52 protein-coding genes and 3 pseudogenes (1 of these 55 only partly in view) are annotated in these 55,668 nt (G+C 74.9%); 25 read left to right on the forward strand and 30 right to left on the reverse strand.

From position 1 onward, the window contains the following. Positions 1–142: 142 nt before the first annotated feature. Positions 143–925: an AfsR/SARP family transcriptional regulator gene (locus ACI79G_RS21275; protein ID WP_456883043.1), complete on the reverse strand. Its 783-nt coding sequence runs from the start codon at positions 923–925 to the stop codon at positions 143–145. Between the two features lie 662 nt (positions 926–1,587). On the opposite strand from ACI79G_RS21275, the gene ACI79G_RS21280 reads away from it, so the two are divergent. Beyond that, the gene (locus ACI79G_RS21280; protein WP_456883044.1) at positions 1,588–2,469 is read left to right on the forward strand and encodes a response regulator transcription factor; all 882 of its coding nucleotides are present in this window, start codon (positions 1,588–1,590) and stop codon (positions 2,467–2,469) included. Between the two features lie 26 nt (positions 2,470–2,495). Here ACI79G_RS21280 and ACI79G_RS21285 read toward each other — a convergent pair whose 3' ends face one another. Beyond that, positions 2,496–3,689 (reverse strand): amidohydrolase family protein, encoded by a 1,194-nt coding sequence (locus tag ACI79G_RS21285; RefSeq protein WP_456883045.1) that lies wholly within the window; start codon positions 3,687–3,689, stop codon positions 2,496–2,498. Between the two features lie 288 nt (positions 3,690–3,977). Between ACI79G_RS21285 and ACI79G_RS21290 the strand changes: the two genes are divergently transcribed. Beyond that, positions 3,978–5,432 carry an MDR family MFS transporter gene (locus ACI79G_RS21290; protein WP_456883046.1) on the forward strand — a complete coding sequence of 485 codons (1,455 nt, stop codon included), beginning with the start codon at positions 3,978–3,980 and terminating at the stop codon, positions 5,430–5,432. A 9-nt stretch (positions 5,433–5,441) separates the two neighbouring features. Here ACI79G_RS21290 and ACI79G_RS21295 read toward each other — a convergent pair whose 3' ends face one another. After that, positions 5,442–6,203, reverse strand: a complete 762-nt coding sequence (locus ACI79G_RS21295) for an AraC family transcriptional regulator (protein WP_456883047.1) — start codon at positions 6,201–6,203, stop codon at positions 5,442–5,444. 9 nt (positions 6,204–6,212) lie between these two features. Next, positions 6,213–6,380, reverse strand: coding sequence for a hypothetical protein (locus ACI79G_RS21300; RefSeq protein WP_456883048.1), 168 nt, complete (start codon positions 6,378–6,380; stop codon positions 6,213–6,215). A 170-nt stretch (positions 6,381–6,550) separates the two neighbouring features. On the opposite strand from ACI79G_RS21300, the gene ACI79G_RS21305 reads away from it, so the two are divergent. Continuing rightward, positions 6,551–7,795 (forward strand): cytochrome P450, encoded by a 1,245-nt coding sequence (locus ACI79G_RS21305; RefSeq protein ID WP_456883049.1) that lies wholly within the window; start codon positions 6,551–6,553, stop codon positions 7,793–7,795. Position 7,796: 1 nt separating this feature from the next. Continuing rightward, positions 7,797–8,834: a 2Fe-2S iron-sulfur cluster-binding protein gene (locus tag ACI79G_RS21310; RefSeq protein WP_456883050.1), complete on the forward strand. Its 1,038-nt coding sequence runs from the start codon at positions 7,797–7,799 to the stop codon at positions 8,832–8,834. 53 nt (positions 8,835–8,887) lie between these two features. Here ACI79G_RS21310 and ACI79G_RS21315 read toward each other — a convergent pair whose 3' ends face one another. Next, on the reverse strand, positions 8,888–10,759 hold the full coding sequence (locus ACI79G_RS21315; RefSeq protein ID WP_456883051.1) for a glycoside hydrolase family 2 protein: 1,872 nt from the start codon (positions 10,757–10,759) through the stop codon (positions 8,888–8,890). 217 nt (positions 10,760–10,976) lie between these two features. Here ACI79G_RS21315 and ACI79G_RS21320 point away from each other — a divergent pair, with 217 nt between their 5' ends. Next, positions 10,977–11,336, forward strand: a complete 360-nt coding sequence (locus ACI79G_RS21320) for a carboxymuconolactone decarboxylase family protein (protein WP_456883052.1) — start codon at positions 10,977–10,979, stop codon at positions 11,334–11,336. Between the two features lie 53 nt (positions 11,337–11,389). On the opposite strand, the pseudogene ACI79G_RS21325 reads toward ACI79G_RS21320, so the two are convergent. The 3 genes and pseudogenes from ACI79G_RS21325 to ACI79G_RS21335 all read right to left on the reverse strand — a co-directional run. After that, positions 11,390–11,554: pseudogene (locus tag ACI79G_RS21325) on the reverse strand (SDR family NAD(P)-dependent oxidoreductase); the annotation flags it as partial. Further along, positions 11,551–12,591: an NAD(P)-dependent alcohol dehydrogenase gene (locus tag ACI79G_RS21330; RefSeq protein ID WP_456883053.1), complete on the reverse strand. Its 1,041-nt coding sequence runs from the start codon at positions 12,589–12,591 to the stop codon at positions 11,551–11,553. The pseudogene ACI79G_RS21325 and the gene ACI79G_RS21330, both read right to left, overlap by 4 nt. Positions 12,592–12,722: 131 nt before the next feature. Then, positions 12,723–13,745: a zinc-dependent alcohol dehydrogenase family protein gene (locus ACI79G_RS21335; RefSeq protein ID WP_456883054.1), complete on the reverse strand. Its 1,023-nt coding sequence runs from the start codon at positions 13,743–13,745 to the stop codon at positions 12,723–12,725. A gap of 135 nt (positions 13,746–13,880) precedes the next feature. Between ACI79G_RS21335 and ACI79G_RS21340 the strand changes: the two genes are divergently transcribed. Then, positions 13,881–14,765, forward strand: a complete 885-nt coding sequence (locus ACI79G_RS21340; protein ID WP_456883055.1) for a helix-turn-helix transcriptional regulator — start codon at positions 13,881–13,883, stop codon at positions 14,763–14,765. A 10-nt stretch (positions 14,766–14,775) separates the two neighbouring features. Here ACI79G_RS21340 and ACI79G_RS21345 read toward each other — a convergent pair whose 3' ends face one another. Both ACI79G_RS21345 and ACI79G_RS21350 read right to left on the reverse strand, forming a co-directional pair. Then, positions 14,776–16,392, reverse strand: a complete 1,617-nt coding sequence (locus ACI79G_RS21345) for a GNAT family N-acetyltransferase (protein WP_456883056.1) — start codon at positions 16,390–16,392, stop codon at positions 14,776–14,778. A 132-nt stretch (positions 16,393–16,524) separates the two neighbouring features. Beyond that, positions 16,525–16,869: a VOC family protein gene (locus tag ACI79G_RS21350; RefSeq protein WP_456883057.1), complete on the reverse strand. Its 345-nt coding sequence runs from the start codon at positions 16,867–16,869 to the stop codon at positions 16,525–16,527. Between the two features lie 73 nt (positions 16,870–16,942). Between ACI79G_RS21350 and ACI79G_RS21355 the strand changes: the two genes are divergently transcribed. The 4 genes from ACI79G_RS21355 to ACI79G_RS21370 all read left to right on the forward strand — a co-directional run bounded on the left by ACI79G_RS21355 (position 16,943) and on the right by ACI79G_RS21370 (position 23,996). Next, positions 16,943–17,812, forward strand: a complete 870-nt coding sequence (locus ACI79G_RS21355; RefSeq protein ID WP_456883058.1) for a sigma-70 family RNA polymerase sigma factor — start codon at positions 16,943–16,945, stop codon at positions 17,810–17,812. Positions 17,813–17,950: 138 nt separating this feature from the next. Further along, positions 17,951–19,192 (forward strand): epoxide hydrolase family protein, encoded by a 1,242-nt coding sequence (locus tag ACI79G_RS21360; protein ID WP_456883059.1) that lies wholly within the window; start codon positions 17,951–17,953, stop codon positions 19,190–19,192. Between the two features lie 211 nt (positions 19,193–19,403). Continuing rightward, positions 19,404–20,642, forward strand: a complete 1,239-nt coding sequence (locus tag ACI79G_RS21365) for an epoxide hydrolase family protein (RefSeq protein ID WP_456883060.1) — start codon at positions 19,404–19,406, stop codon at positions 20,640–20,642. 585 nt (positions 20,643–21,227) lie between these two features. Beyond that, positions 21,228–23,996 carry an AAA family ATPase gene (locus ACI79G_RS21370; RefSeq protein ID WP_456883061.1) on the forward strand — a complete coding sequence of 923 codons (2,769 nt, stop codon included), beginning with the start codon at positions 21,228–21,230 and terminating at the stop codon, positions 23,994–23,996. A 79-nt stretch (positions 23,997–24,075) separates the two neighbouring features. On the opposite strand, the gene ACI79G_RS21375 is transcribed toward ACI79G_RS21370, so the two are convergent. Beyond that, complete coding sequence (locus ACI79G_RS21375; protein ID WP_456883062.1) at positions 24,076–24,261, reverse strand: hypothetical protein; 186 nt, start codon at positions 24,259–24,261, stop codon at positions 24,076–24,078. Positions 24,262–24,355: 94 nt separating this feature from the next. Next, positions 24,356–24,946 (reverse strand): peroxiredoxin family protein, encoded by a 591-nt coding sequence (locus tag ACI79G_RS21380; RefSeq protein ID WP_456883063.1) that lies wholly within the window; start codon positions 24,944–24,946, stop codon positions 24,356–24,358. A gap of 362 nt (positions 24,947–25,308) precedes the next feature. Between ACI79G_RS21380 and ACI79G_RS21385 the strand changes: the two genes are divergently transcribed. The 4 genes and pseudogenes from ACI79G_RS21385 to ACI79G_RS21400 all read left to right on the forward strand — a co-directional run bounded on the left by ACI79G_RS21385 (position 25,309) and on the right by ACI79G_RS21400 (position 29,643). Then, entirely contained in the window at positions 25,309–25,497 is a 189-nt protein-coding gene (locus ACI79G_RS21385; protein WP_456883064.1) for a hypothetical protein, read from the forward strand. After that, positions 25,494–26,758: pseudogene (locus ACI79G_RS21390) on the forward strand (dihydrolipoyl dehydrogenase family protein); the annotation flags it as partial. The gene ACI79G_RS21385 and the pseudogene ACI79G_RS21390, both read left to right, overlap by 4 nt. Positions 26,759–27,215: 457 nt before the next feature. Next, on the forward strand, positions 27,216–28,436 hold the full coding sequence (locus ACI79G_RS21395; RefSeq protein ID WP_456883065.1) for an epoxide hydrolase family protein: 1,221 nt from the start codon (positions 27,216–27,218) through the stop codon (positions 28,434–28,436). A 133-nt stretch (positions 28,437–28,569) separates the two neighbouring features. Next, the gene (locus ACI79G_RS21400) at positions 28,570–29,643 is read left to right on the forward strand and encodes a thioredoxin (protein ID WP_456883066.1); all 1,074 of its coding nucleotides are present in this window, start codon (positions 28,570–28,572) and stop codon (positions 29,641–29,643) included. A gap of 27 nt (positions 29,644–29,670) precedes the next feature. Here ACI79G_RS21400 and ACI79G_RS21405 read toward each other — a convergent pair whose 3' ends face one another. Next, a complete protein-coding gene (locus ACI79G_RS21405; protein ID WP_456883067.1) occupies positions 29,671–30,273 on the reverse strand; it encodes a TetR/AcrR family transcriptional regulator in 603 nt (200 codons plus the stop codon). A 188-nt stretch (positions 30,274–30,461) separates the two neighbouring features. On the opposite strand from ACI79G_RS21405, the pseudogene ACI79G_RS21410 reads away from it, so the two are divergent. From ACI79G_RS21410 to ACI79G_RS21420, 3 genes and pseudogenes are all read left to right on the forward strand, one after another. After that, positions 30,462–30,956 (forward strand): annotated as a pseudogene (locus ACI79G_RS21410) (alpha/beta fold hydrolase); the annotation flags it as partial. A gap of 107 nt (positions 30,957–31,063) precedes the next feature. Next, positions 31,064–31,402, forward strand: coding sequence for a hypothetical protein (locus ACI79G_RS21415; RefSeq protein WP_456883068.1), 339 nt, complete (start codon positions 31,064–31,066; stop codon positions 31,400–31,402). A gap of 140 nt (positions 31,403–31,542) precedes the next feature. Beyond that, complete coding sequence (locus ACI79G_RS21420; protein WP_456883069.1) at positions 31,543–32,280, forward strand: alpha/beta fold hydrolase; 738 nt, start codon at positions 31,543–31,545, stop codon at positions 32,278–32,280. Positions 32,281–32,343: 63 nt separating this feature from the next. Here the strand turns inward: ACI79G_RS21420 and ACI79G_RS21425 are convergent, their stop codons facing one another. Together ACI79G_RS21425 and ACI79G_RS21430 are read right to left on the reverse strand one after the other, a co-directional pair. Beyond that, positions 32,344–32,640, reverse strand: a complete 297-nt coding sequence (locus ACI79G_RS21425) for a DUF6510 family protein (RefSeq protein ID WP_072913449.1) — start codon at positions 32,638–32,640, stop codon at positions 32,344–32,346. 33 nt (positions 32,641–32,673) lie between these two features. After that, on the reverse strand, positions 32,674–33,147 hold the full coding sequence (locus ACI79G_RS21430; RefSeq protein ID WP_456883070.1) for a DUF5709 domain-containing protein: 474 nt from the start codon (positions 33,145–33,147) through the stop codon (positions 32,674–32,676). A 283-nt stretch (positions 33,148–33,430) separates the two neighbouring features. Here ACI79G_RS21430 and ACI79G_RS21435 point away from each other — a divergent pair, with 283 nt between their 5' ends. The 4 genes from ACI79G_RS21435 (at position 33,431) to ACI79G_RS21450 (ending at position 38,240) form a co-directional block, all read left to right on the forward strand. Further along, complete coding sequence (locus ACI79G_RS21435) at positions 33,431–36,244, forward strand: AAA family ATPase (protein ID WP_456883071.1); 2,814 nt, start codon at positions 33,431–33,433, stop codon at positions 36,242–36,244. A 68-nt stretch (positions 36,245–36,312) separates the two neighbouring features. Next, positions 36,313–36,915 (forward strand): molybdopterin-dependent oxidoreductase, encoded by a 603-nt coding sequence (locus tag ACI79G_RS21440; protein ID WP_456883072.1) that lies wholly within the window; start codon positions 36,313–36,315, stop codon positions 36,913–36,915. Then, positions 36,885–37,646: an FAD-binding oxidoreductase gene (locus tag ACI79G_RS21445; protein ID WP_456883073.1), complete on the forward strand. Its 762-nt coding sequence runs from the start codon at positions 36,885–36,887 to the stop codon at positions 37,644–37,646. Before ACI79G_RS21440 ends, ACI79G_RS21445 begins: the two co-directional genes overlap by 31 nt. Before the next feature lie 180 nt (positions 37,647–37,826). Continuing rightward, a complete protein-coding gene (locus ACI79G_RS21450; protein WP_456883074.1) occupies positions 37,827–38,240 on the forward strand; it encodes a GlcG/HbpS family heme-binding protein in 414 nt (137 codons plus the stop codon). A gap of 10 nt (positions 38,241–38,250) precedes the next feature. Here the strand turns inward: ACI79G_RS21450 and ACI79G_RS21455 are convergent, their stop codons facing one another. The 10 genes from ACI79G_RS21455 to ACI79G_RS21500 form a co-directional block, all read right to left on the reverse strand. Continuing rightward, positions 38,251–38,658, reverse strand: coding sequence for a YkvA family protein (locus ACI79G_RS21455; protein WP_456883075.1), 408 nt, complete (start codon positions 38,656–38,658; stop codon positions 38,251–38,253). A gap of 122 nt (positions 38,659–38,780) precedes the next feature. Beyond that, a complete protein-coding gene (locus ACI79G_RS21460) occupies positions 38,781–39,884 on the reverse strand; it encodes a sodium:calcium antiporter (protein WP_456883076.1) in 1,104 nt (367 codons plus the stop codon). A gap of 52 nt (positions 39,885–39,936) precedes the next feature. After that, positions 39,937–41,046, reverse strand: a complete 1,110-nt coding sequence (pqqE, locus tag ACI79G_RS21465; protein ID WP_456883077.1) for a pyrroloquinoline quinone biosynthesis protein PqqE — start codon at positions 41,044–41,046, stop codon at positions 39,937–39,939. Then, positions 41,039–41,347: a pyrroloquinoline quinone biosynthesis peptide chaperone PqqD gene (gene pqqD, locus ACI79G_RS21470; RefSeq protein ID WP_456883078.1), complete on the reverse strand. Its 309-nt coding sequence runs from the start codon at positions 41,345–41,347 to the stop codon at positions 41,039–41,041. Before pqqD ends, pqqE begins: the two co-directional genes overlap by 8 nt. Next, the gene (gene pqqC, locus ACI79G_RS21475; RefSeq protein WP_456883079.1) at positions 41,334–42,038 is read right to left on the reverse strand and encodes a pyrroloquinoline-quinone synthase PqqC; all 705 of its coding nucleotides are present in this window, start codon (positions 42,036–42,038) and stop codon (positions 41,334–41,336) included. The genes pqqD and pqqC overlap by 14 nt, the downstream gene beginning before the upstream one ends. An 8-nt stretch (positions 42,039–42,046) precedes the next feature. Beyond that, positions 42,047–42,940, reverse strand: coding sequence for a pyrroloquinoline quinone biosynthesis protein PqqB (pqqB, locus tag ACI79G_RS21480; protein ID WP_456883080.1), 894 nt, complete (start codon positions 42,938–42,940; stop codon positions 42,047–42,049). Positions 42,941–43,021: 81 nt separating this feature from the next. Then, positions 43,022–43,144, reverse strand: coding sequence for a pyrroloquinoline quinone precursor peptide PqqA (gene pqqA / locus ACI79G_RS21485; protein WP_456883081.1), 123 nt, complete (start codon positions 43,142–43,144; stop codon positions 43,022–43,024). 5 nt (positions 43,145–43,149) lie between these two features. Further along, positions 43,150–44,880: a PQQ-dependent dehydrogenase, methanol/ethanol family gene (locus ACI79G_RS21490; RefSeq protein WP_456883082.1), complete on the reverse strand. Its 1,731-nt coding sequence runs from the start codon at positions 44,878–44,880 to the stop codon at positions 43,150–43,152. Between the two features lie 14 nt (positions 44,881–44,894). Beyond that, positions 44,895–45,359 (reverse strand): MSMEG_3727 family PQQ-associated protein, encoded by a 465-nt coding sequence (locus tag ACI79G_RS21495; RefSeq protein WP_456883083.1) that lies wholly within the window; start codon positions 45,357–45,359, stop codon positions 44,895–44,897. Positions 45,360–45,520: 161 nt separating this feature from the next. Then, positions 45,521–46,681 carry a glutathione-independent formaldehyde dehydrogenase gene (locus tag ACI79G_RS21500; protein WP_456883084.1) on the reverse strand — a complete coding sequence of 387 codons (1,161 nt, stop codon included), beginning with the start codon at positions 46,679–46,681 and terminating at the stop codon, positions 45,521–45,523. Positions 46,682–46,802: 121 nt separating this feature from the next. Here ACI79G_RS21500 and ACI79G_RS21505 point away from each other — a divergent pair, with 121 nt between their 5' ends. Both ACI79G_RS21505 and ACI79G_RS21510 read left to right on the forward strand, forming a co-directional pair. Then, a complete protein-coding gene (locus ACI79G_RS21505; RefSeq protein ID WP_456883085.1) occupies positions 46,803–48,296 on the forward strand; it encodes a LytTR family transcriptional regulator DNA-binding domain-containing protein in 1,494 nt (497 codons plus the stop codon). 21 nt (positions 48,297–48,317) lie between these two features. Further along, positions 48,318–49,514 (forward strand): dipeptidase, encoded by a 1,197-nt coding sequence (locus ACI79G_RS21510; RefSeq protein ID WP_456883086.1) that lies wholly within the window; start codon positions 48,318–48,320, stop codon positions 49,512–49,514. A gap of 13 nt (positions 49,515–49,527) precedes the next feature. Here the strand turns inward: ACI79G_RS21510 and ACI79G_RS21515 are convergent, their stop codons facing one another. The 4 genes from ACI79G_RS21515 to ACI79G_RS21530 are packed head-to-tail and all read right to left on the reverse strand — an operon-like array spanning position 49,528 to position 52,833. Continuing rightward, positions 49,528–50,709, reverse strand: a complete 1,182-nt coding sequence (locus ACI79G_RS21515) for a cation:proton antiporter (RefSeq protein ID WP_456883087.1) — start codon at positions 50,707–50,709, stop codon at positions 49,528–49,530. 7 nt (positions 50,710–50,716) lie between these two features. Continuing rightward, positions 50,717–51,202: a cation:proton antiporter regulatory subunit gene (locus ACI79G_RS21520; protein WP_456883088.1), complete on the reverse strand. Its 486-nt coding sequence runs from the start codon at positions 51,200–51,202 to the stop codon at positions 50,717–50,719. Between the two features lie 46 nt (positions 51,203–51,248). Next, positions 51,249–52,247, reverse strand: coding sequence for a zinc-dependent alcohol dehydrogenase family protein (locus tag ACI79G_RS21525; protein WP_456883089.1), 999 nt, complete (start codon positions 52,245–52,247; stop codon positions 51,249–51,251). Between the two features lie 22 nt (positions 52,248–52,269). Beyond that, entirely contained in the window at positions 52,270–52,833 is a 564-nt protein-coding gene (locus tag ACI79G_RS21530; protein ID WP_456883090.1) for a universal stress protein, read from the reverse strand. Between the two features lie 393 nt (positions 52,834–53,226). On the opposite strand from ACI79G_RS21530, the gene ACI79G_RS21535 reads away from it, so the two are divergent. Both ACI79G_RS21535 and ACI79G_RS21540 read left to right on the forward strand, forming a co-directional pair. After that, the gene (locus ACI79G_RS21535; RefSeq protein ID WP_456883091.1) at positions 53,227–53,649 is read left to right on the forward strand and encodes a pyridoxamine 5'-phosphate oxidase family protein; all 423 of its coding nucleotides are present in this window, start codon (positions 53,227–53,229) and stop codon (positions 53,647–53,649) included. A 121-nt stretch (positions 53,650–53,770) separates the two neighbouring features. After that, positions 53,771–55,492, forward strand: a complete 1,722-nt coding sequence (locus ACI79G_RS21540; RefSeq protein WP_456883092.1) for a GAF domain-containing protein — start codon at positions 53,771–53,773, stop codon at positions 55,490–55,492. Between the two features lie 28 nt (positions 55,493–55,520). On the opposite strand, the gene ACI79G_RS21545 is transcribed toward ACI79G_RS21540, so the two are convergent. Next, a protein-coding gene (locus tag ACI79G_RS21545; RefSeq protein ID WP_456883093.1) for a response regulator crosses the window boundary here: on the reverse strand, positions 55,521–55,668 show its 3' end. 524 nt of this gene lie beyond the right edge of the window; only the last 148 of its 672 coding nucleotides appear in the window; its start codon lies beyond the right edge, outside the window; its stop codon occupies positions 55,521–55,523.

Below are 55,668 nucleotides of genomic sequence, written 5' to 3' on the forward strand. Positions count from 1 at the left end.
TAGTACGGGCCTTTATAGAGAGCCCGCGGCCCCCCCCCGGCGGGGGGGGCGCCCCGGCGGGGGGGCCGGCCCCGCCGGGGGTGCCGGGCCGGGTGCGGACGGTGGACGACCGCGGGCGGACGTCGTCCGGCCCCCGAGGAGCTCACCGCTCCGGACGGGACCACGCCCCTCCGGGAGCCCGGCGCTCCCCGCACAGCGACCGGCGCAGCCGCGCGATGTCCTGGACCAGTCGGGTCATCTGCTCGGTCGGGGGCACGCCGAGCTCGTCCTCCACCATCGCCCGGAAGAACTCGTAGGCCCGCAGCGCCTCGGCCAGGTTCCCCTGGGCCAGGTGCACGCGGACGACCGTGCGGTGGGCGCTCTCCCGCAGCGGATCGGCGCGGACCGCGGCATAGGCGGCCTCCAGCGCCTCGCAGTGGCGGCCCCGGAAGGCGAGCCCGGCTGCCACCGCCTCCAGCGCCTGCATGCGGAGCTGCCGCAGCCTCTCCCGCTCGAGGAGGACCCAGTCGTCGTACCACCCGGGCAGGAGGTCGCCGAGGAGCGCGGTGTCCGGCACCGCGACGTCGTCGGCACCTCCGGTCGGGCTGATCGCCCGCTGCGCCCAGTCGTCGAGCTCCCAGACGTCGACCCGGACACCCCCCGCCAGTCGCAGCGCGCTCCCCGACACCTCGATCAGTCCGGGTGCCGCCTTGTTGAGCCGCCACAACGCCGAGCGCAGGCTCCCGTGCGCGTGGTCCTCGGGCACGTCGGGCCACAGCTGGCCGGCCGTCGCCGTCCGGGTCGGCCGGTGGGACAGGCACAGGTGTGCCACCAACCGCTGCACTCCACGTGGCAGCTCGTCCGCGGCCGACCGCCGGTGGCGGCCGGGGACGTCGAGGCGGAAGCCGTCGAGCAGGGTGATCCGGGCAGCCGGTGGACGGTCCACGGGACTGGTCCTTCCTGTCGGGTCGAGCGACCGATCGCCGGACAGCGCTGCCAGATACGGCCGTCCGGCTCCGGATCCGGCCGGCGCGGACGACCGACCCTCCTGGGCTCGGTGGACGACCGGTCGGTTCCGGGCGGGCTCGTCGGTGCGGGGTCGAGCGGCGAGGTGGGCGTCGTCCGGTCCGCCTCCGGGCCGTTCCGCGCGGAGGCGACCACCCGACGCGGCTGCGCGTCTGCGGGCCCGCCCGGGCGGCCCCGACCGCCGACGGGGCCTCGACCGTGCTGGCCTGGCGGACGGCACGGGTCACGTCGTCCGCAGCGGGCTCCGGGACGGGAGCGGCCGGCCGCTCACCGGGATGGGCGCGTACGCCCCAGCGCCTCCGGGACCGACCAGCCGTCAGGTCGTGCGGCTCGGTGGTGCCTGGCGGGCTCGACCGCCCTCGTTCGCGGTGGTGGTCCTCAGATGCAGGTGTACGACGCTGCCCGACATGACTCCCCCTGGACGCATGCGCTCGAGATGCGGATGGGCCACGGTAGTCAGGTCCGGTCGCCGGGACCGTACGCACTTGTGCGTAGTCGGCCGGCCACACCGACTCCCCGGGGCCCGACCGCCGTACCCGGACCACCTCCGCGATCCGGCGCCGACGGATTACCCTCAGCTCTGTGTCGCGCACCACGAGGCGTCATGCAGCGTGGCTGGAGCTCGTCGGCGACATCCTGCAGGGGCAGCCCGGGGCGCGGGAGTTCCCGCACGCGCAGGTGGCGGCCCTGCTCCTCGAGTCCTTCGACGCGGCCTGCTGCTCGCTGAACGTCGTCGACCGCGCGTGGGTGGACCACGTCGTCGGGGGCTGGCCGGTCGGCTACCTGCCGACGACGCCGCCGTCCGGGATCCTCCCCGACGCGACCACCCAGCCGCTGATCCGCTGGTACGCCGTCACGGGGTGCTCGGCACCCCAGATCCTGGGCCGGGTGCCGCGCGCCGTGGCGGGTCCGAGGATGTGCGCGCAGTGGTCGGCGTTCGCCCGTCCCTTCGGGATCACCCACCAGCTCGCGCTGCCCCTCCGGGTGGGGAGGGGGATCGAGGCCTACGTGGTCAGCCGTCCCGACGACGACTACGACGACGCCGATGCCGACCTGGCCACCCTGGTCGTCCCGGCACTGGCCGCGCTGGTCCGCCAGCACCGGGTGCTCCACGACGTGCCGGAGGAGCGACTCGACCGCGTCGCGGACCGCCGCCTGACCGAGCGCGAGTTCGCCGTGCTCACGCTCCTCGGGTCGGGTCTCACCGCCCAGGCGATCGCCCGCCGCCTGGACACCTCGCCCCGGACGGTGCACAAGCACCTCGAGCACCTGTACCGCAAGCTCGGCGTGCGCGACCGGCTGATGGCGGTCCAGCGAGCCCGGGACGCCGGCCTCCTGGCCGCGCCTGCCGGGGGCGGGGGACGACGCGGGGCCACGGACCCCACCGCGCTGGTCCCCTCCCCCCGCAGCGGGGAGCACCTCGCCGCCGTCGAGCACGCCGGGCGAGGCGTCGGCGGGTCCTGACGCCCCGCCGGTGCGGCGGCCGGCGGTCAGGTCGCTCGACGGCCCGCGCGCCAGACCTGCACGACGTGCCGGGTCCTGGTGATGTCGAGCTCGGGGTCGCCGTCGACGAGCAGGAGGTCGGCGCGCAGCGCTGGGGTGAGCGTTCCCCGGTCGGGGAGGCCGAGTGCGGCGGCCGGGGCACTGGTCGCCGCGGCCAGGGCCGCGGCCGTCGGGAGGCCGGCCTCCACCAGCAGCACGAGCTCGTCGTGCAGGCTGACGCCGTGGGCGGTGCCCGGGCTGGACGCGTCGGTCCCGGCCAGGATCCGCCGGCCCGCCCGGTGCAGCCGGTCGACGGTCGACAGCGCGTGGCCCAGGTCGGCCCGTGCGCCCGGCACGGCCGGGAAGTCCATCTCCAGGGTGGCGCGCTGGCGCGGGTCCAGGGAGGGACCGAGGTGGGGATCGGCGGCCAGGGCCCGGCCCCGGTGGTGTCCGGCGCGGGCAGCGAGCGAGGTGAGCGTGGGGACGACGAAGACGTCGCCCTGCGCGACGGCGTCGAGGAACTGCGGTGCGGGCGGCTCGTCCCCGAACAGGTGGGCCAGCCCGTCGACGCCCGCGCCGATGGCGACGAGCGCGTGCGCCTGGGTGAGGACGTGGGCCACCACGAGGAGGCCGCGGGCGTGCGCCGCGGAGGCCAGCGCCCGCACCGTGTCCGCCGTCAGGGTGGGGCACGGGTGTCCGGTGGTGGTGCCGTCCTCGAGGACCACCTTGAGCAGGTGCGAGCCCTCCGCGACCCGCGCCGCCACGAAGTCCTCGGCCTCCTCCGGTCCCGCCACCGTGGGGAAGGGCGGCAGCAGCCCCCGCTCGACCAGCCGGGTCGGGTGGCCGCCCGGAGCGGTGGCGCCGATGCCGGCCGAGCGCAGATCGGCTGCGCCGGGATCGGCCGCCGCCTGCTGCCGGAGGGACCCGACGAGGTGGGGGTCGGCGAACAGGTCCACCTCCGTGGTGACCCCTGCCCGCAGCGCCGCCTGCAGGGCACCGGGGAGGACGTGCACGTGCGCGTCGATCAGGCCGGGCAGGACGGTGCTCCCGCGGGCGTCGAGGACCGGCACGCCCGCCGGTGGGGTCAGCCGCTCGGCGAGCGCGGCGACGCGCCCCTGCCGCACCAGCAGGCAGCCGGGCGGCAGGAAGCGGTGCCCGTCGAAGAGCTTGGCTCCCCGGATCAGCAGGTCGTCCGGCGCCACCGTGACCTCCACCCTCCCGCCGAGTGCGGACGCACCGACCGCGTCCCGGCATCCCGGAGGGCCAGCATCCCGGATGGCGACCTCGAGGGCCGACCGTGGACACCGCCGGAGCCTCGCCGAGGACCCGCACGGCCGGAGACGGCACCAGGCCGGAGGCGGCACCAGGCCGGAGGCGGCACCCGGCCGGCGCACGGCCGCGGCGCCCGGACGGCAGCCGCCGTGGCGGAGCTCCACTGCCCGGGAGAGGCCGCTCTGTGCGCATCCCCCGTCCGTCCTAACCTCGGAGCAGTGAGCGTGGAGCAGGCCGCAGCGTCGTCGGGTGTCGGATTCCGGTCGGAGCGCGGCCCGGTCCTCATCGGGATCATGCTGTCCACGGCCCTGGTGGCCATCGACGCGACGGTGATCGCCACCGCCGTCCCGTCGATCGTGGCGAGCCTCGGCGGCTTCGCCGAGTTCCCCTGGCTGTTCTCCGTCTACCTGCTCGCGCAGGCGGTGACCGTCCCGGTCTACGGCAAGCTGGCCGACGTCTTCGGGCGCAAGCCGGTGATGCTCGTCGGCATCGGCCTGTTCCTCCTCGGGTCGGTCCTCTGCGGCGTCGCGGGGAGCATGGGGGCACTCATCGCGTTCCGCGCCGTCCAGGGGCTGGGCGCCGGCGCGGTCCAGCCGATGTCGATGACGATCGTCGGTGACCTGTACTCGCTCCGGGAACGCGCGAAGGTGCAGGGCTACATCGCCAGCGTCTGGGCCGTGTCGTCGGTCGTGGGCCCGACCCTCGGGGGCGTCTTCTCCCAGTACCTCAGCTGGCGGTGGATCTTCTTCGTCAACATCCCGCTCTGCCTGGTCGCCGCGGCGGCCATCGCCCTGCGGTTCCACGAGCAGGTCGACCGGCGCCGTCCGCGGATCGACTCCGCCGGGGCGGCCACGCTCACCGTCGCCCTCACGCTGCTGGTCCTCGGTCTGCTCGAGGGCGGCCAGGCCTGGGCGTGGGGGTCCCCGCAGGGCATCGCCGTCCTCGTGGCCGGCGCCGTCCTGCTCGGGCTGTTCGTCGGGATCGAGCGCCGGGCGGCCGACCCCGTCGTCCCGCTCCGGCTGCTGCGCAACCGGCTGCTCGTCGCGACGAACCTCGCATCCGCCTGCGTCGGCGCCGTCCTGCTCGGACTGACCTCCTACGTGCCGACGTTCGCCCAGGACGTCCTGGGCACCGGCCCGCTGGTCGCCGGGTTCGCGCTGGCCGCCCTCACGCTCGGCTGGCCGATCTCGGCGTCGCTGTCCGGCCGGGTCTACCTCCGGGTCGGCATCCGGTCCACGGCGCTCGTCGGCGCCGCCGTCGTGGTCCTCGGCTCGGCGCTGCTGCTCCTGCTCGACGGGTCCTCGAGCGTGGTCCAGGTCGGCGCGACGGCGTTCGTGATCGGCCTCGGCATGGGCTTCACCGCGGCGCCGACGCTCATCGCCGCCCAGTCGGCGGTGCGGTGGCACGAGCGCGGCGTGGTCACCGGCCTCAACATGTTCTTCCGCTCCGCGGGCAGCGCCGTCGGGGTCGCCGTCTTCGGCGCGGTCGTCAACGCGACCCTCGGTGGGTCGGGGGTGGAGAGCGACCGGGTGGCGCCGGAGGCGCTCACCACCGCGGTGCACTCCGTCTTCCTGGGGACGACGGTGCTGGCCGTGGCGATGCTGGCCGCGGTGCTGCTCATGCCCCGCGACCGGAGCCGGGCGCAGGAGGCCACCGAGGTCGCCGCCGGCTGACCGGGGTCCTCACCGCCGGGCCTCGGACGGGGAGCGGCCGTAGCGGCGGCGGTAGGCGGCGGCGAAGCGGCTCGCGCTGGAGAACCCCCACGCGGCGGCGACGTCGCTGACGGTGCGGGACGGATCGGCCACCAGCTCGGCGTGCGCGCGCTGGAGCCGGACGCCGGCCAGGTACTCGGTCGGCGTGCACCCGACCCACTCGCGGAAGCCCTCCTGCAGCCGCCGCACGCTGGTGCCGGCCAGCGCGGCCATCTCCCCGGCGGTCCACGGCCGGGCCGGGTCGTCGTGCAGCTGGTCCACCACCCGCTTGACCGTGCGGGGCCGGGCTCCCACGGCGCGCCCGCCGTCCGGGCAGCTGCTGAGCAGGAACCCGGCGGCGACGGCGCCGGCGAGCTGGTCGCGGACCAGCGTGCTGCCCCCGAACAGGTCGGGCGCGCGCAGGTGGGCGGAGAGGCCGGCGACGAGCTGGCGCCAGGCCAGCCCCTGACCCGAGCCGAGGTCCACCTGGTCCGGCAGCGAGCCGCGGGTGCCCGCGCGGTCGCCGCCCAGCACCCGCTCGGCCTCGCGCTCGAGCCACGCGCCGTCGAACTTGACCCCGAGGACCGTGCAGGTCGCGTCCCAGTGGCTGATGAGCGACGGGGTGTCGGCCCGGAACACCGTCCCCTGCCCGGGGAGCGAGGTCACCCGGCCGTGGCGACCCCGGCTCTCCAGGTGCCCGGTCAGCGGCATGTTGACCTCGTAGGCGCCGGGGTAGTCGCACTCGATCGCCACGTCGGCCCCTCAGCCCACGTGCCCCACCAGGACGTGGCCGAGGTCCAGCGTGCGCAGCGTCAGCCGCGGTGCCGCCGCGCCGCCCAGCCGGCGCAGCTCGTGCGGGAAGTACGCCTCGGCGACGACGCGGGAGGCCTGCCCCCAGTCGGAGGGCCCGCCACGACGCCGGCCGGACACGCGTTCGAGGCTACCCGAGCGGCCGGGCCCCCTGAGACGACGATCACAACACCGCCGCGCGATCGGTGCCGGGGCCGCGCGATGGGTGTCGTGGCCCACCGGCGCCCGGCCTAGCTTTCCGACCGACCACGGGCCGCCCGTGAGGAGAGACCGAGTCCGGAGGGGACCTGATGACGATCACCGAACAGCCCGCTGCCGCGACGGAGCAGCGCGACCTGTCCTGGCTCGACGCCGTCACCATGACCGAGCTCGAGCGCAACCCGTACCCCGTCTACGAGCGGCTCCGCCGGGAGGCCCCGCTGGCCTTCGTGCCGGTGCTCGGCTCCTACGTCGCCTCCACCGCCGAGGTGTGCCGCGAGGTGGCGACCAGCCCGGACTTCGAGGCCGTCATCACCCCGGCCGGCGGCCGGACGTTCGGCCACCCCGCGATCATCGGGGTCAACGGCGACATCCACGCCGACCTCCGCTCGATGGTCGAGCCGGCGCTGCAGCCGGTCGAGGTCGACCGGTGGATCGACGACCTGGTGCGACCGATCGCCCGCGGCTTCCTCGAGCAGTTCGAGGACGACGGGCACGCCGAGCTGGTCGCGCAGTACTGCGAGCCGGTCAGCGTGCGCGCCCTCGGCGACCTGCTCGGCCTGAGGGACGTCTCCTCCGACCAGCTCCGCGACTGGTTCCACAAGCTGAACCGGTCGTTCACCAACGCCGCGATGGACGACAACGGGGAGTTCGCCAACCCGGAGGGCTTCGCCGAGGGCGACGCCGCCAAGGCGGAGATCCGCTCGATCGTCGACCCGCTGATCGACCGGTGGATCGTCGAGCCCGACGACAGCGCCATCTCGCACTGGCTGCACGACGGCATGCCGCCCGGACAGACCCGCGACCGCGAGTACATCTACCCGACGATCTACGTCTACCTGCTCGGCGCGATGCAGGAGCCGGGCCACGGCATGGCCTCCACCCTGGTCGGGCTGTTCAGCCGGCCCGAGCAGATGGAGGAGGTCGTCGACGACCCCACCCTGATCCCGCGGGCGATCTCCGAGGGCATGCGGTGGACCTCGCCGATCTGGTCGGCCACCGCGCGCATCTCCACCACGCCGGTCACCGTCGCGGGCGTCGACCTCCCGGCCGGCACCCCGGTTGTCCTGTCCTACGGGTCGGCCAACCACGACACGGGCCTGCACGAGGCGCCGACCGAGTACGACCTGCACCGCCCGCCGCTGCCGCACCTGGCCTTCGGCGCCGGCAACCACGCCTGCGCGGGGATCTACTTCGCCAACCACGTCATGCGCATCGGGCTGGAGGAGCTCTTCGAGTCCATCCCGAACCTGGAGCGCGACACCCGCGAGGGCGTGGAGTTCTGGGGCTGGGGCTTCCGCGGCCCGACGACCCTGCACGTCACCTGGGAGGTCTGAGATGGCCCACACCGTCACCGTCGGCGACCGCCGGGTCGAGTGCGCGCCCGACCAGTCCCTGCTCGACGCCTTCCTGCGGGCCGGGGTGTGGATGCCCAACTCCTGCAACCAGGGGACCTGCGGCACCTGCAAGCTGCGCGTCCTCGACGGGGAGGTCGACCACCGCGGCTCGCCGGCCGACACCCTCCCCGACGAGGAGCGGCAGGCCGGCATGGCGCTGGCCTGCCAGGCCAGCCCCCGGTGCGACACCGTCGTCAGCTCACCGACGGCCTCGGGTGCCGTCCGCGGCACCCACGCCCTGCGCGACCTGGTGGCCACCGTCCTCGACGTGGAGGACGTCGCCCGCGACACCCGGCGGCTGCTGCTGGGCCTCGACGAGCCGCTGGCGTTCTCCGCCGGCCAGTACGTCGAGCTGGTCGTCCCGGGCAGCGGCCTGCGCCGCCAGTACTCGCTGGCCAACACGCCCGAGGAGGACAAGGTCCTCGAGCTGCACGTCCGTCGGGTGCCGGGTGGCGTCGCCAGCGACGCCTGGCTCCACGGGTCCGTGGCCGTCGGGGACCGGGTCGAGCTGACCGGGCCGCTGGGGGACTTCCACCTGTCCGAGGAGGCCGACGACGAGGGCGAGCCCATGGCCTGCATCGCCGGCGGCACGGGGCTGGCGCCGTTCGTGGGCATCGTGCGGACGGCGCTGCAGCGGCGGCCCGACCGCGAGATCGTGCTCTACCACGGCGTCCGCGGGGCCGAGGACCTCTACGACGTCGACCGGTTGACCGAGCTCGCGGCCACCTCCCCGGGCTTCCGGTTCGTGCCGGTGCTGTCGGACCAGCCGGCCCCCTCCTGCCGCGCCGGGTTCCCGACCGACGCCTTCCTCGAGGACGTGCCGAGCGCGCGGGGCTGGTCCGGGTGGCTGTGCGGCCCACCGGCGATGGTCGAGGCCGGCGTCAAGGCGTTCAAGCGCCGCCGCATGGCACCCCGGCAGGTCCACCGCGAGAAGTTCACCCCGGCGGACGCGCTCGACACCGGAACCGCAGGAGCCTGATCCCCCCGCCCCCGACGGACCGCGTCCCGGTCCGCCGGGGGCGGCGGTCGTCGTCAGGGGACGGCGGGGGAGGCGTCGCTGATGACCTCCTGGTTGACCGCCCGGACCTGGTCGAGGTCCATCTTCTCCACCTGCCGGTCGTAGGTGAGGAAGCCGTTGACCTCGTGCTCGACGTCGGTGATCTGCGTGTAGACCGCGCCGCTGATGGCGTTCTGCTGCGCGATCGGGATGAGCGCTCGCTGGTTCTCCGCGTACAGCCGCGTGAGCTCCGCCGCGTCCTGCGCCATCTGGTACCCGTGGCCGTCCTCGTACCACATGTGGCCGGGCACCTCGAGCCCGAAGCCACCGTGCTCACCGTCGATCGCCACGCGGTGGTCGTCGGGCGTGGGCTGCGCCGGACCGGTGTAGGCGTGCCAGGCGATGACGTCGCCGCGGCCGCTGTCACCGAGGGAGGCGCAGCAGTTCACCCCGCTGTTCGCGTTCACGAGCCGGGTGGGGTCCTGGGCCGCGACCGAGTCGGCGATCCGCCCGGTGGCCTCCCTGCTCCACTCCCCCCAGCCCTCGTTGAACGGGACCCACCCGATCACCGACGTCCAGCCGTCCTGCTGGTCGACGATCTCGTGCAGCTGGCGCTCGAACTCGGCCCGGGCGTCCGGCGGTGGGATCCCGCCGGTCCGCATGGACGGCATGTCCTGCCAGACCAGCAGGCCGAGGGTGTCCGCGGCGTGGTACCAGCGGTCCGGCTCGACCTTGAGGTGCTTGCGGATGGTGTTGAACCCGAGGCGCTTGGTCAGGGCCACGTCGGACCGCAGCGCCTCGTCGGTCGGTGCGGTGTAGATGCCGTCCGGCCAGAAGCCCTGGTCCAGGGTCGACATCAGGAAGAGGATCTCGTGGTTGAGGGTGATGCGGAGGCGGCCGTCCGCGCCCCGGGCCGTCCCGATCTCCCGCATGCCGACGTAGGACCCGACCCGGTCGACCTCCTGCTGGCCGTCCAGCACGGTCACGTCCAGGTCGTAGAGGAACGGGTCGTCGGGTGACCACAGCCGGGCGTCCGGGACCTGCACCCGCAGCGGCTGACCGGGCGCTCCCTCCGCGGTCGCGACCGTCCGGGAGCCGTCCCCGACCACGGCCCGGACGGTGAGGCCGGAGGCGTCGCCGCCGGTGTCCACGGTCAGCGCGAGGGTGTCCGTGTCGACGTCCGTGGCCGTGTCGAGGCCCGCCACGTACCCGCGCGCGGGGACGGGTTCCATCCACACCGTCTGCCAGATGCCGGAGGAGCCGGTGTAGAAGATCCCGCGGTCGGGGACGTTGCGCTGCTTGCCGACCGGCTGCCACGTCGCGTCCGTGCGGTCCTCGACACCGACGACGACCTCCTGCGGGCCGGAGGGCACCAGGGCATCGGTGACGTCGGCGGAGAACCGGGTGTAGCCGCCGGCGTGCTGGGCGACCCTGGTGCCGTTCACCCACACGGTGGCCGTGTGGTCCACGGCGCCGAAGTTGAGGCGCAGCCGCTGACCCTGCCCGATCTGCCAGGACTCCGGGACCGTGAACGTCCGCCGGTACCACATGTGGTCCTCGTGCCGCTGGATGCCGGACAGCGCCGACTCGGTCGGGTACGGCACGAGGATCCTCTCGGCGAGGTCCTCGCCGACCGGTGGCGACTCCCCCGGCGCGGCGCCGGCGAACTGCCACACCCCGTTGAGGTTCTGCCAGTGGGCCCGCGTCAGCTGCGGCCGCGGGTACTCCGGCAGCGCGTTGTCCGGCGAGACCTGGTCGGTCCACGGCGTCGTCAGCCGCAGCTGGCCCACCTGCCAGCCGTCGTCCGGCGGCTCCACCGCCGCGGTGAGCAGCGAGGTCACCCCCGCCATGGCCGCCGAGGCGAGCAGTCCGGTGGCACGCCGCCGGGATCGCGACAGGATCGTCATGGCTCCCCCGTCCTCCGCGCGCTGACGTGGTCGACGCCCGAGGGGCCCGGCTGCTCAGGGCCGGCGCGCAGACCTCAGAGTCTGGCCCCGTCCGGGGCGCTGCGACGCCGTCCGGCGCCTCGGATCCGTCAGGGATCGCCGGGAGCGGCGGCCACCTCCACGATGCAGCCGCCCGGACCACCGGAGGCAGCGGTCCGGGAGCTGGCACCATCACGTCATGAGCCACGGTCACGCCGTCCAGGAGGAGCTCCGCGAACCGGCGCGCGCGCTGCGCCGCGCCATCCCCGAGGTCTACGACGGCTACCGCCGGATGCACACCGCCGCGTACGCCGCGGGTGCCCTGGACCAGAAGACCAAGGAGTTGATCGCGCTCGCCATCGCGGTGAGCAAGGAGTGCGACGGCTGCATCGCGTCGCACGCGCGTGGCGCCGTCCGCACCGGCGCGACCGAGTCGGAGGTCGCCGAGGCGCTCGGCGTCGCCATCGCGATGAACGGCGGACCGGGCACCGTGTACGGCCCGCGCGCGTTCGCGGCCTTCCGCGAGTTCGCGGAGGAGGCCGATCCCGAGCAGGGGTGACCCGCGGGCGGCCGCCGCGGTCGGAGACCGACGGTCGGGCCGCCGTTCTGCTCGATCAGCCGGTCGGTCTCGCGGACGCCGTCCTCCGGGATGCCGGCCACGGCGACGGCGGCGCCCTCGGCGGCGGAGGCCAGGGCGGTGGCCCGGCCGATGCCGCTGCCGGCGCCGGTGACGACGGCGACCTGCCCGGCGAAGCGGGCGCTCCGCGGGGCCGTCACCGCAGGGTCGCCGTGTCGATGACGAACCGGTAGCGCACGTCGGAGGCCAGGACCCGCTCGTAGGCCTCGTTGACCTGGTCGGCGGCGATGACCTCGACCTCGGCGCCGATGCCGTGCTCGGCGCAGAAGTCGAGCATCTCCTGGGTCTCGGCGATGCCGCCGATCATCGAGCCGGCGTAGGTGCGCCGGCCTCCGATCAGCGACATGACGTTCAGGCTCAGCGGCTCGGCGGGGGCACCGACGTTGACCAGCGCGCCGTCCACGGCCAGCAGGGACAGGTACGCGTCCACGTCGATCGGCGCGCTGACGGTGTTGACGATGAGGTCGAACCGGCCGGCCAGCTGGGCGAAGGTGTCCGGGTCGCTGGTGGCGTGGTAGGAGTCGGCGCCGAGCCGCAGCCCGTCCTCCTGCTTCTTCAGCGACTGCGACAGCACGGTCACCTCGGCGCCCATCGCGTGCGCGAGCTTGACGGCCATGTGCCCCAGCCCGCCGAGGCCGACGACCGCGACCTGCGTGCCGGGGCCGGCGCCCCAGCGGCGCAGCGGTGAGTACGTGGTGATGCCGGCGCACAGCAGCGGCGCGGCGGCCGCCGGGTCGATGCCGTCGGGCACCCGGAGCACGAAGTCGGCGTCGACCACCACGTGGGTGGAGTAGCCGCCGTGGGTGGTGCTGCCGTCGCGGTCGGTGCCGGCGTAGGTGGGCACCATGCCGTTCAGGCAGTACTGCTCGTCGCCGCTGCGGCAGTTGGCGCACTCCCGGCAGGAGTTCACCATGCAGCCGACGCCGACGCGGTCGCCGACCCGGTGGCGGGTGACGTCGGAGCCGACCTCGGCGACGACGCCGACGATCTCGTGGCCCGGGACGACGGGGAAGGGCTGGGGGCCCCAGTCGCCGTTGACGGTGTGGATGTCGGAGTGGCAGATGCCGGCGTACTCGATCTCGATGAGGACGTCGTCCGGGCCGACGTCCCGGCGCTCGACGGTGGTGGGGGCCAGGGGCCGGCCCGCGGCGGGGGCGGCGTAGGCGTGGACGCGCATGGGTGCTCCTCGTTCTGGGTGGGAGTCGGGACGGGCGTCAGTCGACGGCCGGGGCGGCGGCGTACTCCTCGTCGGTGACGGGGGTCAGCCAGTGCAGGACGCGGTCGTCGGGCCGGATGGCCTCGACCGGGTCAGGGGCGCAGCAGCGCCTTGATGGCCCGGCGCTCGTCCATCGCCCGGTAGCCCTCGGCCGCCTGCTCGAGCGGGAGCTCGAGGTCGAAGACCCTCCCGGGGTCGATGGCCCGGGTGCAGACCAGGTCGATCAGCTCGGGCAGGAACCGGCGCACCGGGGCGGGGCCGCCGTGCAGGTGCACGCCGGAGAAGAACAGCTCCTCGCCGGGCAGCGAGACGTCGTGGGAGACGCCGACATAGCCGACGTGCCCGCCGGGGCGGGTGGCGCGGATGGCCTGCACCATCGACTCCTGGGTGCCGACGGCCTCGATCACCGAGTGCGCGCCGAGCCCGTCCGTCAGCTCCCTGATCCGCGCCACACCCTCGTCGCCGCGCTCGACCACGACGTCGGTGGCGCCGAACTCCCGTGCCAGCCGCTGGCGGGGCTCGTGCCGGCTCATCGCGATGACCCGCTCCGCGCCGAGCTGCCGGGCGGCCAGGACGCCGAGCAGGCCGACCGCGCCGTCGCCGACGACCGCGACGGTCCTGCCCGGGCCGGCCTGGGCGGCGACGGCGGCGAACCAGCCGGTGCCCAGCACGTCCGAGGCGGCCAGCAGGCCGGGCACCAGGTCGTCGGACGGCAGGTCGGGGGTGGCGACGAGGGTGCCGTCGGCCAGCGGGATGCGTGCGTACTGGGCCTGCGCGCCGGTGGGGGCGCCGGGCTGCCGGTTGACGCAGTGGGTCTGGTAGCCGGCCCGGCAGATCTCGCAGGTGTTGTCGGAGGCGAAGAACGAGCCGACGACGAACTGGCCGGGCTCGATCGTGGTGACCTCGCTGCCGACCTCCTCGACGACGCCGACGTACTCGTGGCCCATCGGTGCCGGCCCGTCCACCGCCTCGATGCCGCGGTAGGGCCACAGGTCCGACCCGCACACGCAGGTGGCGGCCAACCGGATGACCGCGTCGGTGGGCTGCTCGATCCTCGGGTCCGGGCGCTCCTCGACGCGGACGTCGCCGGGGGCGTGGAGAACGGCTCCTCGCAAGACGGTGCTCCTTCGCAGGACGAGTGGGGGTGCGGACTCCACGGAACCCCGTCGGGCGCACGCGCGGGGGGTCGGGTTTGTGGGGGGTAGAAGCACGACCTCCCTCGCCCGGCGGGTCGCCGTACCGTCGAGCAGGTGGACAACCGCGCCGACATCCGCGACTTCCTGGTCAGCCGGCGCGCCCGGATCAGCCCGGAGCGGGCCGGGCTGCTGCCCGGCGGCGGGCGCCGGCGGGTGCCCGGGCTGCGCCGCGAGGAGGTCGCCGTCCTCGCCGGGGTGAGCACCGACTGGTACACGCGGCTGGAGAAGGGCCACATCGCCGGGGTGTCGGAGGACGTGCTGGAGGCCGTCGCCCGCGCGCTGCAGCTGACCGAGGCCGAGCGGACCCACCTGTTCAACCTGGCCCGCGCCGCCGCCCGTCCGGCCCGCGCGCCGCAGCGCCGCACCCGGGCGGCCATCCCGCCGCGGGTGCAGTGGATGCTGGACTCGATGACGGGCTCGGCCGCCCTCGTCGCCAACGGCCGACTGGACGTCCTGGCGACCAACGCCCTGGGGTGGGCGCTGCACTCACCGCTGTTCGACGGCCCGCGGCGACCCGCGAACTTCGCCCGGTTCCAGTTCCTCGACCCGGCGGCGCACGACTACTACGCCGACTGGGAGCTCGCCGCCAACACCACCGTCGCGCTGCTGCGCGGGGAGGCCGGCCGCCGCCCGCACGACGCGCAGCTGCGCGAGCTGGTCGGGGAGCTGTCCACGGTGAGCGAGGAGTTCCGGGTGCGCTGGGCGGCGCACGACGTCCGCATCCACCACAACGGCGCCAAGCAGTTCCGCCACCCCGTCGTCGGCACGCTCGATCTGGGCTACCACACGTTCGACCTGCCGGCCGAGGACGCCGCGGACCTGCGCATGACCATCTACACCGCCGAACCCGGGTCGCCGTCCGAGGACGCCCTCAAGCTCCTCGCCAGCTGGGCCGCCACCAGCACCGCCGTCCAGACCGCCGGCGAGCCCACGGGCTGAGGGCCCGTGCTCACCGGGCGGTCAGCGGGAGCTGCAGGACGATCTCGCCGTCGTCGAGCTCCCCGGTGGGCTGGAAGCCGAACCCCTGGTAGAAGGGCCACGGTCCGTCCTTGCCGGGCTCGATGCTGGTCAGCAGCTCGGTGCCGCCGTCGGCCCGCACCAGGTCGACGAGCTGGGTCAGCACCGCCCGGCCGATGCCGCGCCCCTGGTACCGCTTGTCGACGAGCAGCCGCCAGAGGAAGTGGCGCCCGCGGTACGGGCCCTTCCGCGGCTTCCAGGAGAGCATGACGAAGCCGACCGGCTCCTCGCCGCAGTACACCGCGCGGTACCACGGGTTGGCCTTCGGCGACTCGGCGGCGTCCTGCAGCGAGGAGGACACCGAGGCGACGAACCGCTCCTGACGACCTCGGACGCGCAACGCGCGGACCGCGTCCCGGTTCTCGTCGGTGATCTCCCGCAGGTGCACGCCCGGGGACGTCGTGCCGCTCCCCTCGCGCCCGGCGGTCGCCTCCTGCTCCGCGGGTCCGCCACCCCGGTCGGTCGCGGACGTGTCCGGCGCGCCCGGCAGGCGGACCACGTCGGCGAGGACGCCGTCGTCGGTCAGCCGGGCCGGGGACGGGCTGTCGTAGACGACCACCAGGCGCCCGCTGTCGGGCGGGCCGAGGAGGCCGATCCCCTCGGCGTGGTCACAGCCGTCCCCGGAGGGCAGGTCGAGCTCCCGCGTGAGCAGGTCGCCGCGGACCACCTGCGGCGTGTCCGCCCGCAGGGCCCCGTGCCAGCGGACGACGCGCACCGGTCCGTCGAGGTCCATCGTCGGCCCGGCGAGCACGAGCAGGTCGTCGCCGTGCGGGCAGAGGTCCCGCACGCCCAGGCCGCCCAGGCGCAGGACGTGCTTGCGGTACGGGCGGCCGTCGTCGAACGGGGTCAGGCGCAGCCGCTCCGGCGCGTCGGGGTCGGCCTCGGGGCGGAGCTCCAGCACCACGGCCCAGCCGCGCAGCACCGGCCCGCGCAGGCCCAGGTACACCCGCGGTCCGGCCACGGCGATGCCCTCGACGTCCAGCCCGTTGTCCTTGCCCGGCAGCAGCAGGAACGGGCCCAGGTGCTCGTCGTCGGCCAGGACCTGGCGCAGGTCGGGACCGTGCACGCCGAAGGACGCGGCCCGGTGCCGCACGCCGTCCTCCTCCAGCTCGGGCACGACCGTCGGCAGGCCGTCCACGACGCCGACGGGGAGCCGGACGAGGATCTGGCGGTTGGGCTGACCGGTGACCTCGGCCAGCCGGCGCAGGGCCTTCCGGTCACCGTGCCGGTCCTCGACCTGCTTGCGGCGCAGGCTGTGCGACCCGACGGCCCACAGGGAGCAGCCGTGCCGGGCCAGGCCCTCGATGTCGGCCTCGTCGTCCCCGGTGCCCGGCAGCTCCACGAGGTCGGCGAGCCGGACGCGGGCCCGCTGTGCGTACCGGCGCGGTTCCCCGGGGTCGTCGGCGACCAGCCGCTCGATCGTCGCGGTCTCGTCACCGGCCACCCAGAGGACGGCGCCGTCGCTGCGGACGGCCGAGAGGTTCCTGTGGGTGCCGGCCGTCCGCGCCGGGTCCCCGAACCGGAGCGGGACCGTCCGTTCCACGGTCATGGCGTCAGCCTGGCACGGGGCCGGCCGCGCGTGAGCCCCTGCTCGTCGCCGGCCGCCCGCGGAGTCCCCGCCGCAGTCGGCCGGACCGCTCGCCCCGCGGCCGGCTGCGCGCCCGGCCGTGCGCCGCGTGGGTCAGCCTGCCTGGCGCAGGCCGATCAGGTTGCCGTCGCCGTCCCGCGCCACGGCGACGAGGAGGCCGCCGCCGACGTCGGTGGGGTCCTGCACCGTCTCGGCGCCGGCCCGCACGAGGGCGGCGAGGCTCGTCGCGACGTCCTCCACGTGCCAGTAGGCGACCGGGCCGGACTGCCCGTGCCGGTGGCCGTGCGGGTCGAGGCCGATCGCCTGGCCGTCGGCGTCGAACTGGGCGTAGTACGGCGCGTCCACCACCGGGTCGGCCCCGAGCAGCGCGCGGAACAGCGCCTTCGCACGGGCCAGGTCGGCCACGGGGTAGATGACGGTGCGGATCCCGGTCGTCATGATGTGCTCCTCGGATGGTCGGGCTCGGGTCCCCCACCTCTCAGACACCCGCCGACCGGGGGATGTGACCGTCATGACCGGGGACGACCTCCTCGCCGCGCGGTTCGAGGAGCACCGCGACCGGCTGACCGCCGTGGCCGCCCGCCTGCTGGGCTCGCGCGCGGAGGCCGAGGACGCCGTCCAGGAGGCCTGGCTGCGGGTCAGCCGAGCGGGCACCGACGGGGTGGACGACCTCCGCGCCTGGCTGACGACCGTCGTGGCCCGGGTGGCGCTCAACCAGCTGCGCGCCCGGACCCATCGGCGTGAGGACCCCATCGACGACGCGCCGCCGGCCCGCCTGCACGCCGTCGCCGACCCCGCCGAGGAGGCGGTGCTCGCCGACTCCGTCGGGCTGGCGCTGCTCGTCGTCCTCGACCGGCTCACGCCCGACGAGCGGCTGGCCTTCGTGCTGCACGACCTGTTCGACGTGCCCTTCGACGAGATCGCGCCGATCGTCGACCGCTCCCCCGCCGCCGCCCGGCAGCTGGCCAGCCGGGCCCGGCGGCGCGTGCGCGGGGCCGAGCTGCCCGACGCCGCCGAGCGGCGCCGGGAGGTGGTCGCGGCCTTCCTCGACGCGTCCCGCAACGGCGAGTTCTCCGCGCTGCTCGAGCTCCTGCACCCCGAGGCGGTGCTGCGGTCCGACGCCGTGGCCACCCGGATGGGCAGCGCGGCCGAGGTGCGCGGGGCGACGGCGGTGGCCCGGTTCCTCTCCGGCCGGGCGCGGGCCGCGCGGCTGGTGCTCGTCGACGGCGTCCCGGGTGCGGTGTGGTCGCACAGGGGGACGCCGCAGGTGGTCCTCGCCTTCACCGTCGAGGACGGCGTGGTGACCGCGATCGACCTGCTCGCCGCCCCGGAGACCCTGGAGGGGCTGGACCTGCAGCCCCTCGGGCAGCGGCAGCCCTGACCTGTCCCTCCCCCGCCACCCACCGGTCCGGAGCGCCACGGGCCACCGGACCGACCAGGGCCTTCCACGGGTGCGACGGATCGCCGGGCAGCGGGACCTCCGACGCACGCGAGCGACCCGTCAGGAAGGACGACGACCATGACCGCGACGATCGAGCCACCCGTCGACACTCCGCCGGACGCCCGGACCGCCGCCGTCCGCCCCTTCCGGGTGGACGTGCCGCAGGCGGACCTGGACGACCTCCGCCGGCGCCTCGCGGCGACGCGATGGCCCGACCAGGAGACCGTGCCCGACCGGTCCCAGGGGGCGAAGCTGGCCGACCTGCAGGGGCTCGTCGAGTACTGGCGCACGGAGTACGACTGGCGCAGAGGTGAGGCGCAGCTGAACGCCCGGCCGCAGTTCACGACGACCGTCGACGGGGTCGACGTGCACTTCTTCCACGTCCGCTCCCCCCACGAGGACGCGCTCCCGCTGGTCATCTCCCACGGGTGGCCGGGCTCGGTCTTCGAGCAGATCAAGGTCATCGGTCCGCTCACCGACCCCACGGCGTACGGCGGTCGGGCGGAGGACGCCTTCGACGTCGTCATCCCCTCCCTGCCGGGCTACGGCTTCTCGTCGCGACCGACCGAGACCGGGTGGGACGTGGAACGCATCGGGCGCGCGTGGGACGTGCTGGTGAAGCGGCTGGGCTACGACCGCTACGTCTCGCAGGGCGGCGACTGGGGGGCGGGGGTGGTCGAGGCGATGGGACGCCAGGCACCCGAGGGACTCCTCGCCATCCACACGAACCTGCCGGCGGTGTTCCCACCCGACGCGGCGGCGGCGATCGCCAGCGGCGCGCCCGCCCCCGCCGGACTCTCCGAGGAGGAGCAGGCGGCCTTCGACGACGTGCGGAGGTTCCTCGCGACCGGGGGCTGGGGCTACTACCAGATGACGACCGCCCGACCGCAGGCGGTCGGCTACGGCCTGACGGACTCCCCCGCCGGGCTCGCCGGCTGGATGCTGGTGCACGGCGGGTTCGGGAAGTGGGAGTACGGCAGGGACCCCCGGCAGACCCCGACCGTGGACGAGGTGCTGGACAACTTCTCGCTGCACTGGCTGACCAACACCGTGGCCTCCGGGGCGAGGCTGTACTGGGAGAACCGTGCGCAGAGCCTGATCAGCGCGGCCGGGCAGCGGACCGACACGATCACGATCCCGGTGGCCATCACGGTGTGCCCGGACGACGACCCCTTCCGCGCCCCCGAGACGTGGGCCCGGCGCGCCTTCCCCACGCTGGTCTACTTCCACGAGGCCGAGCGCGGCGGCCACTTCCCGGCCTGGGAGGAGCCGCAGGTCTTCGCCGAGGAGATGCGCGCCGCGTTCCGGTCCCTGCGCTGATCCGGACGGGGGACGGTGGCACGCCCGTCCACCGTCCCCGGGTCCGCGTGGGGAGGACCGCAGCACCGCCCGGCCACCCGGCGCGGATGCACCCCGCCGATCACGGATGGGACGACCAGGCAGGCAGCCAGGCCGGACCAGGGACTTCCACGGGCGCGAGGCGGCGACGAGGTCGTCACGCTTGGCGGCCTCGTCGACACAGGAGGTGCACGTGGCCACCACAACCGGGAGGTCTGCAGCCGCCGCAGCGGTCCGCCCGTTCCGGATCGAGATACCCGAGAGCGCGCTGGTCGAGCTGCGCCGCCGCATCGCCGCGACGCGCTGGCCCAGCCGAGAGCTGGTCGATGACCGGTCGCAGGGCGTGCAGCTGGCGACGATGCAGGAGCTCTGCCGCTACTGGGCGAACGACTACGACATGCGCCGGATCGAGGCGCGGTTGAACGCGCTGCCGCAGTTCACGACGGAGATCGACGGGGTGGACATCCACGTCGTCCACGTCCGGTCGCCGCACCCGGACGCACTCCCGTTGGTCATGACGCACGGCTGGCCCGGCTCGGTCATCGAGCTGCTCGACTCCGTCGGCCCGCTCACCGACCCGACCGCGTACGGCGGCCGCGCCGAGGACGCCTTCGACCTGGTCCTGCCGTCCCTGCCCGGCTACGGCTTCTCCGGCGAGCCGCGGGAGATCGGGTGGGACGTCGCCCACGTCGGGCGCGCCTGGGCCGAGCTGATGCGCCGCCTCGGCCATCCCCGCTACGTCGCCCAGGGCGGTGACGTGGGCGCCGGCGTCACCGACGCGATGGGCCGCCAGGCACCCGAGGGCCTGCTCGGCATCCACCTCAACCTGCTCGTGACGGCGCTGGCCGGTCCCCAGCCGACGGACACCGAGCAGGAACGGGCGGCGGCCGACGCGGTCGGGACGTTCCGGACCAGCGGCTTCGCCTACTTCCTCGAGCAGGCCACCCGGCCGCAGACGATCGGCTACGCCCTGCTCGACTCACCCGCCGCCCTGGCCGCCTGGATGCTCGACCACGACACCGACGCCTACTACAAGATCTCCAGCGCCTTCGTCGACGGGCAGCCCACCGGCAACCTCACCCGCGACCACGTCCTGGACAACATCACGCTGTACTGGCTGACCGGCACCGGCGCCTCGGCGGCCCGGTCGTACTGGGACAGCTACGGACCCGACGCTCCCGCGGCCGCCGCCGCGGCCAGCCAGGCTCCTCCGGAGGTGTCGGTCCCGACCGGCTTCACCACGTTCCCCGGCGAGATCTGGCGGGCCCCGCGCAGCTGGGTCGAGAAGGCGTATCCCAACCTCACCTACTTCAACGAGGTCGACCGGGGCGGCCACTTCGCCGCCTGGGAGGAGCCCGAGCTGTTCGCGACCGAGGTCCAGGCCGCGTTCCGCCCCCTGCGCGGACCCCAGGTCCCTGGACCCCGCCGCTGATCACGGGCCCGGCGGCTCCTGGGACACCGGCGCCGTCCCCGGAGCCGCTCGAGCAGCCGTTCCGTCGCCTCCGGGGCGCGTCCGGGTGCACGCCGGCCGGTGGCTGCCCGCCTCCGCCCGGTACCCGGGCGATCCCCCGCCGCCGCGTGCCGATCGGGCCGGACGCGGACCCGGACGGCCGCTGCTCCGCGGAGCTGTCCGCGGCGCGGCCGACCACCGCGGCCGTCGAAGTCAAATGACGCATGTGTGTCCGGATCGCCTCCCCTAGCGTGGTGGCGCCGGGGAGGTCCCGCCCGGCTCCTCAACCGGCCGGTCATCTCCCCCCTGGCTCCCGATGAGGAGGCGTGATGGCTGTCCGATCGTGCGGGGTCCGACGGGGGACCGCCCCTCCGTCACCCCCTGCTGAGCTCCACGGGTCACCGGCCGGCGCGCACCGGTCCACGGATCGTCACCTCTGGCACCCCTCCCCTGTCTGGTGACCGACGTCCGGCATCGGACCGAGAAGGCCGTGCCGTGGGCGGCCCTGCAGGTGGTGGAGCAGGGACCGTCGTGCGCGCCCTCCGACGACCTCTGGCGGTGTGACCCATGTCCGGTACCAGATCGTGGCCAGGCCTGCTCGGGCGTCGGGTGGAGTGCGAGACGTTGAGCACCCTGGTGGCGGCGGCGAAGGCGGGCCGCAGCCAGGTCCTGGTGCTGCGAGGCGAGGCGGGGATCGGGAAGACCGCGTTGCTCGACGTCGTCCTCGAACGCGCAGCGGGGTGCCGGGTGGCCCGAGCGGCCGGGGTCGAGTCGGAGATGGAACTCGCGTTCGCCGGCCTGCACCAGTTGTGCAGCCCCCATCTGGACCGGCTGGCGAAGCTGCCCGACCCGCAGCAGGAATCGCTCGGCACGGCCTTCGGACTGCGGCCGGGCAGCACGCCCGACCGCTTCCTCGTGGGCCTGGCGGTGCTCGCCCTCCTGTCCGAGGTGGCCGAGGAGCGACCGCTGGTCTGCGTCGTGGACGACGCCCAGTGGCTGGACCAGGCGTCCGCGCAGGCACTGGAGTTCGTCGCGCGTCGGCTCGTGCACGAACGCGTGGCGATGGTGTTCGCGGTGCGCACGTCCGACCAGGAGCCCCGGCTCAGCGGGCTCCCCGAGCTCGCGGTGCGGGGCCTGGGCGCCGGAGACGCGGCAGCGCTCCTGGAGTCCTCGGTGACCGGCGCGCTCGATCCCCGGGTACGTGACCGCATCCTGGCCGAGAGCCACGGCAACCCGCTCGCCCTCCTCGAGCTACCGCGCGGGCTCTCCGCGGCCGATCTCTCCTTCGGGGGCGAGACCGGCCGCAGCGCGACACCCCTCGTCCAGCGGCTGGAGCAGGGGTTCCTCCGGCAGGCGGCGCCTCTCCCGCCCCAGTCCCTCCGGCTGCTGCTCACCGCGGCCGCCGAACCGGTCGGTGACGTCCGGCTGCTGTGGCGCGCCGCCGAGCGACTCGGCATCGGGTCCGCCGCAATGGCTGCGGCCGAGGCCGCGGGCCTGATCGAGCTGCGCGAGCAGGTCCGGTTCCGGCACCCGCTGGTGCGCTCGGCGGTCTACCGCTCGGCCACACCGGCGCAGCGGCGGGAGGTCCACCGAGCGCTCGCGGACGTCACCGACCCGGAGGTGGACCCCGACCGTCGGGCATGGCACCGCTCCCGGGCCGCGGTGGGCCCGGACGAGGACATCGCCGCAGAACTCGAGCGTTCCGCCGGACGCGCCTTCGCGCACGGCGGACTGGCGGCGGCGGCCGCGTTCCTCGAACGGGCCGCGACGCTGACGCCCGACCCGGCTCGGCGGGCAGGGCGCTCCCTCGACGCCGCTGCGGCCAAGGTGCACGCCGGGGAACTCGACGACGCCTCGGCCCTCCTGGCAACGGCGGACGGAGGACCCCTCGGGGATGCCGGGCGGGCACGGATCGACCTGCTCCGGGCGGAGATCTCCTTCGCCGCGAACCGCGGCAACGAGTCGTTGCCGCTGCTGCTGCCCGCAGCCCGCCGGCTGGAACCGCTCGACGCGCGGCTCTCCCGGGACACCTACCTGGACGCCCTCTCCGCTGCGGTGTTCGCCGGACGGCTGGCCACGGGGCCGGGCGCGCGACAGGTCGCCGAGGCCGTGCGGGAGTCCCCGACGCCGGACCCTCCGCGCAAGGGGGACGCGCTCCTCGCCGGGCTCGCGGTGCTGTTCACCGACGGTTACGCGTCCGCGGCGCCGCTCCTGCACCAGGCGGTGCGGGCGTTCGTCACGGAGGAGTTGACGCTGGACGAGGCGCTGCGCTCCGCCTGGCTCGCGGCGGCCACGGCTGCGTCCCTGTGGGACGACGGCAGCTGGGACGTCCTCACCCGTCGGCACCTGGACGTCGCCCGTGAGTCGGGCGCCCTCAGCGCGCTCCCCCTGGCCCTCCACACCCGTGCCGTCGTGCACCTCTTCACCGGCGACCTGGCCACCGCGTCGTCCCTGGTGGAGGAGGCCCGGTCCGTCACCGAGGTGACGAGCAGCAGTCTCGTGCCCTACGGGGAGGTCGGCCTGCGGGCCGTACGAGGGGACGCCGACCTGGCCGAGCCGCTGATCCAGCGCTGCCTGGAGGACGTCACCGCCCGTGGCGAGGGGGCCGGCGCCACCTTGGTGCAGTGGGCCCGGGCCGTGCTGTGCAACGGCCTCGGCCGCTACGGGGACGCCCTGCGTGCGGCTCGGGAGGCGGCCGCGTGCCCACTCGAACTCGGGCCACCCAGGTGGGCGCTCGCCGAACTCGTCGAGGCGGCCGTGCGCACCGGGGACACCGGGGCGGCGGCGGCTGCCCTGGAGGAGCTGTCGACGATGACACGGGCCAGCGGCACGGAGTGGGCCCTCGGGATCGAGGCGTGCCGGCGCGCCCTGCTGAGCGAGGGGCACACCGCCGAGGGGCTCCACCTGGAGGCCGTCGACCGACTCGGCCGCACCACCGTCCGCACCGAGCTCGCTCGAGCTCATCTGCTCTACGGCGAGTGGCTGCGGCGGGAGGGGCGCCGCGTCGACGCCCGCGCCCAGTTGCGGACCGCCCACGAGGCGTTCGCCGCGATGGGCGTCGACGCCTTCGCCGAGCGCGCGCGCCACGAGCTGCTCGCCACCGGCGAGACGGTGCGCAGGCGCACGGCGGAGGTGACCGGAGAGCTCACCGCCCAGGAGGCCCACATCGCCGAGCTGGCCACCCGGGGGCTCACCAACCGCGAGATCGGCGCCGAGTTGTACCTGAGCCCCCGGACGGTCGAGTGGCACCTCCGCAAGGTCTTCTCCAAGCTGGGGGTCGGCACGCGCCGCGAGCTGCGGCGGTCCCTGCCGGACCGCGCCGCCACCGCGATCTAGCCACGACACCCAGCCGGCTGTGCGGTGCGTGTCCCGGCGAGACGCCGCACCGCAGCCACCACCGCGGGGGGACGTCGGCTCACGCGCCGACCGACGACTCCGGTTCGCGAGGATCGAACCGCTCGACCCACGGGGCGCGCCAGGCCGGCGGCTCCCAGAGGCTACCGAAGTGGATCCGCTCCCGGACGACCTCGCCGTCGCGGAACTCCACGATCCCGACCGCCGTCACCGGCCGGTCGTCGTGGCGGATCGTGCACTCGTCCACCCACAGGTCGTGGCAGCCGGTGGTCCGGTGGAGCTCGAAGCGCTGGCGGTTCGGGTAGGCCCGGCCGCTGTCCGCGTGCCCACCCGGTGGTCCCTCACGTCGTCAGGGGTGTACGGGCGCGTCTGTCCCACCCGTGGCAGGGCGACCAGTCGCCGGCGGCCCAGGCCTCACGGAGCCGCGGCGCACCCAGGTCCCAGTCCGGGCGGATCTCGGCCGTGGCCGCGCGCAGGTCGTGCCAGAGGTCCTGGACCGACGGCCGGCCCCAGAACCAGTAGCCGTTGTAGACCGTGTGGACCACCAGGCCCGGCTTGAGCACGAGCGTGTGCGGGATCATCGGGTCGTTCTCGGGGTCGGTGTACTCCTGGATGTCGAGGTCCCGTTGGACGAGCCGTGCGCAGTCGGAGAGGAACGTCCACCGGGCGCCGACGGACGCGCGGAACCCCCGCAGCGTGGAGTGGTCGTCGGTCGTGATCGTGACGATCTGGGTGTGGGCCACCGCGATCTTCGACTGGAACGCCGCCAGCTCGAGGTGCTGCTGGTGTTCCTCCGGGCAGTGGTGGCCGCGCGCCAGGGTGAGGACCATCGGGTCCCTGCCCTGGAGCTCGCTGAGCGTGCGGACGGTCCCGGTGTGGTCGGGGAGCGCGTAGTCGGGGAAGACGCCGCCGGGGACGATGTCGGATCGCATGGCGTTCCCGCCTCTCATCGGCCGTCGGCAACGGCGACCGCGGACGCCTTCGCCGGCCGACCCTCCGGGCCCACTGTGGCGCACCGAGCCGCCCCTCACCCCAGGGAGATCCCCTGGTCCCTCCCTGGTCGACCGCATGCCCTGCGCCCCGAGCGCCGGGCCGAGGACCAGGCGGCAGACCAGGGGGTCTCCCTGGGGCGACCACGGCGCCGGCCGCGCCAGGCTGGCCGGGCCGGCACCCGCCGGGTGCCGGCTCCCCCGACCGGGAACGCCCCCGCCGCCGACGCGGGAGCCGGCTCCCGTCCCAGCACTGACGCCTCCCCACCCATCACCAGGAGAGGGACGGCTGACGAGGACCACCGATGGACGTCGCGAGGTTGACCGAGCTGCTGCGGGAGGCCGAGGAGCACCACGGCCGGTACGAGCCGACCGCGCCGCCGCACCACTGGTCGGACTGGTACGCCGCCTACGTCATCGCGCGCGAGCAGGGCCGGACCGAGGACCAGGCCGTCGCCGACGCCACCCGGCACACGGAGTCGGCCCTGCGGTGACCACCGACCACGACGTCATCGTCCTCGGCGGCGGCGCGCCCGGGGAGCACTGCGCCGGAGCCCTCGCCGACGGCGGGCTGCGCGTCGCGCTGGTGGAACGCGACCTGGTCGGTGGTGAGTGCTCGTACTGGGCCTGCATCCCGTCCAAGACGCTCCTCCGTCCGGGCGAGGCGGTGCACGGCGCGCGCGAGGCGGCGGCCACCGCACGGGTCGACGTCCAGGCTGCGCTCGCCTGGCGGGACGCCATGGTCTCGGGCTGGTCCGATGCCGGCCAGGAACGCTGGCTGTCCGACAAGGGGATCCGGTTGCTGCGCGGCACGGGCCGGCTCGCCGGGCCGGGGGCGGTCGAGGTCGACGGCGTCCGGCACACGGCCGGGCACGTCGTCGTCGCGACCGGCTCGGACCCCGTCATCCCGGCGATCCCGGGGCTCCGGGAGATCGAGGGCCTCTGGACCAACCGGGAGGCGACCGGCATGGCGACCGTCCCGCGCCGGATGCTCGTCCTCCGTGGCGGCCCGGTGGGCGTGGAGATGGCCCAGGCCGTCCGCCGCCTGGGTGGGGGCGCGGTGGTCGTGGAGATGAGGGACCACCTGCTCCCCGCGAGCCCGCGCCGCTGGGGACCGCACTCGGCGAGGCGCTGCGTCGCGACGGCATCGAGCTGGAGCTCGGCCGCACCACCCGGAGCGTGCGACGCGACGGTGCCGACGTCGTCCTCCACCTGGACGACGGCCGCGAGCTGCGCGGCGACCGCCTGCTCGTCGCGACCGGCCGCAGGCCCCGGGTCGGGGGGCTCGGCCTGGAGACGGTCGGGGTGCAGGCGGATGCCCGTGGCATCTGGGTGGACGGCCACCTGCGCGCCGGCGACGGGCTGTGGGCGATCGGCGACGTCACCGGCACCTGGCCCCTGACCCACGTCGGGAAATACCAGGGCAGGATCGTCGCCGCCAACATCCTGGGCCGACCGCGCGAGGCGCACTACGAGGCCGTCCCCCGGGTCGAGTACACCGATCCGCAGGCTGCCGCCGTCGGCGCCACCGAGGCACCGTTCAGCGCGACGGCCCCGCTGTCGGGCGTCGCCAGGACGGCGACCTACACCCGCGCGTACGCCGAGAGCAACGGTTCCCTGACCCTGCTCAGCGACGGCCGGGGACTGACCGGCGCCTACGCGCTGGGTCCCGAGGCGGGCGAGTGGCTCCAGCAGGCCACGGTGGCGATCCGCGGCAGGGTGCCGCTGGAGGTCCTGGCCGACACCATCCAGCCGTTCCCGACTTCTCCGAGGTCTACCTCTCCGCGCTGCAGTCGCTGCTCGGCGCGGTCGCGGCGGACCGGCCTCTGGAGGTGGCGTCGTCCTGACCGACACGTCCGGGACCGTGCCGGACCCGCCACGCCGTCCGCGGGAACCACGGCCCGCCCGGGCGGTTCCACCCGGAGGACCCGGGTGTCCGGCTGCCCGGGCCGGCCCCGGAGGGTCGGAGCTCCCAGTCGCACGCCGTGTCCAGCCACCCGGACGGCAACGGCTGGGGGCTCCAGCAGACCACGAGCCGGTTGCCGAGACCCTGACGTCCGGGGGCACCGACCGGGTCCGGCCGGGGTCGACGGGGACGTCGACCGGAGGGGGACACGGCAGGGACCAGGGACGGACCCAGGGACTTCGACGGGCGCGTGGCGCCCGGGGCACCACCAGGCTCCCTACCGTTCCCGGACAACGGAGGCCGCACATGTCCGTCACAGCCGAGAAGCCGGCGGGCGCCACGGCGATCCGCCCCTTCCACGTGGACATCCCCGAGGAGGCGCTCACCGACCTGCGACGACGCATCGCCGCGACGCAGTGGCCCGAGCGCGAGACCGTCCCGGACCAGTCGCAGGGCGTGCCGCTCGCCGTGATGCAGGAGCTGGCCCGCCACTGGGCCACCGACTACGACTGGCGCGCCTGCGAGGCGAGGCTCAACGCCCTGCCGCAGTTCACCACCGAGATCGACGGCCTGGAGATCCACTTCATCCACGTCAGGTCCGAGCACGAGGACGCCCTGCCGATCGTCGTCAACCACGGGTGGCCCGGCTCGGTGATCGAGCAGCTCAAGATCATCGATCGGCTCACCGACCCGACCGCGCACGGCGGCAGCGCGGCGGACGCCTTCCACGTGGTGGTCCCGTCGATGCCCGGCTACGGGTTCTCGGGCAAGCCGACGAGCACCGGCTGGGGCCCCGAGCGCATGGCCCGGGCCTGGGCGGAACTCATGCAGCGCCTCGGCTACACCCGCTACGTCGCCCAGGGCGGCGACTGGGGCGCCTTCGTCGTCGACCAGATGGGCCTGCAGGCGCCCGAGGGGCTGCTCGCCGTCCACACCAACATGCCGGCCACCGTGCCCGCCGACGTCAACGCCGCCGCGCTGGCGGGCCAGCCGCCGCCCGCCGGTCTCTCCGCCGAGGAGCAGCGCGCCTACGAGCAGCTGATCCGGACGTTCGGGCAGGTGGAGTACGCCCGGTACATGGCCGCGCGCCCGCAGACCCTGTACGGCATCGCCGACTCCCCCGTCGGCCTCGCCGCCTGGCTGCTCGACCACAACGACGCCGACGGCCAGCCGGCCGCGGCGGTCGTCGCGGCCCTGGACCGGCACGCCGGCACGGCCGGTGAGCTGACGCGGGACGAGGTGCTCGACAACATCACGCTCTACTGGCTGACGAACACCGGGGTCTCCGCGTCCCGCCTCTACTGGGAGTACCGGGGCGGCTTCTTCGACGCCAAGGGCGTCAGGATCCCCGTGGCGGTGACCGTCTTCCCGGGTGAGCAGTACGAGGCTCCGCGCAGCTGGACCGAGCGGGCCTACCCCAACCTGATCCACTACAGCCGGGTCGACCGGGGCGGCCACTTCGCCGCCTGGGAGCAGCCGCAGCTGTTCGCCGAGGAACTGCGCGCCGCGTTCCGGTCCGTCCGCTGAGCGATCGTCCCGGCGGGGTGCACACCTCGCCGGGCCCCGCGACCGAGGAGCTCGACCCCGGGCCACCGGGGCGGCCGGGCGGGCGTCGCGTCGCCCACCGCAGCCCGCGCCCACCGCAGGAGGAACGCCGGCCATGGCATCCCACGACGACCTGATCGACGTCGCCCGACGTCTCCGGCAACGGTTCCGCCACGACGCCGTCCGGGCTGAGGACCGCGGGCCGGCCGGCGGCACGGACGCCCTCTGGCCGGCCGAGGACGAGTTCTCCCTGGCGGGGGCTACGGATTGGCTCAACTCCCCGCCGCTCAGCGGTGCGGACCTGCGCGGTCGGGTGGTGCTGGTCGACTTCCGGACCTACACGTGCATCAACTGGCTGCGGTCGCTGCCCCACGTCCGCGCCTGGGAGGAGGCCTACCGCGACTCCGGGCTGGTCGTGGTGGGCGTGCACTCACCGGAGTTCTCCTTCGAGCACGACGTCGACAACGTCCGCCGCGCCATGCGGGACCGCTCCATCGGCCACCCCGTCGCGATCGACAACCACTTCGCGGTCTGGCGTTCCTTCCACAACCAGTTCTGGCCGGCCCGGTACCTGGTCGACGCCGGCGGACGCCTCCGCCACCACAGCTTCGGCGAGGGCGGCTACGAGCAGGACGAGCGGGTCCTCCGGCAGCTCCTGGGCGAAGCCGGTGCCGGCGACCTCGGGCCGGCGCCGGCGCCGGTCGACGCCCGCGGCATCGAGGTCCCCGCCGACTGGGACACGCTCCGCTCCGCGGAGACCTACCTCGGCTACGACCGCACCTCCGGGTTCGCCTCCTCCCCCGGCGTCGTGCCGGACCGGTCGCACGCCTACACCGCGGCGGAGCGGCTGGGGCTCGGGCACTGGTCCCTCGCGGGCAGCTGGACGGTCGGTGCCGAGTCGTCGTCCTCGCAGGAGCCCGGTGGACGCCTCACGTGCCGCTTCCACGCCCGGGACCTCCACCTGGTCGTGGCGCCGCCGGCCGGGGCGCAGGTGCGCTTCCGCGTCCAGCTCGACGGCCGGGACCCGGGTTCCGACCACGGCACCGACGTCGACGACACCGGTCGCGGCACGGTCACCGAACCGCGCCTGTACCAGCTCCTCCGTCGACGTGGCCCGGTCACGAGCGGGACCTTCGAGGTCGAGTTCCTCGACCCCGGCGTCGCGGTCCACGCCCTCACCTTCGGCTAGGCGGGCCGAGCGGCGGACCGGCACGGCTCACCCGCCGCCGGTGACGAGGCCGGCCATGACCTCCCGCAGTCGCAGCAACGTCTGCCGGGTGGCCGTCACCAGCGACCCCCCGCCCGCTGCCCGCCAGGACCGGAGTGCGACACGGAGCACCAGGATGCCGACACCGGCCTCCAGCAGGGCCGTCGAGTCGGGCGTCGCCAGGCCGCGCGACCTCGCCAGACCCGCCGCCAGCGCACCTTCCATGTCGCGTTGGACCGTCAGCGTCCGCTGCATGAGCCGGGGGTGTCCCAGCACGATCTGGTCCCGCAGCGCGAGGACGTCCTGCTGCGACTCGAGGAAGGCCGCGAACTCGCCGAGGACGACCGGCAGGCGCTCCGCGTCCGCGACCTGCGCGCCGGCATCGAGCGCCCTGCCGAGCGCCGCGGTGAAGTCCGCCTGGTAGGCGAAGACGACCTCCTCCTTGGTCCCGAAGTGCCGGTAGAAGGTCGCGGGAGCCACCCCCGCCTCGGCGCAGACGTCCTCCACCGTGACGTGGTCGAACCCCCTCGCGCGGAAGAGCTCCAGCGCCGTCTGCTCGATCCGGGCACGCCGCTGCTCCCGGGAGCCGGCAGCCGATCTGCTCGGCGGCATGCCGCTCCCTCCTGTCCCGCAGTGGGGCCGATCCGGACGAGCGACGAGTCTGTCACCCCGCCGGACCGAGCCGTCACCGACGTGCGCGTTCTCCCCTGAGCGGTCACCTGACCGATGCGCCACGGCCCGGCCGTCGGACACGGTCCACCGTTGCGGTCGCCTCGGCCGTGCCCACCGGGAGGAGCCCGATGTCCACACCTGCCGACACTCCGAGCGACGGCGCCTTCCCGGAGGGGTTCGACGAGCTGAGACTGTCGCGCGTCTCCGTCGGGGAGGTCTCGCTGCGGGTCCGCGACGGCGGCTCGGGACCTCCGCTGCTCCTCCTCCACGGCTATCCCGAGACGCACCTGGCCTGGGGTCTGGTGGCCGGCGAGCTCGCCCGGACCTCCACGGTCGTCGCGCCCGACCTGCGCGGGTACGGGGACAGCTCCAAGCCGGCCGCGGTGCCCGGTCACGAGAGCTACGGAAAGCGGGCCATGGCGGAGGACTGCATCGCGCTGATGCGTGGACTCGGCTTCGACGCCTTCGGCGTCGTCGGCCACGACCGGGGCGGGCGGGTCGCCTACCGGATGGCCCTGGACCACCCCGAGGTGGTCCGCCGACTCACGGTGCTGGACGTCATCCCGACCGGCGAGGTCTGGGCCCGGGCCGACGCCCGCTTCGCGCTCGGCTACTGGCACTGGGCCTTCCTGGCCCAGCCCTCGCCGATCCCCGAGCGGCTCATCGGACAGGATCCCGACTTCCCCTTTTCGACGCCGAGTTCGGTGGCGCCATCCGCCGGTTCCCCCCGGTGGCGGTGGCCGACTACGCCCGCTGCGCCAGGGACCCGGCGACCGTCGAGGCCATGTGCGAGGACTACCGGGCCGGGGCCACCTGCGACCGCCGGGAGGACGACGAGGACCGCGCCGCGGGGCGACGGATCACCTGCCCCGCGCAGGTGCTCTGGGCGGGCAGGGGTGCGCTCGAGGCCTGGTACGACACCCTCGCGATCTGGCGGGAATGGGCCGACGACGTCACCGGCGGGGCGATCGACTGCGGGCACTTCATGGTCGAGGAGAGTCCGCACGAGACGCTGTCCGCGATCCGGGGGTTCCACGCCGGCCACCGGAGCCCGGCCGGGTCCGCCTGACCCGGTGGCCGCATCGGGTCACCTGACCGATGCGGCCGCCCGGACGCCGGGGCAGCGTCCCTGCCTGCGGCACGCCGTCCCCGACGTCCGGGCACGGCGGGTGCCACCTCAGCCGCCGACCAGTTCCGGAGGGGATCACCATGACCGAGGCCACCACGAACGGCGCACGGCCGACCGTCGCACTCGTCCACGGGGCCTTCGCCGACAGCGCGGGCTGGAACGACGTCGTCGCCCGGCTCCTCGCCGACGGGGTGGGAGTGCGGGCCGTCTCCAACCCGCTGCGCGGCATCGCCCACGACGCCGCCTACGTGGCCAGCGCCCTCTCGCAGATCGACGGACCGGTGCTCGCCGTCGGTCACTCCTACGGCGGTGCGGTCATCACCAACGCCGCGCTGCGGGCGGGCAACGTCGTCGGACTGGTCTACGTCGCCGGCTTCGCCCCCGACGAGGGGGAGACCCTGCAGGACGTCGAGGCCGACTCCAGGGACAGCGTGCTGCTCACGGCCCTGCTCCAGTGGAGCTACCCGACGGCGGACGGCGGGACGGAGACCGAGTTCGCGATCGACCCGGACCGGTTCCACGACGCCTTCGCCGCGGACGTGCCGGAGGAGCAGTCCCGCGTCATGGCGGCCAGCCAGCGACCCGTCTCCACCCTGGCCTTCGGTGAGCCGACCACGGCGCCGGCGTGGAAGGACCTGCCGTCCTGGGCCGTCGTCCCCACCGGCGACAGGGCGGTCGGCAGCGACGTCCTGCGGACCATGGCGGCACGAGCCGGCGCCACGGTGACCGAGGCGGAGGGCTCCCACGTGATCATGGTCTCCCGGCCGGAGGTCGTCACCGAGGTCGTCCGGCAGGCGCTCCGGGCCGTCTCGGCGTAGCGGTCGCCGGCCGCTCGGGCCGTCCGGACCGCGTCCCGGTCCGACGGCCCGACCGCGCCCGGCTCAACCGGACGCGCCCTCCGCGGGGGTCATCCGCAGCAGCCTGACCCCGGTCATCTCCAGTCGCAGGCCCGCCGCGTCGGAGGCGCAGCGGAGCACGACCTGCATGCAGCCCGGGCACCGGACGACCAGCGCCGGCGCGTCGGCGTAGACCAGGTGCTCGCCCAGGGGCGCCGGGCGTCCGCAGTGCGCGCAGGTCGAGACGGCCGTCGTCGGGTCCACCGCGAAGACCTCACGCAGGACACCGCCCGCCGCGTTGCCGTCCAGCCGCCGATCACCCGTCTCCGGGACACCGGTCACGGGACACACCTCCGATCCGCTCCGGCCTGCTCGTCATCGATCCGTCCAGCCGGGGGACCAGTCGTCGTCGGCCTCGGGGACGACGTGCACCGCCCCCTCCTCGGCGGAGGCCGCCCCCGAGTCGATGCCCACGTCGAGGGCGTACAGCTCCGGTTCGACGTCCCCCCAGCGCTCGACGGTCTCCACCAGCCGCCCCGCGCGGCGGCCGCCGACCTCGTCGTCGATGAGCTCCCCGTCGGTGTCGGAGGTGTCGCCCAGTCCGTCCCCCTCGGCCTGCTGCTGCTCCGGGACCTCACGGGCGAGTCGACCCGCCAGGCTCTCGCCGGCCAGCTCCTCGCGCTCGGTGGTCCCCCAGTCCGTGACCGCCCACGGGCGTTCGGCCGGGGACCAGCCGGTGTCGAGCACGTCGGTGACGCCGCCGAGGTCCTCGAGGGTGTCCTGCGGCTCCAGGACGTCGGAGTCCTCCTCGGGATCGGTCCCGTCGGTGCCGAAGACGAACGGGTCCACCGCACACCTCCTCGGGCCGGAGCAGGGACGTCTTCCCGACGAACGCGTCGCCCGGGTCCTCTCGGCGCCCGTGGCCTGCCGGGCGAGGCGACCGTGGCACCACCGACCACACCGGTGCATCGGTCATCCGACTGGAGGTCGCCGCCCCCCGGGCCCGAGGGCCCTGGTGGCCCGCCCAGGAGTGAGAGACGCTCTCACCGACACGCGGACGACCGAACCAGCGACCCCCACGACCGAGGGCTCGCACCCCGGCACCGCCGGGTGCGCGCGGGAGGGGACTCCGTTGCCAGAAGCGCTCGCCTCCGTCCGCACCGCCGACGCGGGCCTGGTCGGCCGGTCGGCCGAGTCGTCGGAGCTCGCCTCCTTCCTCGACCGGGCGCTGAGCACCGGCGCCGTCCTCCTGGTGACCGGCGAACCCGGCGTCGGCAAGACCCTGCTGCTGGAGACCGCCGCGCGGGACGCGGCGGCGTCCGGTGCCACCGTCGTCCACGCTGCCGGCGTCGAGTTCGAGGCCGAGGTGGGCTTCGCGGGCCTCAACCAGCTCCTGCTGCCCCTGCTCGACGACCTGGAGACGCTCCCCGAGCCACACCGGGAGGCACTGGTCGTGGCCCTCGGGCTGGGTGCCGGACCGCCACCCCACCGGCTGCTCGTCTCGGCCGCCGTCCTGGGTCTGCTCACGCGGGCGGCGGAGTCCCGCCCGGTGCTGGTCGTCGTCGACGACGTGCCGTGGGTGGACCGACCGAGCGAGCGGGTCCTCGGCTTCGTCGCCCGCCGGCTGGACCGCAGCCGGATCGGGCTGCTCGCCGCGGCGCGGACCGGGAGCGACTGCGTCCTCCTCCAGGCGGGTCTGCCCCAGCTCGAGGTGCCCCCGCTGGGCGAGGAGGCCGCCACGGAACTGCTGAGGACCCGCTTCCCCGTGCTGGACGCGCAGATCCGCCGGCGCGTCCTCGAGACGTCCCAGGGCAACCCGCTCGCCCTGCTGGAGCTCCCCGCGGTCATGACCGAGGCCCAGCGCACCGGGTCCGACCCCCTCCCGTCGGCGCTACCGCTGAGCAGCCACCTGCAGCGGGTCTTCGCCCAGCAGCTCGCCGCCCTCCCCGAGCGGACCCGGGAACTGCTGCTGCTCGCCGCCCTCGAGGGGACGGGAGACCTCCGGACCCTGCGTGCGGCGGCAGCCACCGACGGGTGGCTCGACGACCTGGCCCCGGCCGAGCGAGCACGGCTGCTGCGCATCGACCTCGCCGCGGGACGCGTGACCCTGCGGCACCCGCTCATCGGGTCGGCGGCGGTCCAGCTGTCGACGAGCGGTGAGCTGCGACGGGCGCACGGCGCCCTGGCCCACGTCCTGGTCGACCGACCGGAGGAGTGCGCCTGGCACCTCGCCGAGGCCGTCGTGGGCGCCGACGCCCGCGCCGCCGACCTCCTCGAGACCGCGGCGCACCGCGCACGGCACAAGGGCGACGCGGTGCACGCGGTCAACGCCCTCCTCCGGGCCGCAGACCTCACCCCGAACGGTCCGGACCGAGCCCGCCGGCTGGCGGCCGCCGCGTACGTGGGCGCCGACACGACAGGGGACCTGCGCAACGTGCCCCAGCTGCTGTCCGCGGCCCGCACGGCCGATCCCCGGACGGCGGGGTCCCTCGAGGTCGCGGTGGCCGCCGCGCACCACCTGCTCAACGGGGAGGGTGACGTCGAGACGGCCCACCGCATGCTCGTGCGGGCCGTCGAGTACGCGCTCGACCACGGATCCGACGCGGCCACGGTCGAGGACGCACTGCACAGCCTCATGCTGGTGTGCCACTTCGGCGGCCGGGACGAGCTCTGGCGCCCCTTCGAGTGGGCGCTCGAGGCCCTGGGACCGGACGTCCCGCCCGTGCTGTCGGTGTCGCGCACGGTGTTCGCCGACCCCGTCCGCGCGGCGCCGGCTGCGCTCGAGCGGCTCGACGAGCTGGTCGTCTCCGCGCACACCGGCGTCGATCCCACCCACGTGGTCCGCGTGGGCATGGCCGCCCTGTACGCAGATCGCCTCTCCGGCTGCCGGCAGGCGCTCCGGAGGGTGGTCAGGGACGGGAGGCAGGGCGGTGCGGCCGCCTCGGCCGTCAACGCCCTGATGCTGCTGTGCCACGACGCCTTCGACGGAGGTCGCTGGCAGGAGGCCGGTCGCACGGCCGAGGAAGGCCGAGCGTGGGGTGGGGAACTGGGCTACCGGCTCATCACCCTGTCCGGCGTCTACTGCTCGGCCCTCCTGGCGGCCGCGCGAGGGGACGACGGGACGGCAGGGGCCCTGGCCGACGAGCTCGTCGCGTGGTCGGCGCCGAGAGCGGTCCGCCTGCTCGAGGACTTCGCCCACCGCGTCCGCGGGCTGGCCGCGCTGGGACGCGGGAACTTCGAGGACGCCTACCGGGAGCTGAGCGCCGTCAGCCAGCCCGGTGGCTTCGCCCCCTACGCCCCGGTCGGCCTCACCGTCGCCATGGACCTGGTGGAGGCGGCGGTGCGCACGGGCCGCCGTCCCGAGGCCGCGGCGCACGTGGCGGCCATGGAGCGGGCTCCGGTCTTCACCGGCCGGCCGAGGCTCGCTCTCGTGAAGGCGGGCTCGGCAGCTCTCGTGGCACCGGGTGAGGAGGCGTCCCGGCGTTTCGAGGAGGCGTTGGCCGTCCCCGGGGCCGAGCAGTACCCCTTCGACCGCGCGCGGGTCCGGCTCGCCTACGGCGAGCACCTGCGCCGCAGCCGCGCGACGAACGCCTCCCGCGTGCAGCTCGCGGCGGCGCTGGAGACGTTCCGGCAGCTCGGGGCGCGACCGTGGGCGACGCGGGCGTCCAACGAGGTCCGGGCGACCGGGCTGACCCACCGCGGCACGGCCGGTGACCGGGGCGCCGGCGCGCTGACCGCCCAGGAGCACCAGATCGCCATGCTGGCCGCCTCGGGTCTGTCCAACAAGCAGATCGGCAGCCGGCTGTACCTCTCGCCCCGGACGGTCGGTGCCCACCTCTACCGGGTCTTCCCGAAGCTGGGCATCACCTCCCGGGCCGCCCTGCGGGACGCCCTGAGCGGCACCGCACGCGAGGCGGCCTCTGAGGCCGCAGCCGTGGTCCTTTGACTGATGCCCCGGTCCGCCGTGGCGGGGAGAGTCGGCAGCGCTGGAGATGACGTCCGGGAGGAGCCGTCGTGTCACTGGTCTCTCGAGGGTTCGGACGCCGGGAGCAGCGCCGGGACGAGCGACTGCCCCCGGGCCAGTACGACGCCGGCGACCTCTTCCCCGTGCTGTCCGCCGGCCCGACGCCGCGGACGCCGCTGAGCGAGTGGGACCTGACGCTGCAGGGCGAGGTGGACGGCCTGCGGCGCTGGACCTGGGACGAGTTCCGGGAACTGCCGCGCGAGGCTGTCTCGGTCGACATCCACTGCGTCACCAAGTGGTCGAAGTTCGACACCCGCTGGGAGGGCGTCGCGGTCGACACGCTGCTGGCCGACGTCCGGACCGAGGCCGCGTACGCCCTCGCCTTCTGCGACGGCGGGTACACCACCAACCACCGACTGGACGACCTGACCGACGGCCGGGCGTGGGTGGTGGACACCTACGACGGGCAGCCGCTCGCACCCGAGCACGGGGGGCCGGTCCGGCTGCTGGTCCCCCACCTCTACTTCTGGAAGAGCGCCAAGTGGCTCCGCGGGTTCGCACTGACCCGGTTCGACGAGCCGGGGTTCTGGGAGACGTTCGGCTACCACGATCGCGGGGACCCATGGCTCGAGCAGCGGTACAGCGGCGACTGACCTGGCTGCGCGCCACGGTCCTCGAGAACCGCCCCGAGACCGCCCGCGTCCACCGGCTCCTCTTCGACGTCCCCGCCTGGCCGGGCCACCTGCCCGGCCAGCACGTCGACCTGCGGCTGACCGCCGAGGACGGCTACACGGCCCAGCGCAGCTACTCGGTGGCCTCCGCGCCCGAGGACCCCCGGCTGCACCTGCTGGTCGAGCGGTTCGAGGGTGGTGAGGTGTCGCCGTACCTCACCGACGAACTGCGCTCCGGTGACGTGCTGGAGCTGCGCGGCCCCATCGGCGGGTACTTCGTCTGGTCCTCCGCCGTGGACCGGGACGGGGGGCAGGCCGAGGGCCGCCGCCCCGTGCAGCTCGTCGCGGGTGGCGCCGGCGTCGCTCCGTTCCTCGCCATGCTGGACCACCACCGGCGCACGGGCGGGTCCACGCCGGTGCGGCTGCTGTACTCGGCACGCACGGCCGACGACGTCCTCGTCCCCGACGTCCTGGGCCCCCGGACGACGATCACGCTGACCCGGGAGGCGCCGTCGGACTGGAGGGGTCTGACCGGCCGGATCGACCGCCGCATGCTCGAGGCGCAGACCTTCGCGCCCACCACCCGGCCGCGGGTCTTCGTGTGCGGCCCCACGTCCTTCGTCGAGAGCACCGCCACGACGCTCGTCGACCTCGGTCACGACCCGTCGTGGATCAGGCTCGAGCGCTTCGGCGGGTCCAGCGATCCGTCGTAGCCGTCGCGTCGACCGCAGTCCCGACCCGGTCCCGCGAGTGACGAGGGACGGCGACGGGTCGCGCGCGGAGTTGGGAACGCCGGCGGCGCGGGTACCCCCGTCCCGTTCCGGCCCGCTGGACCGGAGCAGGGGCCGACGAGCCTCGGCCCCTGACCACGCTCCGATCGGGGAGGGATCCCTGTGACCCAGCAGCTGACCACCGTGACCCTGGACGACGCCCGCCGCATCGTCGCGGCCGGCGAGGCGCGCGCCGCGGAGATCGGGCAGCCGATGAACATCGCCGTCGTCGATGCGGGGGGCGACCTCGTCCTGCACGTCCGGATGGACGGCGCCTGGCGCGGCAGCGTGGACATCGCCATCAACAAGGCCTTCACCGCCCGCGCGTTCGACATCGCCACCGCCGAGCTGGCCGAGCTGGCCAAGCCGGGCGGGCCGTTCTACGGCATCCAGGCGTCCAACAACGGCAAGGTGATGGTCTTCGCCGGCGGCGCCCCGGTGCGCGCCGACGGCGTGATCGTGGGCGCGGTCGGGGTGAGCGGTGGCACCGGTGAGCAGGACACCGCGGTGTGCGAGGCGGCCACCGCCGGCTTCTGACGTCCGGCTCCTACGTCGGCAGCCCGCTGGCCCGGCGCAGCGCGGCCAGCCCGTCGGGCGTCCCGGGCCAGTGCCGGTCGAGCGCGGCCGCCCCGGCGTGGCGGACCACCGAGCGCAGCATGAGGGCGACCACGATCGCGTCGTCCGCGTGGCCGAGCACCGGCACGAAGTCGGGCACCAGGTCGAACGGCAGCGCCAGGTAGCCCAGCAACAGCCACAGCCGTACCCGGACGCCGCGCGGCAGCGCGCCGTCGCCGGCCAGCCGGTGCACGAGCCTGAGCACGTCGGGCAGCAGCCGCAGCAGCTCCCGCAGTCGCAGGTCGTCCGGGCGGGTCGCCCACAGCACGGCCATCAGGACCAGCCAGCACAGCAGCAGGCCACCCAGCACCCCGACCAGCGTCCACGCCCAGTCCGGCATCCCCCCCACCACCCCCTCGTCCCGTCCACCGGCGGGGACGGTGGCTCCTCAAGGGTCCCGCTGGCCCCCGTGCAGGGTCCCGCCGCGAGCTCGCGAGTGGTGGGGGGCAAGGGGGTCCTCCCTCAGTCGAGTTCGACCGGGACCCCACCGAACGCGACGAGGCTGACCACCCAGTACACGGCGTAGAGCGCCAGCAGGGTGCCGCCGTGCCACCGCGTCAGCCGGCCGGTGGAGAGCAGGTACGCAGCCAGGGCGGTGAGGGCGACGAGCGCGGGCAGGTGCCAGGTGAACACGTCCGAGCCGACGACGATGCCGCCGGCCAGGAGGGTGATGCCCAGCTTGCCGGTGACGGAGAAGACGACGCTGCCGATGACGTTGCCGACCCCGATCTCCGGCACGCCCCTGCGGAAGGGCTCCACCGTCAGGAAGACGTCCTCCATGGTGAGCACGGCGGTGACGATCGTGGCGCCGAACACCGTGCCCTCGAGCCCGTAGGTCTCCAGGATCCCCTCGGTGCCGGTGCTCACGGTCGCCGCGCCGACGACGAGGCCGGCGAGCGCGACCACCGCCAGTCCGAGGTGGGTCCAGCCGGAGAGGTCGCGCTCCTCGGTGGGAGGCGCCTCCTCGACGACCTGCTGCGCCCGTTCGGCGCCGGCCCGTGCTGCCGCCCGGACCGGCGGGTCCTCCTGCGCGTCCGACACCGCCCCGCGCCGGGACCCTGGGTCGTCCCCGTCCCCGTCCTCGGCGACGGCGGCCTCGTACACCTCGACGTCGCGGAAGACCGCGACGCTCCTGCGGACCTCCCGGGCGGCGACGTAGACCACGAACAGGACGAACAGCCCGAGGAGCAGCAGCCCGTCGGTCACCGTGAGCGGCCCGGTGAGCGTGAACGCCACCATCACGAGCGGTGCGGCGGCGAACACGACGAGGTAGTCGCGCGGGATGTCGACCCGGCTCGGCCGGAGGACAGCGGCCACCGCGAGGACGACCCCGGTGAACGACAGCGCCGTCCCGAACACGACGCCGAGCGCGACACCGCTGAGGTCCTCGAGGTTCAGCCCGACGCCGAGCGCGATGTCGTCGAACTCCACGCCGGTGAAGACGACGGCGAGCAGGAACAGCGGGACCCGCAGGCCGCTCGCCGCCCCGACGAGGTGGGTGATGAGCTTCTCCGCGCTGACCACCAGCAGCGTCGCGCCGGAGATGAAGACGAACACCGAGGTCATGTCCGGGGGCCCTCCTCGCGACCAGCCGTGGGTGGGGGGTGTCGGCGGGCGGTCACCGGCTGCGACCGGCTGCGGGGTACCGCCGCGGGGTCAGCACCGCCTCACCGGAGCGCGCTCCCCCGTCGGCGGCGGCCACCGCCTCGGCCACGAGCCCGTGGTCGGGCGAGAGGTGGCAGACCGGGTCGGTGCGGGCGGCGTCGCCGGTGAGCTGGAAGGCCTGGCAGCGGCAGCCGCCGAAGTCCACCTCGCGGCGGTCGCAGCTGCGGCAGGGCTCGGGCATCCAGTCGGTCCCGCGGAAGCGCTGGAAGAGCGGGGACCGCTCCCAGATCCACGCCAGGGAGTGCTCCCGGACGCTGGCCCGGGGCAGGGGCAGGGTGTGCGCGGTGGGGCACGGCAGGACGCCACCGTCGGGCACCACGGTGAGCTGGCGCCGGCCCCAGCCGCCCATGCAGGGTTTGGGGTACCGGCTGAAGTAGTCGGGCAGGACGTAGACGACCTCCATCCGCCCCTGCAGACGCGCGTGCGCGGCCCGCACCACCTCCTGGGCGCGCTCCAGCTGGGCCCGGCTCGGCAGCAGCCCGCCGCGGTTGTGCAGGGCCCAGCCGTAGTACTGCGTGTGGGCCAGCTCGATCCGGTCGGCCTCCAGCTGCTCGGCCAGGTCGAGGATGCCGGCGAGCCGGTCGACGTTGTGCCGGTGCAGGACGACGTTGAGCGTGAGGGGCCAGCCCAGCTGCTTGACCAGCCGGGCCGCCGCGAGCTTGTGCTCGAACGACCTCACCCCGGCGATGCGGTCGGACAGGGCCGCCTCGTCGGCCTGGAGGCTGATCTGCACGTGGTCCAGGCCCGCGGCCAGCAGCTCCTCGGCGCGGTGGGGCGTCAGCCCGAGCCCGCTGGTGATCAGGTTGGTGTACAGGCCCAGCTCGCCGGCGCACTGCACGATCTCGGCGACGTCGCGGCGCAGCAGCGGCTCACCGCCGGAGAGGTGCAGCTGCAGCACGCCCAGCTCCCTGGCCTCGGTCAACACCCGTCGCCACTCCGCCGTGGTCAGCTCGTCGGCGTAGGCAGCGAGGTCGAGCGGGTTGGAGCAGTAGGAGCAGTGCAGCGGGCAGCGGTAGGTGAGCTCGGCCAGCAGCCCGAACGGCCGCTCCACGGCGCTAGGCACGGCGGGCCTGTCCACGGCCGGTCTCCGCGTCCCCGATCTCGAGGCACCGCCGGGCGGCGAGGCGGTCGAGGAACACGCGGACCTCGTCGTCGTCCACGGAGGCGTACCGCCCGCGCAGCTCGGCCACGATCTCGGTCACCGTGCGCTGCCCGTCGCACAGCTCCAGGACGGCCGCGCCCGTGCGGTTCAGGACGGTGACCGCCTCCGGCGTCAGCAGCACGTGCCGTCCGCGGGCCGGGTCGAACCCCATCCGGACGTGGCGGGCCAGCCGGGGGCGGTCGGCACCGTCAGCGGTCTGCACAGGCGCGGTCGATCGCATCGAGCATGCTCCAGAGGACGTCGCACTTGAAGGACAGGGCCGCCAGGGCGGCCGCCTGCTGCTCCGGCGTCCGGCAGTGCTCCGTCACCACCTCCAGGGCGTGCGCGGAGTCGCGGGGCGCCTGCGTCAGCCGGGCGCGGAAGTAGGTGAGTCCCTGCGGGTCGATCCAGGTGTAGTGGCGCTCGAAGGCGGCCAGGCGCTCGGCCATCAGGTCCGGCGCGAACAGCTCGGTCAGCGAGGAGGCCACCGCCTCCACCCACGGCCGGGTGCGGGCGAAGGTGACGTAGGCGTCGACGGCAAACCGCACGCCCGGGACGACGTGCCGCTGGTCCTCCAGCTCGCGCCTGGTCAGCCCGACCGCCTCGCCGAGGCGCAGCCACGCCTCGATGCCGCCTTCACCGTCGACGGTGCCGTCGTGGTCGACGATGCGCCGCAGCCAGCGGCGGCGGACCTCGCGGTCCGGGCAGTTGGCGATGATCGCGGCGTCCTTGCGGGGGATGGCGGCCTGGTAGCAGAAGCGGTTGGCCACCCAGCAGCGGATCTGCTCGGCGTCCAGCTCCCCGGCGTTCATCCTGCGGTGGAAGGGGTGCTGGTCGTGGTAGCGCCGCGAGTGCTCGCGCAGCGCGGCCACGAACTCGTCGGTCGCCGTGCCGGTCGTGTCGATCAGCGTCATGAGGGGCCTCACACCTCCAGGTCCAGCCCGTCCACGGCGACCTCCAGGCCGTGCTCCTCGACCGCGCGCCGCTCGGGCGAGTCCTCGAGGAGGATCGGGTTGGTGTTGTTGACGTGGACGTAGATGCGGCGCTCGACGGGCAGCGGGGCGAGCTGCTCGAGGCTGCCCCCGGGGCCGCTGATCGGCAGGTGCCCCATCTCGCGGGCCGTCCGGCCGCCCCGCCCGAGCCGGATGAGCTCGTCGTCGGACCAGCAGGTGCCGTCGACGAGCAGGCAGGCACAGTCCTCCAGCTGGGCACACACCTCCGGGGTCAGCTCCTGCAGCACCGGCAGGTGGACCAGCGCCCGGCCGCTGCGCTCGTCGGTGAGGCGGTAGCCGACGACCCGCCCCTCCCGGGTGCCGGAGCCGAAGCGCGCGCGCTTGGTCGTGGGGACGTCGAAGGCCCGGTACGACAGCCCGTCGGCCAGCGGCACGTCCGCGCCCGGCACGACCGGCCGCCACTCGACCGGGCAGTAGGCCTCGAGCGTCCGCAGCAGCGCCGTCCCGTCGTACAGCGTGTCGCGGGTCGCCTCGGTGGCGTGCACGACGAGGCCACCCCCCTCGCGGAGCAGCAGCAGCCCCAACGTGTGGTCCAGCTCCGCGTCCGTGAGCAGCACGGCCTGCAGCGGCACCTCCCCGGCCTCGCCGGGGTGCAGGTCGGTGCAGGACTCGAGCTGGGCACGGACGTCGGGTGAGGCGTTGAGCAGGGACCACCGCCGGCGGTCCGCGCTCACCGCGACCGACGACTGGGTGCGCGGGCGGGCCGGCCGCGACCCCTCGCGCACCGCTCGGCACGGGGGGCAGGCGCAGTTCCACTGCGGGAACCCGCCGCCCGCCGCCGAACCCAGCACCCGCACCCACATGTCGACCGGTGGTCCTCCCAGCAGTGCGGGGACGGAGAGGCGCCGGACCGCACCGCCCGACGCCTCTCCGCCCGTGTCCGCCTAGTCCCAGTCCTCCTGGACGCCCATGTAGGCGGTCGCCTCAGCGGACACCCGGATCTCCTCGAAGGAGGGGGCCTCCCACTCCTCTGCGCGGGGCGGGGGGACGTAGAGCTCCTGGTCCATCACGGTCACCTCCCCCCTGCCGAGTCGATGTCCTCGGGCAGCGAGAACACGAACATCGCCTGGCCGTGCGGGCCGCCCATCATCCCGGGCAGGAAGCCCTCGACCCAGGCGCCCCAGCCGACCGGGACGGCGACGTACTGCTTGCCCTCGACGCTGTAGGTGATCGGGCTGCTGTGGTGCCCGCTGCCGCAGTTGAACTGCCACAGGAACTCGCCGCTGCGGGCGTCGAGGGCCACGAACGTCCCGGACGGCGTGCCGGCGAAGACCACGTCGCCCGCCGTGGCCAGCACCGACGCGCACATCGGCAGGTCGTTGCGCCAGCGCCACACCTCCTCGCCGGAGGCGTTGAACGCCGACACCGACCCCGCCATGTCCTTCGCGTCCACGGTCACGGCGGCGCCCCAGTAGGGGATGCCCTCCTTGAACTCCCGGCGCCGGCGGGCGACCGTCGCGCCGGTGTCCTGCACGGGGACGTAGAACAGCTCCGTCCTCGGGCTGTACGCCGCGTGGGTCCACTCCTTCGCCCCGGCCGGCCCGGGGTAGAAGTGCACCTCCTCGCCCTCCTTGTCGGGGTAGATCCGGGGCGTCACCTGTCCGTCGGGGCTGATCTCGCCCCAGGTGATCCGGTCGACGAAGGGGAAGATCCGCACCCGCTCGCCGTTCGTGCGGTCCAGGACGAAGCAGTACCCGTTCTTGTCGAAGTGGGCCAGCAGCTTGCGCCCGTCCTGCTCGAAGAGGATGCACTCCATGTTGCTGTCGTAGTCCCACAGGTCGTGCGGGGTGCACTGGTAGTGCCAGCGGATCTCACCGGTGTCGGCGTCCACCGCGATGACGCTGTCGGTGTAGAGGTTGTCGCCCTGCCGGACCTCGCCGTCGAAGTCGGGCGCCGGGTTGCCGGTCCCCCAGTACAGGAGGTTGGTCTCCGGGTCGAAGGTGCCGGTGATCCAGCCGTTGGCACCGCCGCGCGCCCAGGCCTCACCGTCCTGCGGCCAGGTCTCCGAGCCCGGCTCGCCGGGCTTGGGGATCGTGTAGCACCGCCAGACCCGCTCCCCGGTCTCCATGTCGTAGGCGTCGAGGTGGCCGCGCACCCCGAACTCGCCGCCGGAGCTGCCGACGACGATCCGGTCCTTCACGACCAGCGGGGCGACCGTGAGGCTCTCGCCGGCGCGCACGTCCCCGCTGGTGACGTCCCAGAGGCACTCGCCGGTGGTCGCGTCGAGCGCGAGCACGTGGGCGTTGAGGGTGCAGACGAAGACCTTGCCGTGGGCCACGGCGACCCCGCGGTTGACGTTGCCGCAGCACAGCGAGACGTCGAACGGGATCGCGTGCTTGTACTGCCACAGCAGCTGCCCGGTCTTGGCGTCGAGCGCCCACACCCAGCCGTCCCACCCGGAGACGTACATGACGCCCTCGACGACGATCGGGCAGTTCTCGAAGGCGTACGTCGACTGGCCGGCGTGCAGCCCGTGGGGCGAGAAGCTGAACACCCAGGCCGGGGTCAGGCGGACGACGTTCTCCGTGTTGATCTGGTCGAGCGGGCTGTACCGCTGCCCGTCGTAGGCGCCGTAGTAGGTGAGCCAGTTCTGCGGCTCGGAGCGGGCGTCGAGGATGCGTTCGTACGTGACGTCCTGGGCCACCGGCGGCGCGGTCCCGGGCGCGGTGGTCAGGGACCCGAAGTCCACCGCCGGCGGGGCCTCTCCGTACTCGATCTCGGTCCTGTCCTTGATGTCGGTCATTGACCCAGTCCTGTCTACGGTCGGGGCTGCTTCGGGCGGTCGAGCCGGGCGGACTCCGGGACGTCGCCCCTGACGACGATCGCCCCGATCAGGCCCCGGCCCTCGTCGTTGCCGATGTTGGAGCTGAACCAGTAGTAACCAGGGCCGTCGAGGGTGACGGACATGGTCCCGCGCGAGTAGTTCGGCAACCACATCCACTTGCTGTCGCCGTTGCTCGGCACGAGCGCGCAGTGCGTGTTCTGGTCGTCGTTCACGAACTCGATGTCCAGGTGCCCCCCGTGGGGCAGGACGAGGACCGAGGGGTCCCAGATGAGCTGGTCGGGCACGATCCGGATCCGCGCGCGCATCCGGCCGTCGTCGCCCTCCTCGGCGTGCCCGATGTTCCCGGTGGCCAGCAGCCGGCCGATCGTCGCCTGGTTCTGCCCGTCCAGGCCGAGCTCGCGCAGCGTCGAGGATCGCTCCGATGCGGTGGTCGTCATCGACCTTCCCTCCTGGTTGTGTCGAAGCGGACTGATGGGGTGCCTGCCGTGCCGGCGACGGTCACGGCCAGGCCCCCGGACGACGGCCCGCCGTCCCGCGCTCGGGCGCCACCTGGGTGGCCATGGCACCTCCTCCTCCGGCTGCTGCAGCCGCGCGACGATCAGGCGGCATCGGGTCTGAGCACCACCTTGGTGAAGCCGTCGACCCGCTGGTCGACCATCTGGTACGCGTTCGGCGCCTCGTCGAGCGGCAGCTCGTGGGACACCACGAAGCTCGGCCGGGCCCGGCCCTCGGTGATCAGGTCGCGCAGCTGCCGGTCGTAGCGCCTGGCGTCCGCCCGCCCGGTGCCCAGCCGCAGGCCCTTGTCGACCAGCGTGCCGATCGTGACGAGCAGCGTGCCGGGCCCGGCGTCCGGGACGAGCCCGTCGAGTCCACGGCGCACGCACGGGCCGGGGACGCCGAGCCCGCCGGTGGGTCGCACCGTGCGCACGAGCTGGTCCAGGACCACCGCGGGCTCCTCGCCCGCGCCCGTCTCGGTGGGGACCGGGAAGCCGACGGCGTCCACCCCGGTGTCGGTGCCCTCACCACCGGTGAGGTCCCTGATCTGCTGCGCCGGGTCGCCGGCGGAGGGATCCACGGCGACGGCCCCGATGTCCCGTGCCATGGAGAGTCGCTCGGGACGGCCGTCGACCACGAAGACGCCCGACGCGCCGCAGAGCAGCGCGCAGTACGCGGCCATCAGTCCCACCGGCCCGGCGCCGTAGACCGCGACGGTCCCTCCCGGCGAGAGCCCCGCGAGGCGGCAGCCGTGGTACCCGGTGGGGAAGACGTCGGAGAGCAGGACGTAGTCGGACTCGTGGTCGGTGCCGGCGGGCAGCGGCAGGCAGTTGACGTCCGCGTACGGGACCCGGAGGTACTCCGCCTGCCCGCCGGCACACGGGGCCGGGGCGACGCCGCCGTAGGGGCTGCCGCCGTACGGGCTCCCCGCACGACCGGCCGGGGTGACCGTGAGGCAGGAGCCGCCCGAGCCCGCCCGGCAGTTCCTGCAGAAACCGCAGGCCACGGTGAACGGCATCACGACGCGGTCGCCCGGCTCCAGGGCGGTGACGCCGGCGCCGACCTCCTCGACGACGCCCAGGTTCTCGTGGCCGACCACGGTGCCCGGCTCGGCGCCCGCCCGCCCCTCGTACAGGTACAGGTCCGCTCCGCAGATGCACGTCGACGTGATCCGCACGATCACGTCGTTCGGTTGCTCGATCCGGGGGTCGGGGACCTCCTCCACCGCCACCTCGAAGGGCCTCCGGTAGACCACCGCCCGCATGGCCGCCCACCCCCTCCGGCTGCCGTGTGCGCCCTGGAACCGCGCCCGGCCCGCTAGCCTGCTGCTCCTCGACCGCGGCCCGAGCCTGGGACGCTTCCCCCCACAGCCCAAGGGGAACGGGATGAACGGCGCGAAAGGCCTGACGAACGGCGCGCACCCGGCCACGAACGGAGCCGCGCTCTCCGGCGACGACCTCAGACGGATCGCCACCGCCCGGGAGCGCTTCGCCGCCGGAGCGGACACCGTCCACGGCGTCCGCTCCGAGATCCTCGTGTCCTGGTACCGGTGCCGCGAGGAGTACGAGGTCGACCCCGACCTGGAACGGGCCCCCGCCGCGGCGGAGGGCAGCGCGCACTCGATGGGCCATGACGTGGTGTTCGCCGAGCTCGGGGGGTGGGCAGCCTGCGCCGCCGGGGAGGTGGACGGCCTCGACGGCCTGGTCACCGTGGCCGACTGCGAGGGCCGCGTCCTGGCCTCCTGGGGCAGTCGCCGGCTGCTCCGCCTCGCCGCGGACAGCAACCTCGCCGCCTGGTCGATCTGGGCGGAACGGACCAGCGGCACCAACGGCATGGGGACCTCCTTGCAGAGCCAGCGCCCGGTCCTGGTCCGGGGCCCCGAGCACTGGTGCCGCAGCTTCGACCCCTGGACGTGTGCCGGCGTCGCGGTGCGGGACGTGGTCACGCACGAGCCGCTCGCCGTGCTCAACGTCTCCTGCTGGCACACGCCGCAACCCGATGCCGTGCTGCCGTGGCTGAGCCGGGTCGCCGCGGCCACCGAGGCCAAGCTGCGTCAGCGGGCGCGGCACACCGGCACGCTCCTGGCCGCCGCCTTCGCCGACGCCCGCCTGCCGTCCGCGACGCCCCTGGCCGCCGTGGACACGGCCGGGAAGGTCGTGCTGGCCAACAACGCGGCCGCCGTCCTGATCGGCACCCCCGCGGACACCCCGGCGTACGCCCCGGCACAGCGGTGGACCCCGCAGGTGCCCGGGGTGCCCGAGCTGGTCCGCTGGGTCACCGAACGCGCCCGGCAGGACCCCTGCTGGCGCGGCTCGACGCGGGTCTACGTGCCCTTCCTCGGGACCCCCCTGCCGGTCGCCGTCCGCCCTGTCCTCACCGGGACCCAGGTGATCGGCGCGCTGCTCGCCCTCGGCTCCGCCGACGGGTCCGACGTGGACGGGCCGGACGCCGGGGTGCCGGACGCCGGGGTGCCGGGCGCCGGGGTGCCGGACGCCGCGACGTCCCCGGGTCGTCCCGGCGCCTCCCTCCCCTGCCCCCGCCTGCCCAGCCGGGTCGTCGCCCTGCGCGAGGACCGGTGGGTCCTGCTCGACCCGCGCGAGATCCGCTTCGCCGAGACCGACCACAACAACGTCTGGCTCACCACCGACCAGGGACGGCTGCTGGCCGCCGCCCGGGGTCTGGACCGCCTCGAACAGGACCTCGTGGACAAGGGGTTCCTCCGGGTCCACCGCCGCTTCCTCGTCAACCTGGGGCGGGTGCGGGAGATCGAGCCGGGCTTCAAGGGCACGCTGTTCCTCGCCACGGACACCCGCGTCCACGAGACCGTCCCGGTCTCCCGCCGGCACGCGCCGTCCGTCCGCCAGGCCCTCGGGCTGTAGGCACGTCCTCGGAGGACCGGGATGGGGAGTGCACCCGCCGCCGCACCGGCCACGGCACGGGACCTGCTGCGCCACCACCCGCTGGTCGACGGCCACAACGACCTGGCGTGGCGGATCCGCGAGGGATCCGGTCCCGACCTGCGCCGGGTGGACCTCGCGGCCCCGGTGGTGGGCACCCACACCGACCTGCCGAGGCTGCGGCGGGGTGGGGTCGGCGCCCAGTTCTGGTCGGTCTACGTGCCCGGTGCGCTGCAGGGCGAGGCGGCGCTCGCCACGACCCTCGAACAGGTCGACCTCGTCCACCGCATGATCGACGGGTACCCGGACGACCTGGAGCTGGCGCTGAGCGCCGACGACGTCGAGAGCGCCTTCGCCCGCGGGCGGATCGCCTCGCTGCTGGGCGCCGAGGGCGGCCACTCCATCGCCGGTTCGCTGGGCGTCCTCCGGATGCTGCACCGGCTCGGCGTCCGCTACCTGACGCTGACGCACAACGTGAACGTCCCCTGGGCCGACTCGGCGACCGACGTCCCCGCCACCGGCGGGCTCAGCGCGTTCGGCGAGGAGGTGGTCCGGGAGATGAACCGGCTCGGCATGCTGGTCGACCTCTCCCACGTGGCGGACAGCACCGCACGCGACGCGCTCCGGGTCACGGAGGCGCCGGTCGCCTTCTCCCACTCGGGCGCCCGCGCGGTGTGCGACCACCCGCGCAACGTCCCCGACGACCTCCTCCGCGGACTGGCCGCCAACGGCGGGGTGTGCATGGTGACGTTCGTGTCGGACTTCGTGTCGCCGGGGTGCCGCGCGTGGGCGCTCGGGCTCCGGGCCGAGGTGGAGCGCCGCGGGCTCGACCCGAGGGACGCCGCCGTGCGGGCCGCGGTGGCGGGCGAGTACCTCGCCGACCACCCCCGTCCACGGGCGACGCTGGCCCAGGTCGCCGACCACGTCGAGCACGTGCGGCGGGTGGCCGGCGTCGACCACGTCGGCCTCGGCGGGGACTACGACGGCGTGGAGGACCTGCCGGACGGGCTGGAGGACGTCTCCTGCTACCCGGCGCTGATCGCCGAGCTGCTCGACCGGGGGTGGCGGCAGGACGAGTGCGCCCGGCTGGTCGGCGGCAACGTCCTGCGGGTCCTCCGCGAGGCCGAGGCCCTGGCGCGGTCCGCGTCCGCCCGGCGAGGTCCGTCCACGGCGCGCATCGAGGACCTCGACCGCGCCTGACCGACCGCCGGGGTCAGGCCGCCGCGCGCCCGGGAGCCGGCGGTCGCGGGCGGGCGCGCCGAGCACGTGGCTCGGCGAGGCGGGTGAGCACCGGACCGGCCACGGCGAGGACCAGCACGTAGCCGGTGGCCAGCGGCCCGAGCTCGGTCACCCCCGCCGTCACCGCCAGGCCGGCGATGACGACGGAGAACTCGCCCCGGGCCACCAGGGCCGTCCCGGCGCGCAGCCGGCCGGGCACGGCCACCCCGTCCCGCCGGGCGGCGAACCAGCCGGTGGCGACCTTGGTCCCTGCCGTCACGAGGGCCAGCAGCAGGACGGCGGGCAGCACGGGCAGCACCGCGCCCGGGTCGGTGGACAGCCCGAAGGCGACGAAGAAGATCGCCGCGAACAGGTCGCGCAGCGGCCCCAGGACCGCCCGCGCCCGGTCGGCGACCGCGGTGGGCAGCGCCAGCCCGACCAGGAAGGCCCCCACCGCGGCCGACGCCCCCGCCGCCTGGGCCAGCCCGGCCACCAGCAGGGTCAGACCCATCAGGCGCAGCAGCACCTGCTCGTCGTCGTCCGAGGCCAGGAGCCGGCCCAGCCGGTGGCCCTGCCGCTGGGCAGCCAGCAGCGCCAGCCCGACGGCGCCCGCTGCCAGCGCGATGCCCGCCACCGCCGTCGTCGGCCCACCACCGGCGAGCGCGACGGCGAGCAGCGGGAGGAACAGCGCCATCGCCAGGTCCTCCAGGACCAGCACGGACAGCACCGCGGGGGTCTCCCGGTTGGCCAGCCTCCCGAGGTCGCCGAGCAACCGGGCGACGATGCCCGACGAGGAGATCCAGGTGACCCCGGCCAGCGCGAGCGCACCCTGCCACGGCAGGCCGAACAGCAGCCCCGCCACGAAGCCCGGCGGGGCGTTGAGCAGCAGGTCCACCAGTCCGGACGGACCGTGGTGCCGCAGCGAGGCGAACAGCTCGTCGGCGGTGAACTCCAGGCCGAGGGCGAGCAGCAGCAGGACCACGCCGACCTCCGCGGCCGCCTCGATGAACGGCTCGGAGGTCGTCAGCGGGGCGATGCCGCCCTCCCCCAGCGCCAGCGCGGACAGCAGGACGAACGGCACGGACGACAGGCCCAGCCGGCGGGCCAGCAGACCGATGAGGGACAGACCGCAGAACAGCAGACCCAGTTCGAGCAGCAGCTGGGCGACGTGGTCCATCGACGCCCTACGCGGGCTCGTCCAGGCGCCGTTCCAGCTCCGCCAGCCCGCGCGCCGACCCGATGGCCACGACGACGTCCCCCGGGTGCAGCAGGTCGCCCGGCCCCGGGGAGGGGACGACGTCGGCGTCCCGCACGATCGCCACGACGGAGCAGCCGGTCAGCGTGCGTGCCCGGGTGTCGCCCAGCGGACGGCCGGCGAAGCGCGAGCCCTCGCGGATCGGGAACCGCCCCGACTCCAGTCCCGGGACCTCGCGGGACAGGTCCGCGAACCGCTGCGTCAGCCGGGGAGCCCCGAGCACCTCGGCCACGGCGTCGACCTCGTCCGGTTCGAGCCGCAGCACGCCCCGCGCCCGGTCGGGGTCGCGACGGTCGTAGACGGCGACCTCGGCCGTGCCCTCCCGGTCGAGGACGATGGCGAGGACCTCGCCGGAGCGGGTCCGCAGCCGGTAGCGGACGCCGACGCCCGGCAGCATGGTCTCCTCGAGGTCCACAGCCGCATGGTGGCAGACCCGCGGGTGCGTACCGGGCGGCCGGGGCTCAGGTGTGCAGGACCGCCGCTCCACCGAACCGTCCGGAGGCCAGGTCCGACAGCGCCCGCGGGGCGTCGTCCATGGGGTAGGCGACGGTGGTGGCGCGGACGCCGAGGCGGCCAGCCAGCCGGAGGAACTCCTCGCCGTCGCGGCGGGTGTTGGCCGTGACGCTGCGCAGCCGGCGCTCCCCGAACAGCTCGGCCGCGTAGTCGAGCGCGGGGATGCGGGAGAGCCAGATGCCGGCCACGGCGAGGGTCGCGCCGCGGTCCAGGGCGCGCAGGGCCACGGGGACCAGCTCGCCGGCCGGGGCGAACAGGACGGCGCCGTCCAGCGGCTCGGGTGGGGGGTCGGTCGCCGCCCCCACCGAGTCCACGCCGAGCTGCTCGGCCAGCCGCCGGTTGTGCTCGCCGCGGGTGAGGACGTGCACCCGCAGCCCCTGCGCGAGCGCGACCTGGGCGGTGAGGTGGGCGCTGCCGCCGAAGCCGTAGACGCCGAGCCGGCCCCCGGGTGGCACGTCGGCGCACCGCAGCGCCCGGTAGCCGATGATCCCGGCGCACAGGAGCGGCGCGGCCTGCTCGTCGTCCAGCCCGTCCGGCAGCGGGTACGCGAAGGCCTCCTCGACGAGGCAGGCGTCGGCGTAGCCGCCGTCGACGTCCCAGCCGGTGAAGACCGGCGCGGTGCAGAGGTTCTCCTCGCCGCGCCGGCAGAACCGGCAGCTGCCGTCGGTGCTGCCCAGCCAGGGCACCCCGACCCGCTGCCCCACGGCGAACCGGGTGGCGCCGGGTCCGCGGGCCGAGACGCGCCCGACCACCTCGTGCCCTGGCGTCACCGCGGCCCGCCGGGGCGGCAGGTCGCCCTCGGCCAGGTGCAGGTCGGTGCGGCACACGCCGCAGCAGGACACGTCGACCCGCACCTGCCCCGGCCCGGGCACCGGCTCCTCCCGGTCGACCCGCCGCAGGGGCCCGGTGTCGACCGGGCCCGGCGTACCGACCACCCAGGCGCGCACCGCCGCTCCCCCGGCCGGCGGGTCAGACGCGGGCCGGGACGCCGGCTGCCTGCTCGGGCACGACCACGCCGGACGGCTCCGGACGGACCAGCACCGGGCAGGAGGCGAGCACCACGCGGTGCAGGGCCACCGAGCCGAGGACCATGCCGGCCAGGCGACTGCGGCTCCGGCTGCCCACGACGAGCAGCTCGGCGCCCTCCGGCCGGTGCACCAGGTGAGCGGCAGGCTCGCCGGCCACCACCGTGGAGGACACCTCGACCGCTGCCGCGCGCGGCACCGCGGTCACCGCCGGGTCGCTCATCGCCCGGGCGACGGAGGCGCGGGCGCGCGCCTCGGTGTCCGACCGGAGGGTCTCGATCCGGCGGGCGTCGATCGGGAGCGGGTCGTCCCACTGGTCGTCGACCGCGAAGGCGTTGACCACCCCGACGTCCGCGCCCGGGCGGGCCGCCTCCGCGAGGGCCCGGAGCAGGGCGGCGGAGGCGCCCGGGGAACCGTCGACGCCCACCACGATCCGGGCGCTGCCCGGTGCTCCACAGCCGCCGTCCGCGCGTCCGGCCGTCCCCGTGCCCGTCGCCCCACTGGCCACGCCGCTCACCCTGCTCCCTGCTCCGGTCCTGCGGTCGGGTCCGAGCCTGGTCCGGGTGACCGGCGGGGACTGCGGGCGTGCGGCCCGGCCTCGGAGGACCTTCGCCCCGGGACGGTGGCCCCACCCCGGACCCCCAGCTCCTGCAGGGGCCCTCCGCGAGCATGCGAGCGGTGGGGACGCACGTCCCACGACCGGGGTGAGGGACGGAGGTCCCGTCCGACCTGCGTCCGCCGACCCTGGGGAGCTCCCGCCCCGCCGCCTAGCGTCCGAGACAGGGGCCCGCCGTGGAGGAGGAGCCGTGCAGGCCGAAGACCGGCCCGGACGGCGGCCGGACGGGTCCCGGGTCCGTGGCCGGCGGGCCCTCCTGCTGACCGTCGAGCGGAGAGGACCACCATGCCCACCTGCGACTCCGACGGGACCCTCGTACCGCTCGACGACGTCGAGTGCCGGGCCCTCCTGCTCGGTGGCCGGATCGGCCGGCTCGCCTTCACCCGGAACGCCCTGCCGGCGATCCAGCCCGTCTCCTACCGCGTGCACGACGGTGAGGTCGTCATCCCGGCGGTTCCGGACAGCCGCTTCGTGCCCAGGTCGTGGGGCGCGGTGGTCGCCCTCGGCGTCGACTCCTACGACGACGCGACCCGGACCGGGTGGAGCGTCACCGTGGTCGGGCCCTCCCGTTCGGTCGTCGACCCGGCCGAGGTGGCCGCCCTCGACGCCCTCCCCTGGTCCCCCGCGGGAACGAGGTGCGGCCGTTGCTACGTCGCGGTGCGGATCGGGATGCTGAGCGGCTGGCGCACCGAGAGCCGCGCGCCCTGACCCGACGGTCCCGGTCGCGCCTCGACGCCGCCGGGGCCGGTCTCCCGTCCCACCCGGAACGACCTCGTTCCTCCGTGCGCCGCTGCGTGCCAAGCTCGGACCCGAGGGGGGTGACCCGACCATGCCGACCCGGCAGCACACGACTCGCTCGAACAGCCCCCCGGCGGACTCACCGCTGGCCGGCATGCGGCTCGCCGAGCTGCTGCAGGAGGTCCAGGAACGCCTGGCGACCGTGGCCGAGAGCCAGACCCGCATCCAGCACCTGCTCGACGCCTTCCTCACCGTCTCGACCGGGCTGGACCTCGAGGCGACCCTGCGGCGCATCGTCGAGGCGGCCACCGACCTCGTCGACGCGCGCTACGGGGCGCTCGGTGTGCTGGCGCCCGAGGGCGGGCTGGCGGCGTTCATCCACGTGGGCATCGACGACGACCTGGCCGGCCGGATGGGGCACCTGCCCGAGGGCAAGGGCGTGCTGGGCCAGCTGATCACCGAGCCCCACTCGCTGCGCATCGCCGACCTCAGCCAGCACCCGGCCTCCGTGGGCTTCCCCCCGCACCACCCCGCGATGCACACCTTCCTCGGCGTCCCCGTGCTCGTCCGCGGGGAGGTCTTCGGCAACCTCTACCTGACGGAGAAGCGGAACGGCGAGTTCACCGCCGAGGACGAGGCGGTCCTCACCGCGCTCGCCGGTGCGGCCGGCATCGCCATCGACAACGCCCGGCTGTACGAGGAGGCCGAGGAGCGGCGGCGGTGGACGACGGCGATCTCCGAGGTGCGGGCCGGCCTGCTCGACGCCCCGTCGCCCGACGAGGCACTGCGGTTGGTCGCCACGCGGGTCTGCGAGCTCACCCGGGCCGAGGGCGTGTGGATCGTCGTCGGCCCCTCTCCCGCCGACGGTTCCTTCGACGTCCGCGTCCAGGTCGGACAGGGGCTCGACGACCTGACCGGCCGGCGGCTGACGACCGAGGGCAACCCGGTCCTCGAGGCCGTGGCAGCGGCCGACGGCGTCGTCACCCTCGACCTGCGGGGCACCGACTACCGGGGACCCAATGCGCACGTGGACTGGGGGCCGTGCATCGCCGTGCCCCTCCACGGCGACCACAACGACGAGGCCGTCGTCATCGCCGCACGGCGCGCCGGCGCGCCCGCGTTCGACGAGACGACGGCTCCCCTCGTCGCCGCCTTCGTCGACCAGTCGGCCGCCGCGCTCGACCTCGCGGCCCGCCAGCGGTTCGCGCGCCAGCTCGACGTGTACGAGGACCGCGACCGGATCGCCCGTGACCTGCACGACCACGTCATCCAGCGGGTGTTCGCCGCCGGCCTGAGCCTGCAGTCGGTCGTCCCCCGCGTCTCGGACCCGGACGCCAGGCGCCGGATCGGCGAGGTCATCGGTCAGCTCGACGAGACCGTCCGCGACATCCGGACGACGATCTTCGACCTGCACAGCACCGCGGACGACGACCGATCGACGAGTCTCCGGCGCCGGGTGCTCGACGTCGTCACCGAGACGGCGGGACCCGACCTGCACCCGACCGTGCGCATGTCCGGCGCCGTGGACAACCTGGTCACCGGCGACCTCGCCGTCGACCTCGAGGCCGTCACCCGGGAGGCGGTGAGCAACGCCGCCCGGCACTCCGGCGCGGACCACGTCACCGTCACCCTCGACGTCACCGACGAGGTCGTCCTGGAGGTCACCGACGACGGCCGGGGCATCGACCCCCGCGCCGCCCGCAGCGGCCTGCGCAACCTCGAGGACCGCGCCGTGCGGCGGGGCGGCGGGTCGAGCGCCGAGGCACTGCCCGGCGGCGGCACCCGGCTGCGCTGGTGGGCGCCGCTGCGCTGAAGCTACGGCTCGGGGCGGAGCCCGGTCCTCAGCGGCCGCGCGAGCCGGCGGAGGGACCGCGCAGCTCGGTGGCCAGGACCGCCGCCTGGGTGCGGCGCTCCAGGCCGAGCTTGGCCAGCAGGTGGGAGACGTAGTTCTTGACCGTCTTCTCGGCGAGGAACATGCGCTCGCCGATC

It is taken from the genome of Geodermatophilus sp. SYSU D00779 (assembly GCF_054050595.1).

Excerpts from the sequence above, each read along its gene's own strand:
- pqqB (WP_456883080.1), bottom strand. The coding sequence starts at position 42,940 with ATGTGGGTGCGGGTGCTGGGTTCGGCGGCGGGCGGCGGGTTCCCGCAG.
- ACI79G_RS21355 (WP_456883058.1), top strand. The coding sequence starts at position 16,943 with ATGACCGGGGACGACCTCCTCGCCGCGCGGTTCGAGGAGCACCGCGAC.
- ACI79G_RS21535 (WP_456883091.1), top strand. The coding sequence starts at position 53,227 with ATGCCCACCTGCGACTCCGACGGGACCCTCGTACCGCTCGACGACGTC.
- ACI79G_RS21310 (WP_456883050.1), top strand. The coding sequence starts at position 7,797 with ATGGCCCACACCGTCACCGTCGGCGACCGCCGGGTCGAGTGCGCGCCC.
- pqqA (WP_456883081.1), bottom strand. The coding sequence starts at position 43,144 with ATGGACCAGGAGCTCTACGTCCCCCCGCCCCGCGCAGAGGAGTGGGAG.
- ACI79G_RS21315 (WP_456883051.1), bottom strand. The coding sequence starts at position 10,759 with ATGACGATCCTGTCGCGATCCCGGCGGCGTGCCACCGGACTGCTCGCC.
- ACI79G_RS21460 (WP_456883076.1), bottom strand. The coding sequence starts at position 39,884 with ATGACCTCGGTGTTCGTCTTCATCTCCGGCGCGACGCTGCTGGTGGTC.
- ACI79G_RS21540 (WP_456883092.1), top strand. The coding sequence starts at position 53,771 with ATGCCGACCCGGCAGCACACGACTCGCTCGAACAGCCCCCCGGCGGAC.
- ACI79G_RS21385 (WP_456883064.1), top strand. The coding sequence starts at position 25,309 with ATGGACGTCGCGAGGTTGACCGAGCTGCTGCGGGAGGCCGAGGAGCAC.
- ACI79G_RS21495 (WP_456883083.1), bottom strand. The coding sequence starts at position 45,359 with ATGACGACCACCGCATCGGAGCGATCCTCGACGCTGCGCGAGCTCGGC.
- ACI79G_RS21400 (WP_456883066.1), top strand. The coding sequence starts at position 28,570 with ATGGCATCCCACGACGACCTGATCGACGTCGCCCGACGTCTCCGGCAA.
- ACI79G_RS21350 (WP_456883057.1), bottom strand. The coding sequence starts at position 16,869 with ATGACGACCGGGATCCGCACCGTCATCTACCCCGTGGCCGACCTGGCC.
- ACI79G_RS21455 (WP_456883075.1), bottom strand. The coding sequence starts at position 38,658 with ATGCCGGACTGGGCGTGGACGCTGGTCGGGGTGCTGGGTGGCCTGCTG.
- ACI79G_RS21380 (WP_456883063.1), bottom strand. The coding sequence starts at position 24,946 with ATGCGATCCGACATCGTCCCCGGCGGCGTCTTCCCCGACTACGCGCTC.
- ACI79G_RS21305 (WP_456883049.1), top strand. The coding sequence starts at position 6,551 with ATGACGATCACCGAACAGCCCGCTGCCGCGACGGAGCAGCGCGACCTG.
- ACI79G_RS21515 (WP_456883087.1), bottom strand. The coding sequence starts at position 50,709 with ATGGACCACGTCGCCCAGCTGCTGCTCGAACTGGGTCTGCTGTTCTGC.
- ACI79G_RS21420 (WP_456883069.1), top strand. The coding sequence starts at position 31,543 with ATGACCGAGGCCACCACGAACGGCGCACGGCCGACCGTCGCACTCGTC.
- pqqC (WP_456883079.1), bottom strand. The coding sequence starts at position 42,038 with ATGACGCTGATCGACACGACCGGCACGGCGACCGACGAGTTCGTGGCC.
- ACI79G_RS21360 (WP_456883059.1), top strand. The coding sequence starts at position 17,951 with ATGACCGCGACGATCGAGCCACCCGTCGACACTCCGCCGGACGCCCGG.
- ACI79G_RS21505 (WP_456883085.1), top strand. The coding sequence starts at position 46,803 with ATGAACGGCGCGAAAGGCCTGACGAACGGCGCGCACCCGGCCACGAAC.
- ACI79G_RS21445 (WP_456883073.1), top strand. The coding sequence starts at position 36,885 with ATGGCTCGAGCAGCGGTACAGCGGCGACTGACCTGGCTGCGCGCCACG.
- ACI79G_RS21490 (WP_456883082.1), bottom strand. The coding sequence starts at position 44,880 with ATGACCGACATCAAGGACAGGACCGAGATCGAGTACGGAGAGGCCCCG.
- ACI79G_RS21500 (WP_456883084.1), bottom strand. The coding sequence starts at position 46,681 with ATGCGGGCGGTGGTCTACCGGAGGCCCTTCGAGGTGGCGGTGGAGGAG.
- ACI79G_RS21405 (WP_456883067.1), bottom strand. The coding sequence starts at position 30,273 with ATGCCGCCGAGCAGATCGGCTGCCGGCTCCCGGGAGCAGCGGCGTGCC.
- ACI79G_RS21320 (WP_456883052.1), top strand. The coding sequence starts at position 10,977 with ATGAGCCACGGTCACGCCGTCCAGGAGGAGCTCCGCGAACCGGCGCGC.
- ACI79G_RS21345 (WP_456883056.1), bottom strand. The coding sequence starts at position 16,392 with ATGACCGTGGAACGGACGGTCCCGCTCCGGTTCGGGGACCCGGCGCGG.
- ACI79G_RS21395 (WP_456883065.1), top strand. The coding sequence starts at position 27,216 with ATGTCCGTCACAGCCGAGAAGCCGGCGGGCGCCACGGCGATCCGCCCC.
- ACI79G_RS21370 (WP_456883061.1), top strand. The coding sequence starts at position 21,228 with ATGTCCGGTACCAGATCGTGGCCAGGCCTGCTCGGGCGTCGGGTGGAG.
- ACI79G_RS21330 (WP_456883053.1), bottom strand. The coding sequence starts at position 12,591 with ATGCGCGTCCACGCCTACGCCGCCCCCGCCGCGGGCCGGCCCCTGGCC.
- ACI79G_RS21510 (WP_456883086.1), top strand. The coding sequence starts at position 48,318 with ATGGGGAGTGCACCCGCCGCCGCACCGGCCACGGCACGGGACCTGCTG.